Genomic DNA, 53,600 nt, shown 5'->3' with positions numbered 1-53,600 from the left:
TTTAATTCGATGCAACGCGAAAAACCTTACCTACCCTTGACATGCCAGGAATCCTGCAGAGATGTGGGAGTGCTCGAAAGAGAACCTGGACACAGGTGCTGCATGGCCGTCGTCAGCTCGTGTCGTGAGATGTTGGGTTAAGTCCCGCAACGAGCGCAACCCTTGTCATTAGTTGCTACGAAAGGGCACTCTAATGAGACTGCCGGTGACAAACCGGAGGAAGGTGGGGATGACGTCAGGTCATCATGGCCCTTATGGGTAGGGCTACACACGTCATACAATGGCCGGTACAGAGGGCTGCCAACCCGCGAGGGGGAGCTAATCCCAGAAAACCGGTCGTAGTCCGGATCGTAGTCTGCAACTCGACTGCGTGAAGTCGGAATCGCTAGTAATCGCGGATCAGCTTGCCGCGGTGAATACGTTCCCGGGTCTTGTACACACCGCCCGTCACACCATGGGAGCGGGTTCTGCCAGAAGTAGTTAGCCTAACCGCAAGGGGGCGATTACCACGGCAGGGTTCGTGACTGGGGTGAAGTCGTAACAAGGTAGCCGTATCGGAAGGTGCGGCTGGATCACCTCCTTTCTAGAAAATGGTCGAGCAGTTGTTTGCTGCGTGCAGCAGATGACCAGCGAGATCCACATGACTCATTTTTAAGCGCCCACACTTATCGGCTGTGAATACAACATCAGAGTAATAGCGTGAGCCTGCCGAGCTGGCCTCAACAGGCGAGCGTTACTGAGAGGCAGTGCACGCAAGAAACGCGTGGGTCTGTAGCTCAGTCGGTTAGAGCACCGTCTTGATAAGGCGGGGGTCGCTGGTTCGAATCCAGCCAGACCCACCACGGATTTGAAGAGATCCCGGGGGATTAGCTCAGCTGGGAGAGCACCTGCTTTGCAAGCAGGGGGTCGTCGGTTCGATCCCGTCATCCTCCACCAATTTACTCTGAAGGCATGGTTGACAAACCAAAGCATCCGTTGCGCGAAGGCGTGAGCGGTTGTTCTGGTTTGTCAGTCATAAGGCTCGAAAGAGTCGGCTGTTGTTCTTTAACAATTTGTAGAGTCGAATCAGCGCTGCTAGCGGAAAGCGCCATCTCGTAAAGGGGGTGAGCGTACCGTGCCGCTAGTAGCTTTTGATTGCGTCAAACACAAGACTTCAACTGAGCAAGAAATTGTTTAGATATGAAGAACGGCGTAACGCGTGAATACTCAATAAACGTATGGAGCTGAGAGGCTCTGTACGAGTCCTTGACGACAGTGCAGTCAGCGCTGTCAAAGTTATAGGGTCAAGTGACTAAGTGCATGTGGTGGATGCCTTGGCGATTACAGGCGACGAAGGACGTGATAGCCTGCGATAAGCTTCGGGGAGCTGGCAAATTAGCTTTGATCCGGAGATTTCCGAATGGGGAAACCCACCCCGCGAGGGGTAACTCTGACTGAATACATAGGTCATTGTGGCGAACCGGGTGAACTGAAACATCTCAGTAGCTCGAGGAAAAGACATCAACCGAGATTCCGAAAGTAGCGGCGAGCGAAATTGGAGTAGCCTTTACGTTTTAGCATCGTGTATATCAGAACGGAATGGAAAGTCCGGCCATAGCGGGTGATAGCCCCGTATGAGAATGCTGCGGTGTGGAACTAAGCGTAAGACAAGTAGGGCGGGACACGAGAAATCCTGTCTGAATATGGGGGGACCATCCTCCAAGGCTAAATACTCGTAATCGACCGATAGTGAACTAGTACCGTGAGGGAAAGGCGAAAAGAACCCCGGGAGGGGAGTGAAATAGATCCTGAAACCGCATGCATACAAAAAGTAGGAGCCCGCAAGGGTGACTGCGTACCTTTTGTATAATGGGTCAGCGACTTACATTCAGTGGCGAGGTTAACCGAATAGGGAAGCCGTAGAGAAATCGAGTCCGAATAGGGCGAATTAGTCGCTGGGTGTAGACCCGAAACCAAGTGATCTATCCATGGCCAGGATGAAGGTACCGTAACAGGTGCTGGAGGTCCGAACCGACTAATGTTGCAAAATTAGCGGATGAGCTGTGGATAGGGGTGAAAGGCTAAACAAACTTGGAAATAGCTGGTTCTCTCCGAAAACTATTTAGGTAGTGCCTCAAGTATTACCATCGGGGGTAGAGCACTGTTATGGCTAGGGGGTCATGGCGACTTACCAAACCATTGCAAACTCCGAATACCGATGAGTACAGCTTGGGAGACAGAGCACCGGGTGCTAACGTCCGGACTCAAGAGGGAAACAACCCAGACCGCCAGCTAAGGTCCCCAAAATTGGCTAAGTGGGAAACGAAGTGGGAAGGCTAAAACAGTCAGGATGTTGGCTTAGAAGCAGCCATCATTTAAAGAAAGCGTAATAGCTCACTGATCGAGTCGTCCTGCGCGGAAGATGTAACGGGGCTAAGCCAGTTACCGAAGCTGCGGATGTGCAATTTATTGCACGTGGTAGGAGAGCGTTCTGTAAGCCTGTGAAGGTGGGTTGTGAAGCCTGCTGGAGGTATCAGAAGTGCGAATGCTGACATGAGTAGCGTTAAAGGGGGTGAAAAGCCCCCTCGCCGAAAGCGCAAGGTTTCCTACGCAACGTTCATCGGCGTAGGGTGAGTCGGCCCCTAAGGCGAGGCAGAGATGCGTAGCTGATGGGAAACAGGTAAATATTCCTGTACCGATCAATAGTGCGATGTGGGGACGGAGAAGGTTAGCTCAGCCAACTGTTGGAATAGTTGGTTCAAGCGTGTAGTCGTGCTCTTTAGGCAAATCCGGAGAGCTTAGATGAGGCGTGATAACGAGTCTGCTTGCAGACGAAGTGAGTGATACCCTGCTTCCAGGAAAAGCCACTAAGCTTCAGCTATTGACGACCGTACCGCAAACCGACACTGGTGCGCGAGATGAGTATTCTAAGGCGCTTGAGAGAACTCTGGAGAAGGAACTCGGCAAATTGACACCGTAACTTCGGAAGAAGGTGTGCCTCTAGTATGTGTAGAGATTTACTCTCGAAGCAGAATGGGGCCGCAGAGAATCGGTGGCTGCAACTGTTTATTAAAAACACAGCACTCTGCAAAGACGAAAGTCGACGTATAGGGTGTGACTCCTGCCCGGTGCTGGAAGATTAAATGATGGGGTGCAAGCTCTTGACTGAAGTCCCAGTAAACGGCGGCCGTAACTATAACGGTCCTAAGGTAGCGAAATTCCTTGTCGGGTAAGTTCCGACCTGCACGAATGGAGTAATGATGGCCACACTGTCTCCTCCAGAGACTCAGCGAAGTTGAAATGTTTGTGATGATGCAATCTCCCCGCGGAAAGACGGAAAGACCCCATGAACCTTTACTGTAGCTTTACATTGGACTTTGAACAGATCTGTGTAGGATAGGTGGGAGGCTTTGAAGTGAGGACGCTAGTTCTCATGGAGCCAACGTTGAAATACCACCCTGGTGTGTTTGAGGTTCTAACCTTGGTCCCTTATCGGGATTGGGGACAGTGTATGGTGGGCAGTTTGACTGGGGCGGTCTCCTCCCAAAGTGTAACGGAGGAGTTCGAAGGTACGCTAAATACGGTCGGAAATCGTGTTGATAGTGCATTGGCATAAGCGTGCTTGACTGCGAGACTGACAAGTCGAGCAGGTACGAAAGTAGGACAAAGTGATCCGGTGGTTCTGTATGGAAGGGCCATCGCTCAACGGATAAAAGGTACTCTGGGGATAACAGGCTGATACCGCCCAAGAGTTCATATCGACGGCGGTGTTTGGCACCTCGATGTCGGCTCATCTCATCCTGGGGCTGTAGCCGGTCCCAAGGGTATGGCTGTTCGCCATTTAAAGAGGTACGTGAGCTGGGTTTAAAACGTCGTGAGACAGTTTGGTCCCTATCTTCCGTGGGCGCTGCAAGATTGAGAGAGCCTGCTCCTAGTACGAGAGGACCGGAGTGGACGCACCTCTGGTGTATCGGTTGTCACGCCAGTGGCATCGCCGAGTAGCTAAGTGCGGAAGAGATAACCGCTGAAAGCATCTAAGCGGGAAACTCGTCTCAAGATGAGTCTTGCCGGGGCCTTGAGCCCCCTGAAGGGTCGTTCGAGACCAGGACGTTGATAGGCTGGGTGTGGAAGCGCAGTAATGCGTTAAGCTAACCAGTACTAATTGCCCGTGAGGCTTGACCCTATAACTTTGACAGTTCAGGCGATGGAAACATCAGCCGGTCTGATCAAGGATTATTGAGGACACAAGTTATACCGTTCTTCAGAAGTCAGATCATTCAACGAAATGATCCAACGTGTGAACGCAATCAAAACCAGCTGATTCGAAGTGCAATACATGACAAACTCATGTATACTGCGCAGCTCTACAAATTGGGCCTGTTGAAAATCTCTGACGAGACTTCAGCAAGCCAACCAGTTAAGCCTGATGACCATAGCGAGGCGGTCCCACTCCTTCCCATCCCGAACAGGACAGTGAAATGCCTCAGCGCCGATGATAGTGCGGGTTCCCGTGTGAAAGTAGGTCATCGTCAGGCTAATATTTAAGCAACGCCCCCGGTTCGAAAGAATCGGGGGCGTTTTGCTTTGTGGAGCCGACGTTGCGTGGTTCAACTTTGCATCGTTTTGGATCTCAGACGCTGGCGAGCCGATGTTCGATGCCCAGCTCAGAAGGATCACGCCGAGAAGTACCGCCTGATTTGGGCAAGGTCGGAGTTCTCTTTCGCGCTCCGTCCCAGAACTGACGTCTCGAACAATGCGTCGCACAAGGCCCGTTCTCGACGATCCACGGTGCTCAGGAACTCATCTGCGCCTTTCATGGCTCTGAAGGTGTCGAAACCGACTTCAAGGAAACTCTGCAGTTCGGTCAGCCCCGCTGCGCCGGCCGGGCCTCGCATCATGCGCAATGCTTGGCGGAGCAAAGGCTTGCGCGTCAATCGCTCGAGTTCGGCGCCGATCTGGATGGTCAATTCAATCTGCATCTCTCGTTGTTCGCGCATGCCGGTCTTTTGCCAAGCCTGAAGGTAGGCCTCTGGGGATATCTGATCCCCGTCGGCAAATAGTTCTTCAGCCATGCGAGTGTCCAGGTCTTCCGACAGGGCGTGCAGTTCGGCAAGCTTCGCCACTGTGCTCACCACATCACTCGGGAAGAGTCGAACCACGGTTGGCACCACGCGTGCAAACTGTGCGTCTCTACGACTGAAGTCGCCCGGGCCATAGAGATGGTCAAGAAAGAACTGCGCCGCGCCTGTGTAGCGCGGATGCGCGAGCAGATCGGCATAGCTGCGGCGAAAGCGCATTTGTTGAAACTGCTTCAGTTGTTCTGTCATTTGCGGCAGACCTGGGATGCTCAGTCGATATTCGCGCTGCCGTTCAACCTCATGCAGATGGGAAAGAATCGTCTCGGAATGTGGGCGGGACATCGTCCTTGGACTCGTTGAAGCCGGAAGCTCGCCATTTTCTCCCGCCTACACTGAGGCCATGAACGCGAAACTGCAACGTTGGCAACTCTTCTTGCGTCTGTTGGTCACTGCGGCTGTGATGACCCTGATCTGGCGGGCCTATGGTTGGGGCCTAGAGTTTGGCCTTTCGGTCCTGGTCTTCTGGGCTCACGCGCCCTTCATGGCCGTGTCGTTCGCCGCATTACGATGGGTGAATCGCAAGGAGCCGCCAAGCTGGGGGGCTCTGATTCGCGCGTGGTGGACCGAGTTGTTGGCCCTGGATATGGTGTTTGCATGGCAGCAGCCGTTCGCTCATGCCCGGTGGCCCGATACCAGCCCACCGTACTCTGGGCGCTTTCGACCGCTGTTGCTTCTGCACGGCTACACCTGCAATCGGGGCCTTTGGAACTCTTGGTTGCGCGGCTTGTCGGCGTCGGGGGTGCCTGTCCGGGCGTTGACGATGGAGCCAGCCTTTGGGTCGATCGATGAGTATGCGCAGAGCATTGAGCACGCTGTTTCAGAGTTCGAACAGCGCTATCCCGGTGTGGAACCGCTGGTGGTCGCCCACAGCATGGGCGGGCTGGCAGTGCGCGCTTGGTACCGAAAGCAGGGGCGCGAAGGCCGGGTGGCGCGCATTCTGACGCTTGGCACGCCGCATGCGGGTACCTTGCTCGCCCGCTTGGGCCGAGGGCGCAACGGGCAAGAAATGCGCCGTCACAGCAAATGGCTGGCGGAGCTGGCAGCTCAAGAAAGTCCTGCTGTAGCAGCAGAAATGGATTGTTACTACTCGCGCTGTGACCAGATCGTCTGCCCGGTGGAGAGCGCTCGTTTGCCGGGAGCGCGCTCCATCGAGATCGAGTCCACGGGACACCTGGGCTTGGTTTTCCATCCGCAGATCCAACAGGATGTGTGGCGTCTGCTGCAGTTGGAGCCCGAGTCGGGTCCGGCTTTGGCCGCATGAACAGAAAAAAGCCCCAGGCAGCGCAATGCTGCTCGGGGCTCAAGTCCGCGGGTAAGGCTGTGTGACTTCACCCGGGGCAGACGGAATCGATCCGCAGGCTGAAGATCAGTCCTCAGCCTTGAGGACGCCGCGGCGGATCTGGTCGAGCTCGATGCTTTCGAACAAGGCCTTGAAATTGCCTTCGCCGAAACCTTCGTTGCCCTTGCGCTGGATGATCTCGAAGAAGATCGGGCCAATCACTTCCTTGGTGAAGATCTGCAGCAGCAACTCGTTTGGCGCGTCCAGGTGGGCCGCGCCGTCGATCAGGATGCGCAGGCGGCGCAGCTCTTCCACGTTTTCGCCATGGCCCGGCAGGCGCTTGTCGATCAGGTCGAAGTAGGTGTTGATGGTGTCCTGGAACACCACGCCCGTGCCCTTCATCTTCTCGACGGTCGAGTAGATGTGGTCGGTGCCCAGCGCCACGTGCTGGATGCCTTCGCCGTGGTAGAGATCCAGGTACTCGGCGATCTGGCTCTTGTCGTCGCTGCTTTCGTTGATCGGGATGCGGATCTTGCCGCAGGGGCTGGTCATGGCCTTGGACTTGAGGCCGGTCAGCTTGCCCTCGATGTCGAAGTAGCGCACTTCGCGGAAGTTGAACAGGCGCTCGTAGAAATCGGCCCACTCCTTCATCCGGCCACGGAAGACGTTGTGGGTCAGGTGGTCGATATAGGTCAGGCCATGGCCGACCGGTTTGGACTCGACCGGCTTGCCCCCGGCATCCAGCAGGGGCACGAAGTCGACGTCGTAGATGCTGATGTTGCCGATGGCGCCGTCCGGGGCGCCGTCCTTGCCTTGCCAGCGGTCGACGAAATAGATCAGCGAATCCCCAATGCCCTTGATGGCCGGGATGTTCAGCTCCATCGGGCCGGCCTTGTTGTCAAAGCCCCAGGCGCCCAGCTCCAGCGCGCGTTGGTAGGCGTAGGCCGCGTCATTGACGCGGAAGGCAATGGCGCAGATGGACGGGCCGTGCAGGCGCGCAAAGCGCTGGGCAAAAGAGTCGGTCTCGGCGTTGATGATGAAGTTCACATCGCCCTGGCGGTACAGGGTGACATTCTTCTGGCGATGGCGAGCCACGGCGGTGAAGCCCATGGTTTCGAACAGCTTGCCCAGGGCAGCGGGTTCCGGCGCTGCGAATTCAATGAACTCGAAGCCGTTGGTGCCCATCGGGTTGTCCCATGGTGTGAAGGCCATGATGTCTCTTTCTGAAAAGTCTTACGATGGGTCAAGACTGTAGGCTGGAGTGGGCGCAGGATTCATGCTAAAACTCGCGGCGCCGCCGCGATGTGCGCAGCAATACTGCGGAGAACCTGAAGATGGAAAACGAGATCCAGCTCGACACGATTGATCGACGCATTTTGAGGGCGTTGCAGGTTGACGGGCGCGTCACATACGATGCCCTGGCCGCGCAGGTCAATCTCTCCGCCTCGGCCGTGCTGCGCCGGGTGCGCCGCCTGGAGGAATCCGGCGCCATCTCAGCCTATGTGGCCCTGGTGCCGCCCGAGCGGGTCGGCTTGGGGCTGACGGCCTACATCAATGTGCGGCTCGAAAAGCACACCGAAACCCACAAGCGCAACCCCATGGACCTGTTCCGCGCCGCGGTTCAGACCTGGCCGGAAGTGGTGGAATGCGCGGCCTTGACCGGCGATATGGACTATCTGCTGCGTGTGGTGGTCCAGGACATGGCGCATTACGCCCGCTTCATCACCGAGACCCTGCTCAAGCATCCCAGCGTGCAGGACTGCAAAACCAGCTTCGTGCTGGACCGGGTCAAGAACACCACCGCCGTGCCGGTGTGAGCCGCGGGCTGCGGCCACGTGCTGAGTTTCAGCGCCGGCGCAGCACCACGCCCAGCTCGGCCCAGCCCTGGCCGTGTGGGGTGATCGGGTAGGGTGGCGCCGGCCAGTCCCAACGAGAAGCGGGGAACAAGGCGCGCATGGCGTTGATGTCGCCATGGTAGGGCGGCCCTTCGACCACGCCACTGCCGGCGCTGTCACGGCGCGCCTGCATGAACAAGGCGAGCAACAGCCCGCCGGGCTTGAGCCAGCTGTGCAGCTGTTCCGCGTAGCGCAGCCAGTGATCCGGATGCAGGGCGCACAAGCAGGTTTGTTCGTACACGCGGTCCAGCGCCTCAGCTGGCTGCCAAGCCAGCACATCGGCCAGCTCCACACGGCCCGGAAGGCCGCCCAGAAGAACTCGCGCCAATTCGACGGCGGCGGGTGTGTAGTCCAGGCCCACGGCAGCAATGCCGGCTTCGCCCAGCAGGCGCAGTTCATGCCCCCGGCCGCAGCCTGGGATGGCGATGGCGTGCCCGTCTTGCAGCAAGCCCTGCGCCAGCCAGGCCCGCAGCTGCGGGTGGGCCTCGCCTCGGTCCCAGGGTGTCTGGCCCTGCTCAAAGCGCTCCTGCCAGAAGGCTTTTGAAGGGCCGGCGGGTTTGGCGGTGGGCGGCGTGTCAGTCGAACTCATGCAGCAACTTCAGCGTGGCTTCCAGACTCAGGTTCAGCAGGGCGGCGATTTCGCTCAGATCGTCCGGGACCGCCTCATCGTCCCAGCCATCGGCCGTGTGGCGAGCCAGGCGCACGGCCAGCTTGACGCACAGCACCTGCGGGTCGTTGGCGCGCTTGTCATTGGTGATGTGGCGCAGCAGCTCCGGCAGATGCCAGGCCTGCATCAAGGCCTGCTCGAGATCGGCCAGCTCGATGTGCAGCACTTCCTTTTGGACCGCCACGCTGCGCAGATGTCGGTCGGCTTGCTGGCGCAGCCGGATGTGCTGGGCCAGTTCCGGCGCGTGGATCCACAGCAGCATCTCGGCGAAATCATGCAGCAAGGCCGCGCTGTGGATGACCGCGGCATCCGGGTCCAGGCGGTGCACGGCAAAGCCGAGTGCAAAGCGCGCGGCCCGGTCGGCGCGGCGCAACACGCGTTGCAAACCGTCCAGGGCATAGGGTGTGCTGGCCAGCTGATCCTCGACCGTGGGCTGGGGCCCGAAGTCACGGAAAAAGGGCGTGATGCCCATCAGCACCAGGGCCGCGGTCACCGTTTCCGCATCGGTCTGCAGGCGGCTGGAGCGGTGCGCGGCGGCATGGGCCAAGACCTTGAGCGTCATCAGCGGATCGGTGGCGATCATCTCGCCGAGGCTGTTTGCGTCCACCGCGTCTTCATTGGCGCGCAGCAGTTCCAGCGCATCGGCGGTCTCGGCCAGCACCGGGATTTCGGCGTCACGGAACAGCGCCACCCAACTGGGCAAATCGGGCGGCGCTTGGCGCAGCGGAGGCATCGGGACTGGCGCAGACATGGCGGGCTTGGGCAAAAGGTGTTGGATCGTATATCGGCGGCCGGAGCTTCATCTTGAAACCCGCGGCCGCCGCCCGCACACCCGCCGTCGCATCTGCCGTGCACTTGTGCGCGCCCGCGCCCATCGGTTTCGTCCGGCCGAGCATCAACGGATGCCGCGCAGCGGATCCCGCGGCTGCTTGCTTGGCTGCGCCGGTGCCGGCGCTGGGCTCACTTGGGGTAGGTGAGCGCCGCTAAAGCCGCCTCACTCCGGGCAAGGTGCCCACCCGCACCCCATCGGCGTAGAGCGCACCTTCCGGCGCGCCCGCCTCCGCATAGAACTCCAGTTCGGGCCGGCGCCGGCGCACGGCGCGCACCTGGTGCACCAGCAGGGCCAGGCGGGTCAGCCCGGCGCTGGCGCTCAGCAGCACGCGGGCGGCGCGCCAGCGCCAGGCTTCATGGGTGATCTCGTAGTCTTCGGCCGTCACGTCCGGGCCGCTCAGTTCTCGCAAACGCATCATGATGGTTCTCCACTTCGGCCTCGCAAGGCCTTGGATTCAGGGGCTGGCGTCGGGCCTGCCGACGCGCAAGATTTCTTGTCGCAGCTCGCGTTGCGCGGCTTGGCGCAGGCGAACCTCGTGTTGCTGGTGGCCGTGTTTGCCGGCCTGTCGCATCAGCGCCGGCGCCACCAGCGGATTGCGGGGCTTTTGCAGGCGCAGGTTCAGCGGGCGGGGTGAGGTGAACTGGGTCATGTGGCAATCTCCTGGGCGCCGTACAGCGCGCCCGGTGGGTGGCAAGGTCAAGAAAACGACCGAAACATCGGTTTTGGCCATGCGGCAGCTCGACTGGGTGCAGCCAACAAGAAACAAAACCATCTGGGGCATGGCGCTGCCCTCCAGGGCAGGCACCCGCCGGAACTCCATGCAGCGGCTCGGCCTGGTGGCGCTGAATCGCTTCAGTGCCGCGCAAGGCGCAGAGAACGCTTGAACTGACTCGCGAAAGACTCGGTGCGGACCGAGCGACGGTGGGCACTGGGCCGGCGCATCGCAGGGCGCTGGGTGGAGACGCCGGGGGGGCATCCCTTGGCGGGGATGTGCCTGGCTGGACTCCAGCGCTAGCGGGGGCGGGCAGCTCCCGGTTAAGACAGGGGGAGGGGGACCTTCACGAGCGGCGCCTTGCTTGGGGTGCGCCGCGATCCGCTCGCTTGAGCAAATGATAAACGACTGTTTATCTTGTGCATATACTTTTTATCAAAAGAGATAAAGAAATGTGCGCAAGCCGCCACGGCCCGAGTTCCGCCCGGCCAGGAGGCGGGGGCTGGATTCAGGCCCCTGTGTGGGGTGGATGGACGCGCCAAGCGGCGTTGAAGGCGGCTCGGCTGTGGGGCGGAGACGTGCACCTTGGTGCGATCGATCGCGACGCCGGCGCAGGCACTGGCACTGGCACTGGCACTGGCACTGGTGCCAGGCCCGCTGCGTTGCTCGAGCGCTGCGCTCAGCGCTTCTTCGGTTTCAGCGGCGCAATGCCTTGCTGCAGGCGGCGCCACTCATCGAGCTCGGCCGCGCCGCCAGTGGCTGGGGCCGAGCTGCGCGATGACGGGCTGGCGGGCAAGACCGGCAAGGGCGCCGTCTTACCCGGTCCGGTGGCCGCCAGCTTGCCGGCCGGCGGTGCCTCTTGCGGCGGCGTCAGCACCTCGCCGAGCAGGTCCAGCAGGCGCGTGCGGGCGCGCTGCGGGTGGCGGCGGTAGTAGGTCAGCACCAGGCCGACGATGAAGCGCTCGTCATCGTCCTGCGGCACGCTGGGCGAGGCCTCCCGCTCCAGGCTGGCCGTCTCGGGCTCGCCGGCGGCGTGGCTCTGATCCATCCAGCCCAGGGGCTTGTGGAAGAGCTGCTCGAACTGGCGCGCCAGTCGCTCGCCGATCTGGCGCGAGCGGCTCTTGATCTGGCTCCAGTAACTGGGCTGGATCTGCAAACGCTCGGCAAAGCGCCGCTCCAGTCCACGCAAGGTGGCGGGATCGGGGTGCTTGACGGAGACGGCGACGAATTCTTCGAACAGGAGCATCGCGTTGTCCAAGCGGATCTGGGCGACGTCCCGGGGGGCGGATGACATCCCTCTATGATAAAGCCTCGTTGATCCGGCTTGCCGGGGCGGGGCTCAGCGTCTGCCTGCACCGCGCGGTGTGTGTCGCCGTTATTTTGACTTCTTGATAAAGAGTCGATGCCTTCGGTTCGGCCAGGCTTCAGTCTTCTTCCTGTGCCTGGTAGGCCGCGATCAGCTGGCTTTGCGTGTGGGGCGGCACCGCTTCGTAATGAGAGAGCCGCACGCTGTAGCGTCCCTGGCCGCTGCTCAGGGCATTGAGGCGGCTCTGGTACTGGCTCAGCTCGGCCAGCGGCGCCAGGCCGCGCACGACGCTGCGGCCGGGCCAAGGGCTGTCTGTGCCGTTGACCTGGCCGCGCCGGGCGGCCAGATCGCCGGTGATGTCGCCGATCGCGGCTTCCGGCGCCTGGACTTCCAGATGCACCACGGGTTCCAGCACCAGGGGCCGAGCTTCCTGGACTGCGGCGATCAGGGCGCGCCGGCCGGCGGTGACAAAGGCCACCTCCTTGCTGTCCACCGAATGGTGCTTGCCGTCGAACACCGTCACCCGCAGGTCCACCAGCGGGTAGCCCGCCACCACACCGGTGTCCAGGGCCGAGCGCACGCCTTTCTCCACCGCCGGCATGAACTGCCCGGGGATGGTGCCGCCCTTGACCGCGTCGACGAACTCAAAGCCTGCGCCGCGCGCCAGCGGCTCCACGCGCAGATAGACCTCGCCGAACTGGCCGGCGCCGCCGCTCTGCTTCTTGTGGCGGTAGTGCCCTTCGGCGGCGGCCGAGATGGTCTCGCGGTAAGCCACGCGGGGCGGCTGGGTGTGCAGCTCGAATTTGTAGCTCTCACGCAGGCGCTCCAGCAGCAGGCGCAGGTGCAGCTCACCCAGGCCGTAGATCACGGTCTCTTGCGTTTGGCCGGCTTGGTCCAGGCGCAGGCAGGGGTCTTCCTCGACCAGGCGGCTCAGCTGCTCCCAGAGCTTTTGTTCGTCGCCATGGCGCACCGGGCGGATGGCCAGGCCATGCACGGGCACGGGGAAGTCCAGCGGGCGCAGATGGATGTGGGCATCCTCGGGCGCGTCGTGCAGCACGGCGTCGTAGTGCAGATCCTCGACCTTGGCGATGGCGCAGAGCTCTCCCGGCAGGGCCTGCTCCACCTCGACATGCCGGCCGCCCTGCAGCAGGAAGAGGTGGCCAACGCGGAAGGGCTTGCGCGCCGATCCGATGAAGAGCTGGCTGTGACGGCGCAGCGTGCCTTGGTGCACGCGCATCACGCCCATCTTGCCGAGGTAGGGGTCGGAGATGATCTTGAACACATGGGCCAGCACATGGGCGCTGGGCTCGGGCAAGGCTTGCAGGGGCAGGGCCTCGGGGCCCTCGCCGCGCAGGAACAAAGGCGGATTGCCTTCGGCCGGGTTGGGCAGCAGGCGCTCGATCACATCGAGCAGCTCGGCCACGCCGGCGCCGCTGCGCGCCGAGGTGAAGCAGACCGGGATCAGGTGCCCCTCGCGCAAGGCCTGCTCCAGCGGCACGTGAAGCTCGCGCGGGTCGACATCGCCTTCGCTGAGATAACGATCCACAAACGCGGCATCCACCTCCACCACCTGCTCGACCAATGCCTGGTGCGCCTGGCCCACCGAGGAGAAGTCGGCCTGGCCGATGATGTTGTAGAAGCAGTCCAGCACGCGCCGCCCGCCCTCGGCCGGCAGGTTCAGCGGCAGGCATTCACGCCCGAACACCGCGCGGATCTGCGCCAGCAGGCCTGGCAGGTCGAGCTCGGCCAGGTCGATCTTGTTGATCACGATCAGCCGGCACAGGCCGCGCTGAGCGGCGGTCTCCATCATCTTGCTGGCCATGGGCTCCAGCCCGCTTTGCGCGTTGAGCACCAGCACCGCCGTGTCCACCGCCTCCAGCGCTGGCAGAGACTGGCCGATGAAATCGGCCGCCCCGGGCGTGTCGATGGCGTGGATGCGCACGCCGCCATGCTCCAGATGCACCACGCTGCTGTGCAGGGATTGCTGGTAGCGGCGCTCCAGCGGGTCGAAATCGCTGACGGTGTTGCCGCGCTCCACCGTGCCGGCCTGGGTGATGGCGCCGGCCTGCAGCAGCAAGGCCTCCAGCAAGCTGGTCTTGCCCGCCGCCGCGGGGCCGACCAGGGCCAGGCTGCGCAGGGCCGCGACCGCTGGCGAAAGGTGCGACTGGGGCGCACCGGTGGCGGATGGGGCGCGGCTGGCGTCGCCGTTCGGGCTCGGGCTCATGGCAGTCTCCTTGGCTCTCCGGCGCCCCGGCTTTTGTGGGGCGCGGTGATGGATGCGTGCGCGGTGCCGGGCTTTGACGCAGGGGAGGGGTCCGCTCGGCTCTGGCCTCAGGGTAGAGGAAGCCCGGCCGGCTTACAAGGCCCGCGCCGGCGGGCTTGGGCCGGTTCGCTCAAGTGGCCGCTTGCGCCCGGCCGGCCCAGGCGCCGAGCTCAGGCCCGCAGAAGGCGTAATCCAGCTCGGGCCGGCGGCCGCAGATCAGGTCCGCCAGGGCCGCGGCCGAGCCGCAGCTGTGCGTCCAGCCCAGGGTGCCGTGCCCGGTGTTGAGGAAGAGGCGGCCAACGCGGCTGGCGCCGATGTAAGGCAGGTTGGAGGGCGTGGCCGGGCGCAGGCCGGTCCAGTACTGGGCGCCGCTGGGCTGGCCCTCGGGCGCCACCATCTGCGGGAACAGCTCGCGCGTGCGCCGCAGCAAGGCCTCGCAGCGGCGCAGATTGAGCGTGCTGTCATAGCCATTGAGCTCGGCCGTGCCGGCCACGCGCAGGCGATCACCCAGGCGCGAGAACACCAGCTTGTACTCGTCGTCGGTCAGCGAGACCTGGTAGCTGTGCGCGGGCGAGATCACCGGCAGCGTCATCGAGTAGCCCTTGGCCGGGTAGATGTTGAGCGACACGCCCAGCTCGCGCGCCAGGCCGCGGCTGAAGGAGCCCAGGCAAAGCACAAAGCGGTCGGCGGTCAGGCGCTCGATTTCACCGTTCGCATCGGCCACGATCACCCGCGCCAGATCCTGGCCCTCGCGCTCGCAGCCCAGCACCCGGGTCTGGTAGCGGAACTTCACCCCGGCCTGCTCGGCCAGGGCGGCCAGTGCCTGGGTGAAGCGATGGGCGTCGCCCGACTCGTCGCTGGGCGTCATGCTGCCGCCGACGATCTGCGCGCGGCATTGCGCCAGCGCCGGCTCGATGGCCACGCATTCCTCGGGCGTTTTCATGTCCAGCTCGCAGCCTTGCTCGCGCATGATGCGGGCCGGCTCCTGCGCAGCGGCGTACTCCTGCTCGCTGGTGTAGAAGTGCAGGATGCCTTGCTGGCGCTGGTCGTAGGCGATGCCGGTGGCGGCGCGCAGGCGCTGCAGCTGCTCGCGGCTGTAGAGGCCCAGATTGACGATGTTGCGGATGTTGTGGGCGGTGCGGCCCGGCGTGCATTCGCGCAGGAACTGCAGGCCCCAGCGCCACTGGGCCGGGTCGGCGCGCAGGCGGAAGAGCAGGGGCGCATCCTCCTTCATCAGCCATTTCAAGACCTTGAGCGGCGCGCCCGGGTTGGCCCAGGGCTCGGCATGCGAGACGGAAATCTGGCCGCCGTTGGCATAGCTGGTTTCCAGGCCGGCCGCGGGCTGGCGGTCGATCACGGTGACTTCAAAACCCGATTGGCGCAGATACCAGGCGGTGGTGACGCCGGTGACCCCGGCGCCCAGGACGATTGCGTGCATGTGTGCACTCCTGAAACAAGACAAACAGACCGTTGAGTGAGACGCGCAGGCGTACGCCCAGGCCCAGCGCGGGCTGTGTTTCGTTCCAGGCAGGTGAGGCACCCCAGGGTGGGGCGCGAGCCGGGCAGAGCACAGATCGGGCAATGGCAGCAAGAGCGTGCGCTTGACGCGCGCCGCTCCCGCTGTCCCTGTTACCTGAGAGATTCAGCCGCGCCCCGGGGGCATGGCCTTGCTCCTTCGGTGGCGGCTTGCGCATCGTCTGCGCGGGCCGCTCTCTCCAGCATTCGGCTTGTTGACGGATCCAGTACGGGGCCTGAGCGAGTATGGGAGCTTGCGCCTTCGGCGGCAGGGTCCAAAGCGGGCCTGCACTCTCCTGAATCCGGTGTGCAGTGTAGACGGGCTTGCCTGTATGCGAAGTCAGGGCAAATGCGGGGCAGCCCTGGGATCAGCGAGAGTCGGCCAGGAGTCCGGTCGGACGGACACAGTTTCGGCCCTCGCCCTTGGCTTGGTAGAGGCGCTCATCGGCCAGGGCGCACAAGGCTTCGGGCGTGTGGGCTTCGGCGTTGCCGGCCAGGCCCATGCTGACGGTGATGCCATGCAGATCGGGGTGCAGGCTGCGCCAGTCAAAGCGCTCGATCTGCTGGCGCAGCTTGTCGCAGAGCTGGCTGGCCAGGGGCAGGGGGGCCTCCACCAGGATCAGGGTGAACTCCTCGCCGCCATAACGCGCCACCACATCGGCGCGCCGGCAGTGGTCACGCAGCAGGCGAGCAAGCTGGCGCAGCACGGCGTCGCCGACCGCGTGGCCGAAGCGATCGTTGACGGCCTTGAAGTGATCGAGGTCCAGCATGGCCAGGCTGAGCGGGTGGCGAAAGCGCGCCGCGCGCTCGAACTCCTGCTCCAGCAGCAGGTCGAGCCAGCGGCGGTTGGCCAGGCCGGTCAGGGCGTCCTCATGGCTGAGCTGGCGCAGCAAGTCGGCTTGCGCCGAGAGTTGCGTCAGCAAGGCCTGCTTTTCCTGATCCGCCTGGCGGGCTGCCTGCAATTCCTGGCTCAGGGCCTGGGCCTGCTGGCGCACGAACAGGCCGCGCAGGCGCTGCTGCGAGTGCTCGCCCAGCAGGCGTTGTTCGCAGGCATGGTGGGCCTTGTAGTGCTGCAGGGCCAGGGCGTGATCGGCTCGCCGCTCGGCCAGCTCGGACAGGGCCCGATGAGCCTGGCTTGCCAGGGCGGTGAGCCGGCCTTTCGTGGCATGAGCCAGTGCGCGTTCCAGGGCGCCCTGGGCTTGCGGCAGATCGTTTCGGGCTTGCCACACGTCGGCCAGGCCCATCTCGATGCTGCACAGCGAAGGGCTGTCGCCCACGCTCAGGGCCAGCGGCCGGGCTTCTTCGAAGGCGGCCAGGGCCGCGTCCACTGCCCCTCGCGCCAGGCAGGACTGGCCCAGGCCCAGCAGTGCCTGGCCGAGATCGTTGACATTGCCGGTGCGCCGCGACAGGGTCAGCGCTTCGTCCAGAAGAAGGCAAGCCTCGGCATGCTGGCCGAGTTTGCTCAGCAGTGTGCCCAGGTCCAGCGCGCTGGTGGCCTGGCGCGCCAGGTCCTGGGTCTGGCGTGCGCAGTGCAGGCTGCGCTGAAGATGCTCCGCGGCCAAGTCCATCTCACCAATGCCTTGCAGCACCTGGCCCATCTGACCCAGGGCATAGGCCTGATCGACGATGGAGCCGTTGTGCTCGGCCAGTGCGAGGCTGAGCTGAAGCAACTCGAGGGCCTCCGGGAATTGGCCCTGCGTGAGGCGGGTCACCGCCATATTGTTCAGGGCGCGAGATTCGGCATGACTGGCCTGGTGGAGGCGGGCGAGTTCCAGGGCTCGCTGGTCCAAATGCAGGGCCTGTTCATAGTCACCTTGGCGGGCCTGTATCAGGGCCTGCAAGTTCAAGGCATCCAGATGACCATCGATCTCGCCCAGCGCCTCCAGCAGGCTGTGGGCCCGATCCAGCCGGGCTTGCAGCGGCGCCACCGGCTGGCCCAGGATGAACTCGCACAGGCTCCAGCGCAGCAAGGCATAGGCCAGGCCGCGCGGGTGGTCGATGGCCAGGGCCTGCTCATGGGCCTGCTGCGCCAGACGCAAGGCCCGCGCCGTGTCCGACATGCGCAGCGCGTAGGCTTCGGCATTCAGCGCGTCCACCTGCTCCGGCGTGAGCCGGGGGCGGCAGGGAGGCTGTGCTCGGGCTTTCATCGGCCGGCGTTCAAGGTCTCGGGCTTGCCGCCTGGCACTGCGCTCACTTGAGCGGAATCGGCGTGGCGCGATCCACCGGCACGGCGGTCACGCTGTTCTGCGGCGAGCCGTCGACCAGACGGTCCGAATAGGTCAGGTAGACCAGGGTGTTGCGCCGGCTGTCGACCATGCGCACGATGCGCAGTTTCTTGAATACCAGGGACATGCGCTCGTTGAACACCTCTTCCTGCCGTGCCAGGGGCTTGGCGAAACCGATCGGCCCGGTCTGACGGCAGGCGATGGAGGCCTCGGCCTTGTCTTCGGCCAAGCCCAGGCCGCCCTTGATGCCGCCGGTCTTGGCGCGCGAGACGTAGCAGGTCACGCCCGTGACCTTGGGGTCTTCGTAGGCCTCCACCACCACCTTGTGATCGGGGCCGATCAGCTTGAACGCAGTGTCGACCTCGCCCACGGCCTCGCCGCTCGCCCGGGCCGGCAGGCCCAAGAAAAGAGCTGCGATTCCCAGCCCCATCAGGCCGGCAGGGTGCCAGAACGAGGAGATCTTCGAGGCGAGCAGGGTGTGCGGCTTGGGCATGGTGGCGGCGTGTGCGGTGGCGTCGAGTGGTGGGGCGTCAGTGCTCGCGAGGGCTCGGGCGTTCGCGTGAGCCCAGGACTTGGCAAAAGCGCAGCAGATAGCCATCCGGGTCTTGTACCAGAAACTCCAGTTGCCCTTCTTCTTCCCGCTCGGACACCGGGTACCAGCTTTCTTCCAGCGCGCGGAAGAGGGGGCAGCCGAACTGGCGCAGCTGCGCCTGAAGCTGCTCGACATCCTCGACCTCGATCTGCAGATTCATGCCGCGGCCACGCGGCGTTTCGGTCGGCGCGGTCAGCCAGCTGTGCGCGTGGTCTCGCTCCAGCATCAGTTGCGCGCGGCCGAGTTCCAGATAGGCAAACGGGGGATCATCGCGGCGAAAGCGGACCTGAAATCCGCAGGCCCGGTAGAAGTGCAGCGATGCAGCCAGATCGCTGACGGCGAGCTCGGGCACCATGGGGTTCCAGAAGGGTTCGGTGGGCGCGCAGCGGTTCACGGTGGATGGGGGGCGTGGCGAAGCGCCGATTGTGTGCGGCATCCGTGGCTTGGCTGGGCGAGTTGCGCGCCGCCGGCGAGGGGCGCTTCCAGGGCCTGCCGGCTGTCCGCCGGTGCCTGCACGCGATCGTGCAAGCCGTAGTCGCGCAGCACGGCGGCCACGCGCAGGCGATAGTCGGCAAACACTGTCGCGCGACCCTGGGCCTGGCCCTCGCGGTGGGCGGCTTGCGAACGCCAGGCCTGGACGGCGGCTTCGTCACGGAAGCAGGACAGCGAGAGCAGCGTGTCGGGATCGCTCAGGCTTTGGAAACGCGCGATGCTGATGAAGCCGTCGATCTGCGCCAACTCCGCCCGCAAGGCCGCCGCCAACGCCAGGTAATGCTCGCGCTGGCCGGCTGCGAGCTTCACTTCAAACACCACGAGGATCATGGGCGCGACTCCTGGGCTGTGGTCGAGGGTGTTGGCGCTCGCTCGGTGGGCAGCTTGGCGTCAGCAAGCACGAGGCTCTCGGCTCGGTCGGCCCTGTCGGCAAGGCGCGGCACGCGGGCATGGGCCAGTGCATGGTGGCCCTGCCAGGACGGGGGCGCGATGCCCTGCGCCAAGGCCTGGCGGGCGACGCCCAGGGTGGCCTGCGCCATGAGCAAGGCCAGTTCCTGGCCCGGGCATTGATGGCGGCCGTGTCCGAAGCTCAGGCCGGCGCCCGGCTCCGCGGGCTCGCAAGCCAGGCGCAGAAGCAGGGCCGTGCCCCGCGGTAGGTAGCTGTCACCCAAGCGGCAGTCGTGCAAGGCCCAGCGCCGCGTATGCTGGATGACGCCCGGGCTCTGCGCCAGCCGCAGCAGCTCTGCCTCATGCCCCGCGCCGGCCAGCAGGGCCTGGCCCAGCAATCCGGCGCCAGCCTCATGGCTTTGCCACAGCAAACCGATTGCCTGGGCTGCTGCATCCCAGTTCGGCAGGCTCAAGCCTCGCCACAGCGGCGCAGGGCCCTGGCGGCCCAGGCCCTGCGTCAAGGCTTCGCAAGCCTGGTCGGCCGCGTCCAGCTCGCGCGGCCCGGCTTCCGGTCGTAGCGCCTGGGCCAGGGCCTGGAGCTGCTGCCGAAGCGAGGCTTGATCCGCTGCACTGGACATGGGTACGCCCAGCATGGCGGCCAGGCTGGCCGGCAGGCTGGACCATTGCCAGGCCTCCCAGCTCTGGCTCAAGGCCAGGCGGGCTTGATGCTGGGCCTCGGCCTGCAGCACGCGGCGGTCGAGCGCGGTCAGGGCCTGCTCCAGCGCCTGTCGTTCTGCGTTGCGTGCGGGGTCTTCGCGCATGCGCAGCCATTGGCCGTAAATGGCGCCGAAGCGGCGGCCTTGCAAGGCTGGCGGCAGGGGCTGATCGGGCGGCCGCACGCCGAGGTCCGGATGCCTCAGCGCCTGACGCAGCAGATCAGGCCCCGCGATCACATGGGCTTGCAAGATGGGGTCGAAATCAAACCGCTTGCAGTCCTGCGCGGCCATGGGGGTGTCGGCCGCTGGGCTGGATGGGGCCTCGGGTGGAAGTGGGGAGGTGAAGGGGCAGGGCATGGAGGCGGAGAGAGGGGCTTAGTGAGTTCAGACGCGTCAGTGTCTGGTGCTGGCTGCGCACATGCTTCGCTTACCATCGAAGCATGGATGACACACCCTTGCCGCCCCGCGGCGCCGGCTTTGCCGATCAAGCCCTGGCCGCATTGGCTCAGGCCATGGGCGAGCCCGCGCGTGCGCGCATCTTGTGCTGCCTGCTCGATGGCCATGCCCGCACTGCGACCGAGCTGGCGGCGGCGGCCGAGATCGCGGCCTCCACGGCCAGTGCCCATCTGAGCCGCCTGGTCGCGGCCGGCCTGCTGTGCTGCGAGGTCCAGGGGCGTCATCGCTACCACAGCCTGGCCGGGGGCGAAGTGGGCGCTGCGCTCGAGGCCCTGCTGGTGCTGGCGGGCCGCCAACACAGCGAGGCCTTGCCGCGCTTTGAGCCAAGCACGCCGCCCGAGCTGCGCGAGGCCCGGCGCTGCTATGACCACATGGCCGGCGAGTGGGCCGTGCGCTGGCACGAGCACCTGCTTCAGCAGGGCTGGTTGATTGTACAAGCCGAGGACGCTCGCAGTTATCAGCTGAGCCTGGCGGGCCAGGATGCGTTGGCGGCTTTGGGTCTGGACCTGGGCGCGGCGCTGCGCCAACGGCGCCGCTTCGCCTGCCCCTGCATGGACTGGAGCGTGCGCCGGCCGCATCTGGGCGGCGCCTTGGGCGCAGCCTGGCTGGCGCTGCTGGAACGCAAGGCCTGGGTGGAGGGCGCGCTGGACAGCCGCGCCCTGCGCATCACGCCGCGCGGTCGGGCGGGCTTGCGCCGCCTGCTCGGCGAGGCCTGAGCCTCGCCCGCGCCCGCGCCCGCGCCCGGCGCATCAATCCTCGTCCTGGAAGCGCTGGCGGATGTCCAGCACCTCGTCCCAGTGCTCGAAGAAGACGCGCACACAGTCCGGGTCGAAGTGGCTGCCCGCATGGGCCTTGATGTGGGCGGCTGCGGCCTCCAAGGTCCAGGCTTTTTTGTAGGGGCGCTCGGACGTCAGGGCATCGAAGACATCGGCCACGGCGACGATGCGGCTGAAGATGGGAATGGCCTCGCCCTGGAGGCCTTGCGGATAGCCGGTGCCATCGTATTTTTCGTGGTGGCCCAGAGCGATGGCGGCGCCGGCCTGCAGCACCAGGGAGGAGCTGTCCTTGAGGATCTCGTAGCCGTAGCTGGCGTGCAGCTTCATGATCTCGAACTCTTCCGGCGTCAGCCGGCCGGGCTTGAGCAGGATGCTGTCGGTGATGCCGACCTTGCCGATGTCGTGCATGGGTGCGGCTTCCAGCAGCAGCTCCTGGTCGGCCACGGGCAGGCCCAGGCCGCGCGCGATCAGCTCGGAGTAATGCGCCATGCGCAGGATGTGGGCGCCGGTCTCGGGGTCGCGGTACTCGGCCGCCTTGGACAGGCGGATCACGGTCTCGCGCTCGCGCTGAACGATCTGGTTGGTGGCCTTGCGCACCTCCTCGGCCAGCCATTCGGCGCGGTCGGCCAGCTTGGCGCGGGCTTCGTTCAGGGCCTCCAGCGCGGCGTTCGCTTGCTGGCGCGCGGTCTCGGCGGCGGCGTAGGCCCCGGCGTTGTCCAGGGCGATGGCGGCGTAAGCCGACAGGGTGCGGAAGATCGATTGCTCGCGTTCGCCGTAGGCATGGCTGTCCACCGACTGCACCGACATCACGCCCAGCAGCCGGTCGCCGATCAGCAGAGGCGAGAACATCATGCTCTGCGTTTCCAGTGGCCCCATCAGATGCCCGGGCGGATGGCTGCGGGGCGCGGACGGGAAGAACAGCTCGCAGCGTTCGCGGGCACAGCGTGCGGTCAGCGATTCGGGATCTTGCAGCGAAATCAGCGGCGAGGGGAAGCGGTGGCGCGCCTCGTTGATGAAGGCGGCCTTGAGCGCATGGCCGCCTGGCTCCAGCAGGTAGACGAAGAAGGAGGTCGTGTCCAGCAGCTGACCGAGGTGGCGATACAGCGCGGCGAAAACGGCGTCGGTGTTGAGGCTGCCGGTGATCTCGCGGCCGATGCGGCCCAGGGTCTCCAGCGTGGCACTGGCCTCCTGCAGCTGGGCGGCGCGTTCGCTCTCGGCCTGCGCCAGGCGGTGGTGGTACTCGGCCTCGGCACGGGCCAAGGCGCTCTCCTGCCGCACCTGCATGGCCATGGCGCGGTTGCGCGCATCGTCCAGGCGCTTGTTGTCACGCGCGGCTGCGGCGGCCTGGCCGTAATGGCGAGCCTGCGCGGCATCACCGGTGGCAGCGTAGGCATTGGCCAGCTCGTCGAGCAGGTCGCTGGGCAGGATGTAGCCCTTGATGCTGCTGGCCATTTGCAAGGCCTGCAGCAGGTAGTGCAGGGTGGGGCTGGCGGCCGTCATGCCCTCGGGGGCGGGCAGGGCGTATTGCTGGTAGAGCTCGGCGAAGACGCGCAGCACCTTGATCTGCTCATCGGCGCTGCCCAGCTCGCGGGCATTGAGCAAGGCGGCCGAGATCTTGCTCAATGCCTGCTCGGGCTCGCCGAGCCGGCCCAGGGCACTGGCCTGGCCGCGCCAGCAGCGCAGCAGATAGAAAGGCTCGCCCAGATTGACCGCAATGGTCTCGGCTTGCAGAAAACAATCCAGCGCCGCCGCCGGCTCGCCCATGTCCAGGGCCACATCGCCCTGGTACTGCAGGGCCAGGCTGTAGCGGCTGGCGTGCTGCAGGGCCTGCATGGATCCCAGCGCCTCGTTCAGGATGGCGTGGGCCTCGGGCAGGCGGCCCAGCAGGCGCAGCACATTGCCGGTCTGCATCTGCGCGCCGCCCAGGGTGCCGGGCCAGCCGCAGGCCTGGGCCTGAGCCAGGGCCAGCTCGTCCCATTCCAGGGCGGCATCCAGGTCGCCGAGCGACGCGAAATTGTCGGCGCCATTGCTGGCTGAAAACACGGCGTGGCGGATCTGGCCGCTTTCCATGGCCGCGTGGTGGGCCTGCAGAAAATGCTTGATCGCCATGCCCAGCTCGCCGGTGAAGGCGGCCACCAGGGCATTGGCGCTGCTGACCCAGGCTTGCAGGGCCGGGGGCAGGGGCTGGGGCAGGCCGGCGAATTCGCTGTGCAGCCGTGCCGCCGTGCCGGTGGTGTCGCGCCAGGCCGCATGGTTCAGGCGCATGGCGCGCACGATCTGCTGTCGCTCGGCGTCTCCGGCGGCGCGGTAGTCGTCTTGCGCCTGTTGCAGGCAGGCGTCGCGTGTGGCGCTGTCGCCATGCTCGGTGCACAGGGCGGCGCGCAGCAGTTGGCCGTCACCGCAGCCGACGCGGTCGCCCAGCTGGGCGAAGTTCTCGACCGCGGCCTCGGCGTACTGCTCGGCCGCGTCGAGCTGGGCGAACAACCAGGCCACCTCGCCCAGCACCAGCAAGAGTCGTGCATGGCAGGCCTGGCTGCGGGCTTCATCCCAGCTCACCTGGGCCAGCCATTCCTCGGCCTCGTTGACCAGCAGCAGGGCGCGCTTGCAGTCGCGCTGACGCAGATGCCAGGCCAGGGGCAGCAGCACGCTCAGGCGCGCTTCACCCTGCAGCTCGGTCAGGGCCGATTCCAGGGCAGTGACTTCGTGGTTGAGTGCAAACAGATCCATGGCTGACAAAGATTCCTCCCCGGTCCGTCGTCGCGGCCTTCAGGTCATCGGCCAGTATCAGCGTGAACCCAAGGACGGATTTCAAGCCCGCGGGGAATTCGTCAAGTATTTCAGGCCCGGCGGCGCTTTGCGCGCCGCGGTTCTTCAAGCCCTCACATGGCGGCCGGCTTGTGCCGGGCGCTGCCGAGATAGGTCTCGACCACACGACCGTCGCCGGCCAGGGCGGCGGCCGGGCCTTGCAAGGCGATGGCGCCGGTCTCCAGCACATAGCCGTAGTCGGCCACCTCCAGCGCCGCGCGGGCGTTCTGCTCCACCAGCAGCACGCTGACGCCGCGCTCGCGCAAGGTGGTGACGATGCGGAAGATCTCTTTCACCACCAGCGGGGCCAGACCCAGGCTGGGCTCGTCCAGCATCAGCACCTTGGGCCGGGCCATCAGGGCGCGTCCCACGGCCAGCATCTGGCGCTCGCCGCCGGACAAGGTGCCGGCCAGCTGCTCGCGCCGCTCCAGCAGGCGTGGGAACAGCTCGAAGACCTGGGTCAGCTGCTCGCGCCAGTCGCGCTGGCCCAGGCGCAGCGGCCGGTAGCCGCCGAGCAGCAGGTTGTCTTCCACGCTCATGGTGGTGAAGAGCTCGCGCTTTTCCGGCACCAGGGCCAGGCCGCGCATCACACGTTCTTCCAGGCTCAGACCGGCAATGTCCTCGCCGTCCAGCAGGATGCGGCCGCGTGCCGGCAGCACGCCCATCAAGGCGTTCAAGGTGGTGCTCTTGCCGGCGCCGTTGGGGCCGATGACCGTGACCACCTGTCCGGCCGGCAGGTCCAGATCGAGGCCGCTGAGCACCTCGGCGCGGCCATAGCCGGCGTGCAGGCCGCGCACGCTCAGCAAGGGTGTGGGGGAGCTCATGGGTTCAGCGTCCTGGCAGAGACATTCAATGTTCGGTGCCGAGGTAGGCGGCGCGCACCTCGGGGCTGGCCTGCACCTCGGCCGGCGTGCCTTCGATCAGCTTGGTGCCGAACTCCATCACCACCAGGCGGTCGGTCAGACCCATCACGAACTCCATATCGTGCTCAACCAGCAGCACGCTCAGGCCTTCGCGCTGCAGCTGGCGCAGCACCTCGGCCAGGGCCTGCTTTTCCTTGTGACGCAGGCCGGCGGCGGGCTCGTCCAGCAACAGCAGGGCGGGGTCGCTGCACAAGGCGCGGGCGATCTCCATCAGGCGCTGCGGGCCGAGGGCCAGATTGCCCGCCAGTTCATGCGCTTGCTCGGCCATGCCGATGCGGCGCAGCTGCAGCTCGGCCTCGCGGAACAGACGCTGTTCCTCGGCGCGGTCCAGGCGCAAGAGGGCGCGCAGCGTGCCGCTGTGGCCGCGCAGGTAGGCGCCCAGGGCCACGTTCTCCAGCACGGTCATCTCGGCCATCATCTTGGCGTGCTGGAAAGTGCGCGAAACGCCGCGCCGGGCGATCTCGCGCGAGGGCAGTCCAGACACGTCCTCGCCGCGAAAGTGCACGGAGCCGCCGCTGGCCGGCAGCACGCCGGTGATGAGGTTGAAGGTGGTGGACTTGCCGGCGCCGTTGGGGCCGATCAGGCCGATGATCTCGCCGGCCCGGATGCCGAAGCTGACATCGTTCACGGCCACCAGACCGCCGAACTGCTTGCGCAGGCGCTCGACCTGCAAGAGCGGCTCGCCCGCCTGCGGCTTGGCGCGCTGGGGCAGAGGCGCTGCCTGGCTCCAGTCCTGCGTTCGCCGCGGGCTGGGCCACCAGCGCTGCAGCAGCTGCTGGGCATAGGGCCAGAGCCCGCGCGGTGCATGCTGCAGCACCAGCACCAGCACGATGCCCAGCACGATGATCTCGAAATTGCCATTGCTGCCGAGCAGGGCGGGCAGCAGCTCTTTCAGCTGGTCTTCCACCAGCTTGAACACCCCGGCGCCGACAAAGGCGCCCCAGACGCTGGACACGCCGCCGACCACGGCCATGAACAGGTACTCGATGCCCATCTTCAGGCCGAAGGGGCTGGGGTTGACCGTGCGCTGCACATGGGCGAACAGCCAGCCGGAGGTGGACGCCAGCAGAGCAGCCAGCACGAAGATGATGACCTTGTAGCGGAAGGTGGACACACCCATGGCCTCGGCCATGGTGACGCCGCCGTTCAGCGCACGGATGGCGCGGCCCGGTCGCGAGTCCAGCAGATTGCGCACCGCCAGCGCCGCCAGCAGGGCGATGCCCCAGATCAGGCCGTAGATGGCGCGGCCGTCCTGCAGGCTGAGGCCGAAGAGCTGCAGCGCCGGCAGGCCGAGGATGCCGTCGTACTTGCCCAGCACCTCCAGATTGGCCATGCTGAAGTTGAGGCTCAGCGCCCAGGCGATGGTCGCCAGCGGCAGGTAATGGCCCGACATGCGCAGGGTCAGCAGGGCCAGCAACCAGGCCACGCCACCGGTCAGCAGCCAGCCCGCCAGCAGGCCCAGCCAGGGCGAGAGTCCGAACTGGGTGCTCAGCAGCGCCGTGCTGTAGGCGCCCAAGCCCACGAAGGCGGCTTGGCCGAAAGAGGTCAGGCCGCCCACACCGGTCAGCAGCACCAGGCCCAGGCTGACCAGGGCGAACATGCCGATGTAGTTGAGCTGCGTGATCCAGAACTCGGGCACCGGCAGCAGGGGCAGGGCAAAGAGCAGGGCCAGGCCCAGGATGGGCAGCAGGAGGCTGCGGTTCAGTCGCATGGTCACGGCTCAATGCTCGTCAGAGTGCGGGTTGCGCAGCGAGCGCCACAGCAGCACGGGCAGGATGGAGGTGAAGACGATCACCTCCTTGAAGGCGCTGGCCCAGAAGGAGCTGAAGGATTCCAGCAGCCCCACCAGCACCGCGCCCAGCGCTGCGCCGGGATAGCTGGCCAGGCCAGCGAACACCGCGGCGACGAAACCTTTCAAACCGATCAGAAAACCGCTGTCGTAAAAAATCGTCGTGGTCGGGCTGATCAGCACGCCCGAGAGCGCGCCGATGAAGGCCGCCATGGCCAGGGACAGGCGGCCCGCAGCCGTGCTGGAAATGCCCATCAGCCGCGCACCCAGCCGGTTCACCGCTGTGGCCCGCAAGGCCTTGCCGTAGAGGCTGCGCTCGAAGAACAGCCAGAGCAGCACGATCAGGGCCAGCGAGGCGAGCAGGATGATCACCGTCTGCCCGGCCATGAACAGCGGGCCCAGGGTGAAGCTGCTGTCCCAGAAACTGGGGTTGCGCGAGCCCTCGGCGCCAAAGAACACCAGGCCCAGGCCGGTCAGGCTGAAATGCACGCCGACCGAGACGATCAGCAGCACCAACACCGAGGCGTCGGCCAGCGGCTGGTAGGCCAGGCGGTACAGCAAGGGGCCCATGGGCGTGACAATGGCCAGGGTCAGCAGCACCTGCAGCAGCAAGGGCAGCTGCAGCGGCGCCGCCCACCAGGCCAGGGCGCTCAGACCCAGGGGCAGGGCGGCGGCCTGGACCACCCGCCGCAGCAGGGGCGTGGCCGCCTCACCCGCCCGCCACCCGGCCCAGAGGTCGAGCAGGGCGACCAGGCCGGTCAGACTCAGCAAAAACACCACAGTGCCCGGCCTTTGGCCTTGCTGCAGGGCGGCCAGGGTGAGCGCGCCGAAAGCCACGAACTCACCCTGCGGGATGAAGATCACCCGGGTCACGGTGAACACCAGCACGGTGGCCAGGGCCAGCAGGGCGTAGATGGCGCCGTTGCTCAGGCCGTCGAGCAGCAGGATGCTGGCGATTGATAAATCCATGGAGAGGCAGTGGCAGCGAGAGCGTGGCGGATGCGTCCGACTCTAAACAAGTGAGGGCCGGGCGCCGCTCGGGACAGGGCCGCATTGACAAACCGGCCTGCCGCTAGACTGCCTGCTTCGCCCTTGTTTGCATTCTTGCCCGCCATGCCTGGCCACGCCCCTTTGCTCGAAGTTGATGGCCATCTGGCCCGCATCACCCTGCGCCGGCCTCGCCTGGCCAACCGCCTGGAGCCCAGCGACTTGCTGGACTTGCAGGCGCAGCTGCAAGAGGTGAATGCGCGCGAGGAGCTGCGCGTGCTGCTGCTGCGCGGCGAGGGCCGGCATTTCTGCAGTGGATTCAATATCGACGCGGTGCCGGGCCTCGACGCCGGCGCCCTGTTTGCCGAGCTCAGTGATGCCTGGGAGAACGCCCGCCCGGTGACCGTGGCCCAGATCCAGGGCGGCGTCTACGGCGGCGCGACCGACCTGGCCCTGGCCTGCGATTTCCGCCTTGGGCAGCCGGCCTGCGAGATGTTTGTGCCGGCGGCCAAGCTGGGCCTGCATTTCTACCGCGGCGGCATGGAGCGCTATGTCAGCCGCCTTGGCCTGCCCTGGGCCAAGAAGGTCTTGCTGGCGGGTGCCACGCTGGACGCGCAGGAGATGCTGCGCAGCGGCTTTCTCGACCAGTTGCTGCCCGATGCGGCGGCGCTGGAGACCGCCACGCAGGAACTTGTGACCCAGCTGCTGGCCATGGCGCCGCTGGCGCTGCTGGGCATGAAGAAGCACTTGAATGCGATCGCGCGCGGTCAGCTGGACCCGGCGGCGCTGCAGGCCGACATCGCCCGGGCCAATGCGTCCAGCGATTTGGCCGAGGGCGTGGCGGCCTGGCAGGCGCGTCGCACGCCGCGTTTTGAGGGGCGTTGAAGCGCCCAGCGGCCGCATGTTTGCTGGGGTCGGACAGGGTCTGCAAGGCCCGTGTTTGGGGCGCTCTAGGGGAATCCCCTCCCTCTGTGTCTGGGGCCGGCGGGCGGCGCCGGCGCCGGATCGGCCTCCAGATGGTGGAAAATAGCGGGGTTCGCCCATTCGGGCGGCGGCTTCGGCAACGGAGTCACCGGCCCGGCATGGCTAGCTCCCACTAACTCACTATCAGGACCGACGTGGCCAAGGACAGTACTAAAACGACCATCGAAGCCGATGGTCTGCGTTACCGCTCTAAAGCACCGGGTTCGCCGTTCGCGGCGACCTCTTCCTTTGGTGCCGCAACCATGTCGTGCTTTTTGTGCGGCAAGCACCGCCCGCGCGCGATGCTGAAATCCAAGAAGCTCTTGGGCAAGTCGCAGCCTGTCTGCGCACCGTCGTGCAAGGAGCTCGACGAACAGCTCAGCAAGGGCTGAGCGGACACGTCAGCGCGCCCCGAGCGGCGCGCTGCGTTCCCGACTTCAACGCCGGCCGGCCTGGCTCTCTCAGGCCTGCTGCCGGAAGCAGCGCCCGCACACCGCCCGGTAGCGGGCGTTGCCACCAATTTCCACTTGATTGCCTTCGGTGACCTTGCGGTTGTTGGCGTCGACACGCATATTCATCGTGGCCTTGCGGCCGCAGTCGCAGATGGTCTTCATCTCGTCCATCTCGTCCGCCAGAGCCAGCAAGGTGGCGGACCCGGGGAACAACTCACCCTGGAAATCGGTGCGCAAGCCGTAGCAGATCACCGGCACATTGCGCACATGCGCCAGCTCATGCAGCGCCCAGACCTGGTGTTTGAGTAGAAACTGCGCCTCATCAATCAAGACGCAGGACACCTCCGGCAGTTGCAGCGGCAGGGCCAGGAAATCCGTCTCGGGCCCAAACACCTCCGCCTCGCGCTGCGGCCCCAAGCGTGAGGTGATGGTGCCGCGCCCGTAGCGATCGTCGATCTGCGCGGTGAACAGCCGCACGCGGTGGCCGCGCTCCTCGTAGTTGTGCGCCACCTGCAGCAGGGCGGTGGATTTGCCGGCATTCATGGCCGCGTAGCGAAAAAACAGTTTGGCCATGTCGAGGGGCTTGGGCTGCAAAAAGGTTGGAAAGCCAGCCCGGTAGGGCGAATTGGCGCGCCCAGCGCCCGCATCTGAGGGGGAGGGGCCGGCCGGCGTGCGCGATTGTGACAAAACCTGGGGCAAGCGAGGTAGTCAAAGCCACGCCCGGCCGCCTACTATGGTTCAGAGGGCAGAGGAAAGCAGTCCAGCACATTCAGGCCTAGGCGCCCCTCGCGCTGATGGTCGGCACCGTGAACCCGCGACACCAATGAGCAAAGACACCTACACCAGCGTCAGTGACAACGGTCTGCGTTATGAGTCCAAACTGGGCGGTTCGCCCTTTCTGGGCAGCGGTCATACCCGCTCTTGCTTCAAATGCGGCAAACACCGCACCCCCAACAACCTGATGTCCAAGCGCGTGCTGGGCCGCACCGAGGTGGTGTGCAAGCCGGCTTGCGTGAAGCCGGAAAAGCAGGCCTGAACGAAACTGCTCTGGCGGCTTGCTCGCCGAGCGCTCAGGCAGCGAGGCCGGCCGGGGGCGGGGGCGTCCATTTATCTGGATTCAAGATCAGCAAGCCTTGAGCCCGCGCACGTTTGGCCAGGGCCAGCACGGCGCGGTCGCGCGACAGCAGCCAGTGCGCCCGCTGAGCCAGGGCCAGGTCGATGAACTTCTGATCGTCTGGGTCGCGGCAGACCAGGCGCACGGCCGGAGGGCTGGCGCTGGCGATCATCTGGCAATGCTGCTCAAACTGGCTTTCGATCCAGGCGAGATCGGGTTCGAACTGGGCGGCGACCCCGCGGCCCAGCACATGGCGAAGCTCATCGAGCATGGCCGGCTCGCCGATCCATTGCACCTGCCGGCCGACCACGGCCTGTGCCAGAGCCTGTACTCGCGGGTCGCGAAACACCAGCCAGTCCATGATCACCTGGGTGTCGATGACGATGCGCGGGGCGGTGTGGGCGGAATCGTTCACTGGGGAATCGGGCATGAGCAGCCGCGGCCAGGCCGCGTGGAATCGAATCGTGTGGCGGGTTGCGGTCGTGTGCGGCAGGGCCTTCGGCCTCGGGTCCGCAAGCGGGCTGAGCGGCCCGAAACTTCGGCAAAGCGAGGCAGCATAGCGCCTTCCGAAGCCTCGGCTTGTGTGTTCTCGTTGATCTGATCTACAATCGCGGGCTCTTCAGCAGGCCTTGCTGAGAATTTTCCATGGATTCACGGAATGCCGCCGGCGGTGAACAAACCCGCTGGCGATTTGTCGCTGGATCTTTGTGAAGATTTCAGGCGTGTGTCGCATCCCGCGTTGGTGCCGGGTGTGCCGCGTCAGCCAGTCAAGGTTTGCGCTCATCCTGAGTGATGCTGCTGAAGTGTGTGACTTCAAACGGGAACAAGTTACTTATGCCAACCATCAATCAGCTCGTGCGCCACGGCCGTCAGGCCGAGGTCACGAAATCCAAGTCGCCGGCAATGCAGAATTGCCCGCAACGCCGCGGCGTTTGCACCCGCGTCTACACCACGACTCCGAAGAAGCCGAACTCGGCTCTGCGTAAGGTTGCCAAGGTGCGCCTGACCAACGGTTTCGAGGTCATCTCCTACATCGGCGGTGAAGGCCACAACCTGCAAGAGCACAGCGTGGTGCTGGTGCGCGGCGGTCGTGTCAAGGACTTGCCGGGTGTGCGTTACCACATCGTGCGCGGTTCGCTGGACTTGCAAGGCGTGAAAGACCGCAAGCAGTCGCGTTCCAAGTACGGCGCGAAGCGTCCGAAGAAGTAATCAAAGAGTCATGTCGGCCCGGCATTCTGCTGGCGCCAGGCGTTTTTGCGGTTTCAGCCATTCCCAAGATTGGCCGCTACCGAGTAAGTGGATGCCCCAGAAGTCGGTGGTCATCCAAAGGTGCAGGGCAGTTGCCCGTACCCACTGAAGCAAGAGGAAGAATCCCATGCCACGTCGTCGCGAAGTACCCAAACGCGAGATCCTGCCTGATCCCAAGTTCGGCAATGTTGATCTGTCCAAGTTCATGAACGTCATCATGGAGTCGGGCAAGAAGGCGGTTGCAGAGCGCATCATTTACGGTGCTCTGGAACAAGTCGAAAAGAAGGTTGGCAAGGACCCGCTGGAAGTGTTCCTGGTTGCCTTGAACAACGTCAAGCCGATGGTCGAAGTGAAGTCCCGCCGCGTTGGCGGTGCGAACTACCAAGTTCCCGTGGAAGTTCGTCCCGTCCGCCGGATGGCTCTGGCCATGCGTTGGTTGAAGGAATCGGCCCGCAAGCGTGGTGAAAAATCCATGTCGCAGCGTCTGGCCAACGAGCTGCTGGAAGCAGCTGAAGGCCGCGGCGGCGCCATGAAGAAGCGTGACGAAGTTCACCGCATGGCCGAAGCCAACAAGGCCTTCTCGCACTTCCGCTTCTAATTTACTTCGATTCAGCCGCCTCGGGTTTCTACTGACCCGCTGGCGGCTCCTGCCTTTCTGGAGTGACATCATGGCACGCAAGACCCCCATCGAGCGCTACCGCAATATCGGTATCTCGGCGCACATCGACGCTGGCAAGACCACGACGACCGAGCGTATCCTTTTCTACACCGGTGTGAACCACAAGATCGGTGAAGTGCATGATGGCGCGGCCACCATGGACTGGATGGAGCAAGAGCAAGAGCGTGGTATCACCATCACCTCGGCTGCGACCACCTGCTTCTGGAAGGGTATGGACATGTCCTACCCCGAGCACCGCTTCAACATCATCGACACCCCCGGACACGTGGACTTCACCATTGAAGTTGAGCGTTCGATGCGTGTGCTCGACGGTGCTTGCATGGTTTACTGCGCTGTGGGTGGCGTGCAGCCCCAGTCGGAAACCGTTTGGCGCCAAGCCAACAAGTACAAGGTGCCTCGTCTGGCCTTTGTGAACAAGATGGACCGTACCGGCGCCAACTTCTTCAAGGTCTACGATCAGATGCGTCTGCGTCTGAAGGCCAACCCTGTGCCCGTGGTCATCCCCATCGGCGCTGAAGAAAACTTCAAGGGCGTGGTCGACCTGATCAAGATGAAGGCCATCTTCTGGGACGAAGCCTCCCAGGGCATGAAGTTCGACTACCGCGACATCCCTGCCGAGCTGCAGGCCGATGCGCAAAAGTGGCGCGACAACCTGGTTGAAGCCGCTGCCGAGTCGAACGAAGACATGATGAACAAGTACCTGGAGTCCGGCGAGCTGAGCGAAGCCGAAATCCTGGAAGGCATCCGTGCCCGTACGCTGGCTGCTGAAATCCAGCCGATGTTCTGCGGTACCGCGTTCAAGAACAAGGGCGTGCAGCGCATGCTGGACGGCGTGATCGACTTCCTGCCCTCGCCGGTGGACGTTCCTCCCGTGCCGGGCACGGACGAGAATGACCAGCCGTCGTCGCGCGATGCGTCCGACGATGCCAAGTTCTCGGCTCTGGCCTTCAAGCTGATGACTGACCCCTACGTCGGTCAGCTGACCTTCGTGCGCGTCTATTCGGGCGTGCTGAAGTCGGGCGATTCGGTGTTCAACCCGATCCGCGGCAAGAAGGAACGTATCGGTCGTATTCTGCAGATGCACGCCAACCAGCGTGAAGAAATCTCGGAAATTCTGGCCGGCGACATCGCAGCTTGCGTGGGCCTGAAGGACGTCACCACCGGTGAAACCCTGTGCGATCCGGAAGCAGTGATCACCCTGGAAAAGATGGTCTTCCCTGAGCCCGTGATCTCGCAGGCCGTGGAACCCAAGACCAAGGCCGACCAGGAAAAGATGGGTATCGCCCTGGGCCGTCTGGCCAAGGAAGATCCGTCCTTCCGCCTGCGTACCGATGAAGAATCGGGCCAGACCATCATTTCCGGCATGGGCGAGCTCCACCTGGAAATCATTGTCGACCGCATGAAGCGCGAGTTCGGCGTGGAAGCCAACGTCGGCAAGCCGCAAGTGGCCTACCGCGAAACCATCCGCAAGTCGGCCACCGACGTGGAAGGCAAGTTCGTGCGTCAGTCGGGCGGTAAGGGCCAGTACGGTCACGTCGTGCTGACCGTTGAGCCGCAAGAGCCGGGCAAGGGCTTCGAGTTCGTGGACGCCATCAAGGGCGGTGTGGTTCCTCGCGAATTCATCCCTGCCGTGGAAAAGGGCATCATCGACAGCCTGCCGAATGGCGTGCTGGCCGGCTACCCCGTGGTGGACGTGAAGGTCACGCTGACCTTCGGTTCCTACCACGAAGTGGATTCGAACGAAAACGCCTTCAAGATGGCCGCTTCGATGGGCTTCAAGGACGGCTGCCGCAAGGCTTCGCCGGTGATCCTGGAGCCGATGATGGCCGTGGAAGTCGAAACGCCGGAAGACTACGCCGGTACGGTGATGGGCGATCTGTCCAGCCGTCGCGGCATGGTCCAAGGTATGGACGACATGGTCGGCGGTGGCAAGATCATCAAGGCCGAAGTTCCGCTGTCGGAAATGTTCGGTTACTCGACGACCCTGCGTTCCGCCACCCAAGGCCGCGCCACCTACACGATGGAGTTCAAGCACTACGCTGAAGCTCCGAAGAACGTGGCTGACGCCATCATCACCGCCCGCGGCAAGTGATGACTCCGAAGCGCTGAATCCTCCAACCGAGGCTTCCGCGCTTCTTCTCATTCGAGATCGTCTTTCTCAGGTTCTGCCCGGTTGCCAGTCGCCGGGAGTCGCAGGCCTGAGGGAAACGCTAAACCCTGAGACTGGCGACCTGTTCTTTTTGGAGCAATTGCAATGGCAAAGAGTAAATTTGAGCGCACCAAGCCGCACGTCAACGTCGGTACCATCGGTCACGTGGACCATGGCAAGACGACCCTGACGGCTGCGATCGCGACCGTGCTGTCGAAGAAGTTCGGCGGCGAGGCCAAGGCCTACGACCAGATCGACGCTGCGCCTGAAGAAAAGGCTCGCGGCATCACCATCAACACCGCTCACGTCGAGTACGAAACCGCTGGCCGTCACTACGCCCACGTGGACTGCCCCGGCCACGCTGACTATGTGAAGAACATGATCACCGGCGCCGCACAGATGGACGGCGCGATTCTGGTGTGCTCGGCCGCTGACGGCCCGATGCCCCAGACCCGCGAGCACATCCTGCTGGCTCGCCAAGTGGGTGTGAAGTACATCATCGTGTTCCTGAACAAGTGCGACATGGTGGATGACGCCGAGCTGCTGGAACTGGTGGAAATGGAAGTGCGCGAGCTGCTGAGCAAGTACGACTTCCCCGGCGACGACACCCCCATCATCAAGGGTTCGGCCAAGCTGGCTCTGGAAGGCGACACCGGCGATCTGGGCGAGCAAGCCATCATGCGCCTGGCTGACGCTCTGGACAGCTACATCCCCACGCCTGAGCGCGCTGTGGACGGTGCTTTCCTGCTGCCGGTCGAAGACGTGTTCTCGATCTCGGGTCGTGGCACCGTGGTGACCGGTCGCGTTGAGCGCGGCATCATCAAGGTCGGCGAAGAAATCGAAATCGTCGGTATCCGCGACGTGCAGAAGACCACCGTCACGGGCGTGGAAATGTTCCGCAAGCTGCTGGACCAAGGTCAAGCCGGCGACAACGTCGGTATCCTGCTGCGCGGCACCAAGCGCGAAGACGTGGAGCGCGGCCAAGTGCTGGCCAAGCCCGGCACCATCAAGCCGCACACCCACTTCACCGCTGAGGTGTATGTGCTGAGCAAGGAAGAAGGCGGCCGTCACACCCCGTTCTTCAACAACTACCGTCCCCAGTTCTACTTCCGTACGACGGACGTGACCGGTGCTGTGGAGCTGCCGGCCGACAAGGAAATGGTCATGCCCGGCGACAACGTCGGCATCACCGTGAAGCTGATCGCTCCGATCGCCATGGAAACCGGTCTGCGCTTCGCAATCCGCGAAGGTGGCCGTACCGTGGGTTCGGGTGTGGTTGCCACCATCCTGGCCTAACACTTTTGCGTGACCAGTCCGCGCTGCTGCCGATGTGGCGGCGCGGGCTTCACCTACTTCGCGGCACTCAAGGCATTTGAGCCCGCACGTTCTTTGAAGGAATCGTCATGCAAAAGCAAAAGATCCGCATCCGCCTGAAGGCGTTTGACTACAAGCTGATCGACCAATCGGCTGCCGAGATCGTGGAAACCGCCAAGCGCACTGGCGCGATCGTCAAGGGTCCCGTGCCCCTGCCGACCCGCTTCGAGCGTTTTGACATCCTGCGTTCGCCGCACGTGAACAAGTCTTCGCGCGACCAGTTCGAAATCCGTACCCACCAACGTCTGATGGACATCGTGGACCCGACGGACAAGACCGTTGACGCGCTGATGAAGCTCGACCTGCCGGCTGGCGTCGACGTCGAAATCAAGCTGCAGTGATGCTTGACATGCTGGCGCCGACGCAAGACGGTGCTGAGCATGTGAACTGACCTCGGTCAGATTCAGAGAAGGGCGACTCGAAAGAGTCGCCCTTTTTCTTGGTAGGGTGTCGTGACCCTTGCGTATTCATCAGGGTTCACGCTATACTCGCCAGCTTTTCCGCGGTGGAATTTTCCGGCGCGGAATTTGGCGCATCGTGTCCGGCAGGGCTTCCCCAGGGAGGGCTTGTGCGTACGGTGCACTGGTCAGCCCGGCCAATCGATGTCGGGTGTATGTAAATGGCTTCCAGGGTCAACCTGTGGGGCTGGAGAAAAACCATGAGTCTAAGCAATCGTCTCGGATTGCTGGGCCGCAAGGTGGGCATGATGCGCATCTTCACGGACGACGGCGATGCCGTGCCTGTGACGGTGCTGGATGTGTCCAACAACCGCGTGTCCCAGATCAAGACCGTAGAGACCGACGGCTACACCGCCATTCAAGTGGTGTACGGTGAGCGCAAAGCATCGCGCGTTACCAAGCCGGAAGCCGGCCACCTTGCCAAGGCAGGTGTGGAAGCCGGTCGTGTCATGAGCGAATTCCGTGTTGCCGCTGAAGTGGCCGCCGAGTACAAGCCGGGCGCGCAAGTGCCGGTCTCGCTGTTCGCAGTGGGTCAGCTGGTGGACGTGCAAGGCACCTCCATCGGTAAGGGCTTCGAAGGCACCATCAAGCGTCACAACTTCAGCTCGCAGCGTGCTTCGCACGGTAACAGCCGCTCGCACAATGTTCCTGGCTCCATCTCGATGGCACAGGATCCGGGCCGCGTGTTCCCGGGCAAGAAGATGTCGGGTCACCTGGGTGACGTGACGGTGAGCGTGCAGAACCTGGACATCGTGCGCGTTGACGAAGCTCGTCAACTGCTGCTGGTCCGCGGTGCTGTGCCGGGTTCGAAGAACGGCCACGTTGTCGTTCGTCCCGCCGTCAAGGTCAAGCTCAAGAAGGGAGCCATCTGATGCAGCTCGAGCTCCTGAATGAGCAAGGTCAGGCCACCGCCAAGGTGGACGCTCCTGATACGCTGTTTGCTCGCGATTACAACGAAGCCCTGGTGCACCAGGTGGTCGTGGCCTTCCAGGCCAACGCTCGCCAAGGCACTCGCGCCCAGAAGGACCGCGAACAAGTCAAGCACTCGACCAAGAAGCCGTTCCGTCAAAAGGGAACGGGTCGTGCACGTGCTGGTATGACGTCCTCGCCGCTGTGGCGTGGGGGCGGTCGGATTTTCCCGAACATGCCTGACGAAAACTTCACCCACAAGCTGAATAAGAAGATGTACCGCGCCGGTATGGCCGCCATCCTCTCGCAGCTGGCACGTGAAGGCCGTCTGGCCGTGATCGATTCGATCACGCTGGAAGCTCCCAAGACCAAGCTGTTGGCCGCCAAGTTCAAGGCCATGGGCCTGGAATCGGTGATGCTGATCGCTGATCAGATGGACGACAACCTGCTGCTCGCTTCGCGCAACCTGGCCAATGTGCTGGTGTGCGAGCCGCGCTACGCGGATCCCCTGTCGCTGGTCTTCTACAAGAAGGTGCTGGTGACCAAGGCCGCTATGGAGCAACTCCAGGAGATGCTGGCATGAGCGCCCAAAAGTATTCTGAAGGCCGTCTGGCCTCGGTGCTGCTGGCTCCCATCGTGTCCGAAAAGGCCACGGCGGTTGCTGAAAAGCACAACCAAGTGTTGTTCAAGGTGCTGCGCGACGCCACCAAGCCCGAAATCAAGGCCGCTGTTGAACTGATGTTCAAGGTCGAGGTTGAGGCTGTGAACGTTGTCAACGTCAAGGGCAAGGTCAAGCGCTTCGGCCGTTCCATCGGTCGCCGCGACCACGTCAAGAAGGCGTACGTGTCGCTGAAGGCGGGCCAAGAGCTCAACTTCTCCGGGGAGGCTGCGTAATGGCCGTCGTTAAAGTCAAGCCGACTTCACCTGGCCGCCGTGCCGTCGTGAAGGTGGTGCACTCGCACCTGCACAAGGGCGCTCCGGAAGCTTCGCTGCTGGAACCGCAAAAGCAAAATGCTGGCCGTAACAACAACGGTCACATCACGATTCGCCACAAGGGCGGTGGTCACAAGCACCACTACCGTGTGGTCGACTTCAAGCGCAACAAGGACGGCATCCCCGCCAAGGTTGAGCGCATTGAATACGACCCGAACCGTACGGCTCACATCGCTCTGGTGTGCTATGCCGACGGCGAGCGTCGTTACATCATCGCTCCCCGTGGCTTGGAAGTGGGTTCGACCATCGTGAGCGGCGCGGAAGCTCCGATCAAGGCTGGTAACACCCTGCCCATCCGCAACATCCCCGTGGGCTCCACCATCCACTGCGTCGAAATGCTGCCTGGCAAGGGCGCGCAAATCGCTCGCTCGGCTGGCGTGTCCGTGGTGCTGATGGCTCGCGAAGGCGTCTACGCCCAGCTGCGTCTGCGCTCGGGTGAAGTCCGTCGCATCCACATCGACTGCCGCGCCACGATTGGCGAAGTGTCGAACGAAGAGCACCAGCTGCGCCAGTACGGCAAGGCCGGCGCAATCCGTTGGAAGGGCATCCGTCCGACCGTTCGTGGTACCGCCATGAACCCGGTGGATCACCCGCACGGTGGTGGTGAAGGTCGTACCGGTGAAGGCCAGGCGCCTGTGTCGCCGTGGAACACCCTCACGAAGGGCTTCCGCACTCGTAACAACAAGCGCACGCAGACGTTCATCGTTTCGCGTCGCAAGAAGTAAAGGGTAGGCCATGACTCGTTCACTGAAGAAGGGCCCGTTCATTGACCACCACCTCTTGGCCAAGGTCGAGAAGGCGGTTGCTGCCAAGGACAAGAAGCCTATCAAGACCTGGTCGCGTCGTTCGACGATCCTGCCCGAGTTCATCGGTCTGACGATCGCCGTCCACAACGGCAAGCAACACGTGCCGGTTTATGTGTCGGACCAGATGGTCGGCCACAAGCTGGGTGAATTCGCACTGACCCGTACCTTCAAGGGCCACCCGGCCGACAAGAAGGCCGGGAAGAAGTAAGGATGCCAACGATGGAAACCAAAGCAATCGTTCGCGGCGTTCGCCTCTCGTGTGACAAGGGCCGCCTGGTGGCGGACCTGATCCGCGGCAAGAAGGTGGACCAAGCGCTCAACATCCTGGAATTCACCCAGAAGAAGGCGGCCCTGATCATCAAGAAGGCGCTGGAAAGCGCCATCGCCAACGCCGAGCACAACGACGGCGCTGACATTGATGAGCTCAAGGTCACCACGATCTATGTGGAGCAAGGTGCAACTCTGAAGCGTTTCTCTGCCCGCGCCAAGGGCCGTGGCAACCGCATCAGCAAGCCCACCTGCCACATCTTCGTGTCGGTCGGCAACTGAAGGCTGAAGGAAGACTATGGGACAGAAAATTCATCCGACCGGTTTTCGCCTGCCTGTCACGCGTAACTGGGCTTCGCGTTGGTACGCGAACAACCAGAACTTCGCGTCCATGCTGGCCGAAGATCTGCAGGTCCGCGACTTCCTGAAGGCACGCCTGAAGAACGCCGCTGTGTCGCGCGTTCTGATTGAGCGCCCCGCGAAGAACGCCCGCATCACCATTTTCTCGGCTCGTCCGGGCGTGGTGATCGGCAAGAAGGGCGAGGACATCGAAAGTCTGAAGGCCGAGCTGACCAAGCGTCTGGGCGTGCCGGTGGCTGTGAACATCGAAGAAGTGCGCAAGCCTGAAATCGATGCTCAGCTGATCGCCGACTCGATCACCCAGCAGCTGGAAAAGCGCATCATGTTCCGCCGCGCCATGAAGCGTGCGATGCAGAACGCGATGCGTCTGGGTGCTCAAGGCATCAAGATCATGTCGTCGGGCCGTCTGAACGGCATCGAAATCGCTCGTTGCGAGTGGTACCGTGAAGGCCGTGTGCCTCTTCACACCCTGAAGGCTGACATCGACTATGGCTTCTCCGAAGCCAGCACGACGTACGGCATCATCGGCGTGAAGGTGTGGGTCTATCGCGGCGACCGCCTGGCCAACGGCGAAGCGCCGGTGATCAAGAGCGAAGCTGGTGAAGACGATCGTCGTCCGCGTCGCAACGCCCGTCCGGGCGCCCCGGCTGGCCGTGGCCGCCCGGGTGGTGACCGTGGTCCGCGTGGTGAAGGCGGCGACAAGCCGGCTTCCACCGGTGACGCAGCCCAGCCCGCTGCCAAGCGTGTCGTCCGCAAGGCCGCACCCGCTGGCGGTGAGGCCAAAGGAGAATAAACATGCTGCAACCAGCTCGTCGCAAATACCGCAAGGAGCAAAAGGGTCGTAACACTGGTGTTGCTACCCGCGGTGCTGCCGTTTCTTTCGGTGACTTCGGTCTGAAGGCTACCGAACGCGGCCGCCTGACGGCTCGTCAAATCGAAGCTGCACGTCGTGCAATCTCGCGCCACATCAAGCGCGGTGGTCGTATCTTCATCCGCATCTTCCCCGACAAGCCGATCTCCCAGAAGCCCGCCGAAGTCCGTATGGGTAACGGTAAGGGCAACCCGGAGTACTACGTCGCTGAAATTCAGCCTGGCAAGGTGCTCTACGAGATCAACGGTGTGCCGGAAGCCCTGGCTCGCGAAGCGTTCACTCTGGCTGCTGCAAAGCTGCCGCTGAGCTGCACCTTCGTGACCCGCCAGGTCGGCACCTGAAGCGGAGAACACCATGAAAGCATCTGAACTGCGTGGCAAGGATGTCGCTGCCTTGGAAAAGGAAGTGACCGACCTGCTGAAGGCCCATTTCGGCCTTCGCATGCAAAAGGCGACTCAACAGTTGACCAACCACACCGTGTTGGGCAACACGCGCCGCGACATCGCTCGTGTCAAGACCATCTTGAACGAGAAGAAGAAGGGAGCCGCGAAATGACGCAAGCTCAAGAAAAGAACACGCGCACCCTGGTCGGTCGCGTGGTCAGCGACAAGCGCGCCAAGACCATCACGGTCCTGGTTGAGCGTCGCGCCAAGCACGAGCTCTACGGCAAGATCGTGGCCCGTTCCCGCAAGTACCACGCCCACGATGAAAAGGGCGAGTACAAGATGGGTGATGTGGTTGAGATCGCTGAAAGCCGTCCGCTGTCCAAGACCAAGAGCTGGGTCGTGACCCGCCTGGTCGAGAAGGCACAAGTGGTTTAATCACCGCAAAACATGTCTTTCGCGGGGTCTTCGGGCTCCGCATGACAGGAATGACCGGAACGCTGGAATACTGGCGCCCGGTCATTTTTCATTTCCGGCCTTGGATCCTTTATTCGTCGCACGCTGCTGTGGCGAAGCAGGGTCGGTTCCCCTTTCACATCTATCTACAAAGGACACCTCATGCTGAAGATCGGCGATCGCCTGCCCGCGGCCACCCTGCAAGAATTCATCGAAGTTGAAGGCGAGGGCTGCTCCCTCGGCCCGAACAAGTTCGCCGTCGACGCCCTGGTGGCTGGCAAAAAGATTGCCATCTTTGCGCTGCCTGGTGCGTTCACGCCGACCTGCTCAGCTCAGCATGTGCCGGGCTATGTGCAGCAGGCCGAGGCTCTGCGCGCCGCCGGTGTCGATGAAATCTGGTGCCTGTCGGTCAATGACGCCTTTGTGATGGGTGCCTGGGGACGTGAGCAGAAGACGGCCGGCAAGGTTCGCATGATGGCGGACGGCAGTGCCGAGTTCACCAAGGCCACGGGCTTGACGCTGGATCTGACGGCGGGCGGCTTGGGCCTGCGTTCGCAGCGCTATTCCATGCTGGTGGTCGACGGCGTGGTCAAGACGCTCAATATCGAAGCACCTGGCAAGTTCGAAGTGAGCGACGCAGCGACCATGCTCGCTCAAGCTCAGCAAGTCTGAGTTCAAGCGGCGCATCGAGCGCCGCTTCTCGTCGAGCGCGAGGTTTGCCAAGCCCGCAGCCACCGGCCCGGTGGGCTGTCTGGGCTTTGGAATGTTTTTCAATTCGCACTTGACGGCATCAAGACTTCTGGTGCACAATCTAAAGCTTCGCCGAACGCACGGCGCATCTTGTGATGCGTTATGGCCTCGGATCCGCCCTCAACTGCTGGGCGCGAAACTCACACAGGAGTGCTGAGAATCGCGTTTGGTCAACGGGCCCAAGACTGACCGATGAATTTGCCGCGCGATGCAGCAGAGGATTTGGGAAAAGTTGGGGATAGACATGATTCAAATGCAATCGCGACTCGATGTCGCGGACAACACTGGCGCCAAGTCCGTCATGTGCATCAAGGTGCTTGGTGGTTCCAAGCGTCGTTATGCCGGGATTGGTGACATCATCAAGGTCAGCATCAAAGAAGCTGCGCCTCGCGCCCGCGTCAAAAAGGGTGAGGTTTACAGCGCTGTGGTGGTTCGCACCGCCAAGGGCGTGCGTCGTCAAGACGGCTCTTTGGTCAAGTTCGACGGCAATGCCGCCGTGCTGCTGAACGCCAAGCTCGAGCCGATCGGCACTCGTATCTTCGGCCCGGTGACGCGTGAACTGCGTACCGAGCGTTTCATGAAGATCGTGTCGCTGGCGCCTGAGGTTCTCTGAGCTCAGCCACAGACAAAGGTATTGCCATGAACAAGATTCGCACAGGCGACGAGGTCATCGTTCTGACCGGCCGTGACAAAGGTAAGCGTGGTGCGGTGACGCAGCGCGTGGATGCTGATCACATCGTCGTCGACGGCATCAATGTCGTCAAAAAGCACGTCAAGCCCAACCCGATGAAGGGTACCACCGGTGGTGTGGTGGACAAGACGATGCCTATCCATCAATCCAACGTGGCGATTTTCAACGCTGCATCCGGCAAGGCCGATCGCGTGGGCATCAAGCTGCTCGCCGATGGCAAGAAGGTGCGCGTTTACAAGTCGACCGGCGAAGAGATCAAGGCTTAAGGGGTTCGACATGGCTCGTTTGCAAGCGTTTTATCGCGAAAAAGTTGTGCCCGACCTCTCGGCGAAGTTTGGTTACAAGTCGGTCATGGAAGTGCCGCGCATCACGAAGATCACCTTGAACATGGGTGTCAGTGAAGCGGTCGCCGACAAGAAGGTCATGGACCACGCGGTGGGTGACCTGACCAAGATCGCCGGCCAGAAGCCTGTGGTCACCAAGTCGAAGAAGGCCATTGCAGGTTTCAAGATCCGTGACAACGTGCCGATCGGCTGCATGGTCACCCTGCGCGGCGTTCAGATGTATGAATTCCTGGATCGTTTCGTGACGATCGCGCTGCCGCGCGTTCGTGACTTCCGTGGTATCTCGGGTCGCTCGTTCGACGGCCGCGGCAACTACAACATCGGCGTCAAAGAACAGATCATCTTCCCTGAGATCGACTATGACAAGGTGGATGCGCTGCGTGGTCTGAACATCAGCATCACCACTACCGCCAAAACGGACGACGAAGCCAAGGCACTCCTGGCTGCGTTCAAGTTTCCGTTCAAGAACTGAGGTGACTCGTGGCTAAAACTTCACTTATTCAACGTGAACTGAAGCGCGATGCGTTGGTGGCCAAGTACGCGAAGAAATACGCGGAACTGAAGGCAATCATCAACGACGCGAAGAAGTCGGACGAAGAGCGCTACATCGCTCGCCTCGAGCTGCAGAAGCTGCCTCGCAACGCCTACCCGACCCGTCAGCGTAACCGCTGCGCGTTGACCGGCCGTCCCCGCGGTACCTTCCGCAAGTTCGGCTTGGCCCGTAACAAGATTCGTGAGCTGGCCTTCAAGGGCGACATCCCCGGTGTCGTCAAGGCCAGCTGGTAATCGGCACGATTAGGAGATTTCGCAAATGAGCATGAGTGATCCTATCGCCGATATGCTGACCCGCATTCGCAACGCCCAGAGCGTTGAGAAGCCCAGCGTCGTGATGCCTTCCTCCAAGTTGAAGATCGCGATCGCCAAGGTCCTGAAGGACGAGGGTTATATCGACAGTTTCGCAGTGCGCGGTGAAGCCGCTCGCCCCGAGCTGGAGATTGCGCTGAAGTATTACGCCGGTCGCCCGGTGATCGAGCGCATCGAACGCGTGAGCCGTCCCGGCCTGCGCATTTACAAGGGCCGCCACGACATCCCTCAGGTCATGAACGGCCTGGGTGTGGCGATTGTCACTACGCCCCAGGGCGTGATGACCGACCGCAAAGCACGTCAAGCCGGCATCGGTGGCGAAGTGCTCTGCTACGTCGCCTAAGCGCAAGGAGAGACACACAATGTCCCGCGTTGGAAAAATGCCGGTCGCCATTCCCCAGGGAGTGGATGTGACCATCACTGCTGACCAAGTCAGCGTCAAGGGCGCTCTGGGCACGCTGGTGCGTCCCCTGAACGGCCTCGTGACCATCAAGAATGAAGGCGGCCAGCTGTCTTTCGTTCCCCGTGACGACTCCTCCGCCGCTGGCGCGATGAGCGGCACCGTTCGCGCACTGGTGGCCAATATGGTCAACGGCGTGAGCAAGGGTTTCGAAAAGAAGCTGAACCTGGTTGGCGTGGGTTTCCGTGCCCAGGCTCAAGGTCAAAAGCTGAACCTGCAGATCGGTTTCTCTCACCCCGTGGTGAAGGACATGCCGGCTGGTATCAAGGTTGAGTGCCCGACCCAGACCGAAATTCTGATCAAGGGCGCGGATCGCCAGGTCGTCGGACAGCTGGCCGCAGAAGTGCGCGCCTTCCGTCCGCCGGAACCCTACAAGGGCAAGGGCATCCGCTATTCCGACGAGAAGGTCTCTCTCAAAGAGACCAAGAAGAAGTAAGGAGCAGCGCTATGTTGACCAAAAAAGAACAGCGCATCCGTCGCTCGCGTCAGACTCGCGCCCGCATTGCGGTGCAGCGCGTCGTTCGCCTGACGGTGTTCCGCTCCAATCTGCACATCTACGCAAGCGTCATCTCCGACGATGGCACCCGTGTGTTGGCCAGCGCTTCGACCGCCGAGAAGGCAGTCCGCGAGCAACTGGGCGGCGCAGGCAAGGGTGGCAATGTGGCCGCAGCCACATTGATCGGCAAGCGCATCGCCGAAAAGGCGAAGGCTGCTGGTATCGAGAAGGTTGCTTTCGACCGCGCAGGTTTCGCCTATCACGGTCGTGTCAAGGCTCTGGCCGAAGCAGCCCGCGAAGCCGGCCTGCAGTTCTGACGCAAAAAGGATTTCGAAATGGCAAAGTTTCAACCCCGCGTGCAGACCGAAGGCAATGACGACGGCCTGAAGGAAAAGATGATCGCGATCAACCGCGTCACCAAGGTGGTGAAGGGTGGTCGTACTCTGAGCTTCGCCGCGTTGACGGTGGTCGGTGATGGCAATGGCCGCATCGGTATGGGTAAGGGCAAGGCGAAGGAAGTTCCCGTCGCCGTGCAAAAGGCGATGGAATCTGCCCGTCGCAACATGATCAAGGTTGACCTGCGCAACGGCACCATTCACCACAATGTGGTGGGCGGCCATGGAGCAGCCAGCGTGATGATGATCCCCGCACAAGCTGGTACCGGCGTGATCGCCGGCGGCCCGATGCGCGCGGTCTTCGAAGTGATGGGTGTGACCGACATCGTGACCAAGAGCCACGGTTCGACCAACCCGTACAACATGGTTCGCGCCACTCTGGACGCGCTGAAGCGCTCCACGACGGCTGCGGAAGTCGCCGCCAAGCGCGGCAAGTCGGTCGAAGAAATTCTCGGCTGATTCGCCAGCATTGGAGTAGACACATGTCTGACAAGAAAACCGTAACCGTCAAGTTGGTTCGCAGCCCCATCGGCACCCGTGCTTCGCACCGTGCCACCGTGGTGGGTCTGGGCCTGCGCAAGCTGAACAGCACCAGCGTGTTGGAAGACACGCCGGCCGTGCGCGGCATGATCAACAAGATCGCCTATCTCGTGCAGGTGCTCTAAGCACCGTCACGAACCGAGGACAACACATGCAACTCAATACCATTCAGCCCGCAGCTGGCGCCAAGCACGCCAAGCGTCGCGTGGGCCGTGGCATCGGCTCCGGTCTGGGCAAGACCGCTGGCCGTGGTCACAAGGGTCAGAAGTCGCGCGCAGGCGGCTACCACAAGGTGGGTTTCGAAGGCGGTCAAATGCCTCTGCAACGTCGCCTGCCCAAGCGTGGTTTCAAGTCGGCTTCGTTGAAGTTCAACGCCGAAGTGAACTTGGACGATCTGCAGGCCCTGGTGGCCGACGAGATCGATCTGATGACGCTGAAGGCTGTGGGCCTGGTGCCTGAGCTGACCAAGAACGCCAAGGTCATCCTGTCGGGTTCGATCAGCCGCAAGATCACGCTGAAGGGCGTGGGCGCGACGGCTGGCGCCAAGGCTGCCATCGAGGCTGCCGGCGGCTCGGTCGCTTAAAGCTTTAGGAACAAGGCACAGTGGCTACCAACGCAAACCAACTGGCCAAGAGCGGCAAGTTCGGCGACCTGCGTCGTCGACTTGTGTTTCTGTTGCTGGCCCTGGTCGTGTATCGCATCGGGGGTCATATCCCCGTGCCTGGTATCGATCCGGCTCAGCTGCAGCAGTTCTTCAAGGGTCAGGAGGGTGGCATCCTGAGCCTGTTCAATATGTTCTCGGGCGGTGCGCTGTCGCGCTTCACCGTCTTTGCGCTGGGCATCACGCCCTACATCTCGGCCTCGATCGTGATCCAGTTGATGGGTTATGTCGTGCCGTCGTTGGAAGCGCTGAAGAAGGAAGGCGAGGCTGGCCGCCGCAAGATCACGCAGTACACGCGCTACGGCACCTTGGGCCTGGCCTTGTTCCAGTCGCTGAGCATCGCTCTGGCGCTGGAAAGCTCGGCTGGCTTGGTGGTCAATCCTGGTTTCGGCTTCCGCTTGACGGCGGTCTCCAGCCTGGTGGCCGGCACGATGTTCCTGATGTGGTTGGGTGAGCAGATCACGGAGCGTGGTCTGGGCAACGGGATTTCGATCCTGATCTTCGGCGGTATCGCTGCAGGTTTGCCTGGTGCCATTGGTGGTTTGTTGGAGCTGGTTCGCACAGGTGCCATGGGCCCGGTGTCCTTCCTGTTCCTGGCTGCGGTCGTCGTGGCTGTGACCTATCTGGTGGTGTTCGTCGAGCGCGGTCAGCGCAAGATCTTGGTGAACTACGCCAAGCGCCAGGTCGGTAACAAGGTCTACGGCGGCCAGTCTTCTCATCTGCCGCTGAAGCTGAACATGTCGGGCGTGATCCCGCCGATCTTTGCGTCGTCCATCATCCTGCTGCCGACCACGATCGTGAGTTGGTTTGCGACCGGTGACGGCCTGCGCTGGTTGAAAGATCTCGCTGGCATGGTGGCGCCAGGACAGCCGATTTATGTGCTGCTCTACGCCGCTGCCATCGTGTTCTTCTGCTTCTTCTACACGGCTCTGGTGTTCAACAGCCGCGAGACTGCAGACAACCTGAAGAAGAGTGGTGCGTTCATTCCGGGTATCCGCCCGGGTGATCAGACTGCCAAGCATATTGACAAGATCTTGTCGCGTTTGACCCTGGCTGGCGCCATCTACATCACCGGTGTGTGCTTGCTGCCAGAGTTCTTGACCTTGAAGTACAACGTGCCTTTCTATTTTGGCGGCACATCCTTGTTGATCATCGTTGTGGTCACCATGGACTTCTGGGCTCAGGTGCAGTCTTACGTGATGAGCCAGCAGTATGAATCGCTGCTGAAGAAGGCAAATTTCAAGGCCAGCTGAAAAGCTGAGTCCACGTTTAATCAATTTCCATCAGAACAGAAACGAAGGCATGGCGAAAGACGACGTCATTCAGATGCAAGGCGAGATTCTTGAGAATCTTCCTAATGCCACGTTTCGTGTGAAGCTGGAGAACGGGCATGTCGTTCTCGGCCACATCTCCGGCAAGATGCGGATGCATTACATCCGCATCCTGCCCGGCGACAAAGTCACCGTAGAACTGACCCCGTACGATTTGAGTCGTGCTCGCATCGTATTCCGGGCGAAGTGAGCTTTTCTTTTCCCCGGTTACGCGCTGTGAGCGCATTTGAGTAGGTCAAGGAGCAGACCATGAAAGTTTCGGCATCCGTCAAGCAGATGTGCCGCAATTGCAAGATCATCCGTCGCAAGGGCGTGGTGCGTGTGATCTGTACCGATCCGCGCCACAAACAGCGTCAAGGCTGATTGCTGCACGACACGAGCGAATTAGAGGACGCACATGGCACGTATTGCTGGTATCAACATTCCGCCGCATAAGCACACTGAGATTGGTCTGACTTCGATCTACGGCGTTGGCCGTACGACGGCTCAGAAGATCTGCACGTCTTGCGGTATTCCTTTCGACAAGAAGGTCAAGGACCTCACCGACGCTGATCTGGAAAAGATCCGTGATGAAGTGGGCCGCATGACCATCGAAGGCGACCTGCGTCGCGAGATGTCGATCAACATCAAGCGCCTGATGGACCTCGGTTGCTACCGTGGTTTCCGTCACCGCCGTGGTCTGCCGATGCGCGGTCAGCGTACTCGCACGAACGCTCGCACTCGTAAAGGCCCGCGCAAGTCGGCCGCTACGGGCAAGAAGTGATCTGCGCAAAGCATTGAAAGAAGGTCAAGATGGCAAAAGCACCCAATAACTCGGCTGCGCAACGCGTTCGCAAGAAGGTTCGCAAGAACGTTGCCGATGGCATTGCACACGTTCACGCGTCGTTCAATAACACGATCATCACGATCACCGACCGTCAAGGCGGCGCTCTGTCCTGGGCTTCCAGCGGCGGCCAAGGCTTCAAGGGTTCGCGCAAGTCGACCCCCTTCGCAGCCCAGGTGGCAGCTGAAGTGGCCGGCCGTGCTGCTCAAGACCAAGGCATCAAGAACCTGGACGTCAAGATCAAGGGCCCCGGCCCGGGTCGTGAGTCGTCGGTTCGTGCCCTGGGTGCTCTGGGCATCCGGATCAACTCGATCTCCGATGTGACCCCGGTGCCGCACAACGGCTGCCGTCCGCAGAAGCGTCGTCGCATCTAAGTTTCCACGGATGCTCGCTTTTCTGCGATAATCTGCGGTTACTCATCGCCGGCGGGCACGCAAGTGCCGCGCCGGCGGTTCTGTTGAAGCCTTCGGGCTTGTTTGTGGCTTGTTGACAGCGCATCGTCGCTGCCCAGGCTGAATGTTGAAGACCACCGTCTGAGCCGATAAAAACACTGGCCGGACTCGCGCAGGGTGCCACCGTTCGAGGGTGGGCTGGCGTCAGATTGATCAAGGACACGCAAAGTGGCACGTTACCTCGGCCCCAAGGCCAAACTTTCCCGCCGTGAAGGCACCGACCTGTTCCTGAAGAGCGCCCGCCGCCCGATCAGTGACAAGGCCAAGTTCGACTCCAAGCCGGGTCAACACGGTCGCACTTCCGGCCAACGCACCTCTGACTTCGGTCTGCAGCTGCGCGAGAAGCAAAAGGTCAAGCGCATGTACGGCGTGCTGGAGCGTCAGTTCCGCCGCTACTTCGCCGAAGCCGAGCGCCGCAAGGGCTCGACCGGCGTCAACCTGCTGACCCTGCTGGAATCGCGCCTGGACAACGTCGTCTACCGCATGGGCTTCGGCTCCACCCGCGCAGAAGCCCGTCAGCTGGTTTCGCACAAGGGCATCACCGTGAACGGTGAAGTCGTGAACATCGCTTCCTACCTGGTCAAGGCCGGTGACGTGGTCGCCGTGCGTGAAAAGGCCAAGAAGCAGCTGCGCATCATCGACGCGCTGAAGCTGGCCGAGTCCATCGGTCTGCCGGCCTGGGTGACTGTGGATGCCACCAAGCTGGAAGGCGTCTTCAAGAAGGCCCCCGATCGCGACGAGTTCGGTGCTGAGATCAATGAATCGCTGATCGTTGAGTTGTACTCGCGTTAATCGATCTTCTTTTGCCGACGATGCCCGCAAGGGCATGGTCGGCGTTTCCTCGTCTGGGCTACGCGCAGACGCGCAAGGCCCGGCTGGTCCCTCAGCCTTATCGGTGTAACGAACCGAGGGTATTGAAAGAAAGACCTCATGCAAACAAACCTGCTCAAACCCAAATCCATCAATGTGGAGCCCCTGGGCGGTCATCGCGCCAAGGTGACTCTGGAGCCGTTCGAACGCGGCTATGGCCACACCCTGGGCAATGCCCTGCGCCGTGTGCTGTTGTCTTCGATGGTGGGGTATGCGCCGACTGAAGTCACGATCGCTGGGGTGCTCCACGAGTACTCGGCCATCGACGGTGTGCAGGAAGACGTCGTTCATATCATGCTCAACCTGAAGGGCGTGGTGTTCCGTCTGCACAACCGCGAGGAAGTGACGCTGGTTCTGCGCAAGGAAGGTGAAGGCCCGGTCACGGCCGCCGACATCCAGACTCCGCACGACGTGGAAATCGTCAACCCCGAGCATGTCATCGCCCACCTGTCGCAAGGCGGCAAGCTGGACATGCAGATCAAGGTCGAGAAGGGCCGTGGCTATGTGCCGGGTTCCATGCGTCGCTACGGCGATGAGCCGACCAAGACCATCGGTCGCATCGTGCTGGATGCGTCGTTCGCACCCGTCCGTCGCGTCAGCTACGCCGTTGAGAGCGCCCGTGTGGAGCAGCGCACCGACCTGGACAAGCTGGTCATGGAGATCGAAACCAACGGCGCCATTTCGCCCGAGGAAGCGATCCGCGCATCGGCCAAGATCCTGGTGGAACAACTGGCCGTCTTCGCTCAGCTGCAAGGCAGCGAAGTGCCTGATTTCGACCAGCCTGCACAGCGCAGCTCGTCGTTCGACCCAATCCTGCTCCGCCCTGTGGACGAGCTGGAATTGACGGTGCGTTCGGCCAACTGCCTGAAGGCCGAAAACATCTACTACATCGGCGACCTGATCCAGCGTACCGAGACCGAGCTGCTGAAGACCCCGAATCTGGGTCGCAAGTCGCTCAACGAAATCAAGGAAGTGCTGGCTTCGCGCGGTCTGACTCTGGGCGCCCGCCTGGAAAACTGGCCGCCGCAAGGTCTGGACAAGCGCTGATCGGCGTATCCCGCAGCGTTGGCTTTGGCCGAATCGGCGGCAGCCTCAGGCTCTGAAGTTTTTTTGAAAGTGGGTGGCCGTGTCGGCCACCCGGTGCACCCGGGCAGTACCTGATACGGCTGCTGGGATTAATCGAGAAAGGAATAGCACCATGCGTCACCGTAACGGCCTCCGTAAGCTGAACCGTACCTCCGAACACCGCAAGGCGATGCTGCGCAATATGTGCAACTCGCTGCTGCAACACGAAGCCATCAAGACCACGGTCCCCAAGGCCAAGGAACTGCGCCGCGTTGTCGAGCCCCTGATCACCCTGGCCAAGGTCCCGACCGTGGCCAACCGCCGTCTGGCTTTCGACCGTCTGCGTGACCGCGACATGGTCGTCAAGCTGTTCGACGTGCTGGGCCCGCGTTTCGCGGCTCGTCCGGGCGGCTACACCCGCATCCTGAAGATGGGTTTCCGCGTCGGCGACAACGCGCCCATGGCGTATGTGGAACTGGTGGATCGCGCTGAAGGCGAAACCGCTGGCGAAGCGGCTGAGTAATTCAAGCCCTTGCGCACAGCCAGGGCAGGCGGACTGAAGTTTCGGTTTGCTCTGTTCGGTAATGAAGGCCAGCCATCGTGCTGGCCTTTTTTTTGCGCGCAGCGCGAACAAGCCCGGTGGCAGCGACTGCTTGTGAACCACCGGGCGAGCGCCACCTTGAGCTTTCGGCGTACAGTTCGGCGCCTTGCATGGCACTTCGGGCGGCGCAGTTCGGCCCCGTGCTTTTGAAACCCTTTTTGACCTTTGGAGCACCCATGGCCACGGCGCCGGGTGTCGCTTGCTCATGATGCGTCTGTCTTCCTTCACGTCCTTGTGGCGTCCCCTCGCTGGGCTGCTGCTGATGCTGGGCCTTTGGGTGTTGCCGGGCCTGGTGCGCGCGGACGATTTCCTGGATCCCGAGCAGGCCTTCAAGCTGTCGGTGAAGCCGCTGGATGAACGCAGCGTCGAAGTGCGCTTCGACATCGCGCCGGGGTACTACATGTACCGCGAGCAGTTCAAGGCCGAGTCCGCAGAAGCGAAGCTGGCAGCGCTGGACATCCCGAAAGGCAAGGTCAAGTTCGACGAGACCTTTCAAAAGGAAGTCGAGATCTACCGTGAGGCCTTGGTCGTCAAGGTGCCGGTGGAACAGGCGACAGGTGCTTTCAAGTTGCTGGTGGGCGGGCAAGGTTGCGCCGACAAGGGGCTGTGCTATCCGCCCATGAGCTCGGAGTTCCAGGTGCGCCTGGCCGCTTTTGGCGGTGGCAGCAATGAAGTCAAGCCTGCCGCAGGTGAGGGCGCACTGGCGACGGGCGCGCAAAGCAGCCCGGTGGCAGACGTGGTTCCGGCCGCGCCGGCCAGCGCTGTCAATGCGGCACCGGTGTCCGAGTCCAACCGGCTGGATGCAGCCCTGCAGTCGGGCAAGTTCTGGACGGTGGTGGGGGTGTTCTTTGTGGCCGGCTTGCTGCTGTCGCTCACGCCTTGCGTGCTGCCCATGCTGCCGATTCTGTCCTCCATCATTGTCGGTGAAGCGCAGGGCGGCAAAGCCACGCGCGGCCGCGGCCTCTTGCTGGCGGCCAGCTATTCCCTGGGCATGGCCTTGATTTACACGGCGCTCGGCGTTGCGGCCGGTCTGGCCGGCGAGGGGCTGGCTGCCACCTTGCAAAAGCCCTGGGTTCTGGCTGCCTTCGCCGGCGCGCTGGTGCTGTTCTCGCTGTCCATGTTCGGCGCCTACGAGATCAGCCTGCCCAGCAGCCTCAGCGGCGGTCTTTCGCAGGCCTCGCAGCGCCTGCCTGCCGGCCACATCTTTGGCGTTTTCGTGATGGGCGGCGTCTCGGCCCTGATCGTCAGCCCCTGCGTGGCTGCACCTCTGGCCGGCGCTTTGCTTTACCTGAGCCAGACGCGCGATGTGGTGCTGGGCGGCAGCGCCCTGTTCGCCCTGGCCAGCGGCATGAGCGTGCCCTTGCTGCTGCTCGGCGCTTCGGCCGGCAGTTTGCTGCCGCGCGCCGGCGCCTGGATGGACGGCGTCAAGCATTTCTTCGGCATGCTCTTGCTGGCCGTGGCCTTGTGGACCGTGCAGCCGGTGCTGCCGGCGGCGCTGGCACAGGCGCTGTGGGGCGCGTTGCTGATTGGCAGCGCCTCGATGCTGGGCTTGTTCGAACCGGCGCACGCCGTGCACCGCCCGCGCACCTGGCTGCGCAAAACGGCTGCCGTGCTGGCGTTTGCCTACGGCCTGCTGCAGGTGGTGGGCGCGGCCAATGGCGGCACCGACCCGCTCAAGCCCTTGGCGGGCGTGGGTCTGGCTGAGGCCAAGGCCGGCGGTGCCACACCGGCGGTCGGCGGCTTGAACTTCCAGAAGGTTCACAGCGTGGCCGAGCTCGATGCCGCCTTGGCCACGGCCGGCCGTCCGGTCATGCTGGACTTCTATGCCGACTGGTGCGTGTCCTGCAAGGAGATGGAGCGCTTCACCTTCTCCGACCCGGCCGTGCGCCAGCGTCTGGCGGGTGCCTTGCTGCTGAAGGCCGATGTCACGGCCAACACAGCGGCCGATCGCGAACTGCTCAAGCGCTTCAAGCTCTTCGGCCCGCCGGGTTCGATCTTCTTCGACGCGCAAGGCCAGGAGCTGACCGGGGTGCGCGTGATC

General features: G+C 63.2%; 62 protein-coding genes, 2 tRNA genes, 3 rRNA genes and 2 riboswitches (2 of these 69 cut by a window edge). Of the genes, 47 read left to right on the top strand and 20 right to left on the bottom strand.

Annotated elements, in window-relative coordinates; all coding sequences use genetic code 11:
• The 5 genes from OOB33_RS24435 to rrf all read left to right on the top strand — a co-directional run.
• Positions 1–583 (top strand): 16S ribosomal RNA (locus OOB33_RS24435) (it extends 940 nt beyond the left edge of the window).
• A gap of 182 nt (positions 584–765) precedes the next feature.
• A tRNA-Ile gene (locus OOB33_RS24430) sits at positions 766–842 on the top strand.
• Between the two features lie 18 nt (positions 843–860).
• Positions 861–936: transfer RNA gene (locus tag OOB33_RS24425), tRNA-Ala, on the top strand.
• Between the two features lie 345 nt (positions 937–1,281).
• Positions 1,282–4,162: ribosomal RNA gene (locus OOB33_RS24420) — 23S ribosomal RNA — on the top strand.
• Between the two features lie 239 nt (positions 4,163–4,401).
• Positions 4,402–4,514, top strand: a 5S ribosomal RNA gene (rrf, locus tag OOB33_RS24415).
• Together the 16S, 23S and 5S rRNA genes with 2 tRNA genes alongside form the textbook arrangement of a ribosomal RNA operon.
• 138 nt (positions 4,515–4,652) lie before the next feature.
• On the opposite strand, the gene OOB33_RS24410 is transcribed toward rrf, so the two are convergent.
• Positions 4,653–5,399: an FFLEELY motif protein gene (locus tag OOB33_RS24410; RefSeq protein ID WP_271010509.1), complete on the bottom strand. Its 747-nt coding sequence runs from the start codon at positions 5,397–5,399 to the stop codon at positions 4,653–4,655.
• A 58-nt stretch (positions 5,400–5,457) separates the two neighbouring features.
• On the opposite strand from OOB33_RS24410, the gene OOB33_RS24405 reads away from it, so the two are divergent.
• Complete coding sequence (locus OOB33_RS24405; protein ID WP_271010508.1) at positions 5,458–6,378, top strand: esterase/lipase family protein; 921 nt, start codon at positions 5,458–5,460, stop codon at positions 6,376–6,378.
• 105 nt (positions 6,379–6,483) lie between these two features.
• Here OOB33_RS24405 and hppD read toward each other — a convergent pair whose 3' ends face one another.
• Positions 6,484–7,608 carry a 4-hydroxyphenylpyruvate dioxygenase gene (gene hppD / locus OOB33_RS24400; protein ID WP_271010507.1) on the bottom strand — a complete coding sequence of 375 codons (1,125 nt, stop codon included), beginning with the start codon at positions 7,606–7,608 and terminating at the stop codon, positions 6,484–6,486.
• Between the two features lie 122 nt (positions 7,609–7,730).
• Between hppD and OOB33_RS24395 the strand changes: the two genes are divergently transcribed.
• A complete protein-coding gene (locus tag OOB33_RS24395; RefSeq protein WP_271010506.1) occupies positions 7,731–8,213 on the top strand; it encodes an Lrp/AsnC family transcriptional regulator in 483 nt (160 codons plus the stop codon).
• A gap of 28 nt (positions 8,214–8,241) precedes the next feature.
• Here OOB33_RS24395 and OOB33_RS24390 read toward each other — a convergent pair whose 3' ends face one another.
• The 4 genes from OOB33_RS24390 to OOB33_RS24375 form a co-directional block, all read right to left on the bottom strand.
• Entirely contained in the window at positions 8,242–8,880 is a 639-nt protein-coding gene (locus OOB33_RS24390; protein WP_271010505.1) for a methyltransferase domain-containing protein, read from the bottom strand.
• Positions 8,867–9,709, bottom strand: a complete 843-nt coding sequence (locus tag OOB33_RS24385) for an HDOD domain-containing protein (RefSeq protein WP_171829284.1) — start codon at positions 9,707–9,709, stop codon at positions 8,867–8,869. Before OOB33_RS24385 ends, OOB33_RS24390 begins: the two co-directional genes overlap by 14 nt.
• A gap of 232 nt (positions 9,710–9,941) precedes the next feature.
• Positions 9,942–10,208 carry a hypothetical protein gene (locus OOB33_RS24380; protein WP_271010504.1) on the bottom strand — a complete coding sequence of 89 codons (267 nt, stop codon included), beginning with the start codon at positions 10,206–10,208 and terminating at the stop codon, positions 9,942–9,944.
• Positions 10,209–10,244: 36 nt separating this feature from the next.
• Positions 10,245–10,439, bottom strand: coding sequence for a hypothetical protein (locus OOB33_RS24375; RefSeq protein WP_171829283.1), 195 nt, complete (start codon positions 10,437–10,439; stop codon positions 10,245–10,247).
• 34 nt (positions 10,440–10,473) lie between these two features.
• On the opposite strand from OOB33_RS24375, the gene OOB33_RS24370 reads away from it, so the two are divergent.
• Positions 10,474–10,674, top strand: coding sequence for a hypothetical protein (locus OOB33_RS24370; protein WP_271010503.1), 201 nt, complete (start codon positions 10,474–10,476; stop codon positions 10,672–10,674).
• 507 nt (positions 10,675–11,181) lie between these two features.
• On the opposite strand, the gene OOB33_RS24365 is transcribed toward OOB33_RS24370, so the two are convergent.
• The 8 genes from OOB33_RS24365 to OOB33_RS24330 form a co-directional block, all read right to left on the bottom strand.
• On the bottom strand, positions 11,182–11,796 hold the full coding sequence (locus tag OOB33_RS24365) for a hypothetical protein (protein ID WP_271010502.1): 615 nt from the start codon (positions 11,794–11,796) through the stop codon (positions 11,182–11,184).
• Between the two features lie 130 nt (positions 11,797–11,926).
• Positions 11,927–14,032: an elongation factor G gene (gene fusA, locus OOB33_RS24360; protein WP_271010501.1), complete on the bottom strand. Its 2,106-nt coding sequence runs from the start codon at positions 14,030–14,032 to the stop codon at positions 11,927–11,929.
• A gap of 169 nt (positions 14,033–14,201) precedes the next feature.
• On the bottom strand, positions 14,202–15,509 hold the full coding sequence (locus tag OOB33_RS24355) for a D-amino acid dehydrogenase (RefSeq protein ID WP_271010500.1): 1,308 nt from the start codon (positions 15,507–15,509) through the stop codon (positions 14,202–14,204).
• 172 nt (positions 15,510–15,681) lie between these two features.
• Positions 15,682–15,800, bottom strand: a riboswitch (glycine riboswitch).
• A 1-nt stretch (position 15,801) separates the two neighbouring features.
• A riboswitch (glycine riboswitch) is annotated at positions 15,802–15,895 on the bottom strand.
• A gap of 59 nt (positions 15,896–15,954) precedes the next feature.
• On the bottom strand, positions 15,955–17,733 hold the full coding sequence (locus OOB33_RS24350; protein ID WP_271010499.1) for a diguanylate cyclase: 1,779 nt from the start codon (positions 17,731–17,733) through the stop codon (positions 15,955–15,957).
• A 43-nt stretch (positions 17,734–17,776) separates the two neighbouring features.
• A complete protein-coding gene (locus OOB33_RS24345; protein WP_207795888.1) occupies positions 17,777–18,241 on the bottom strand; it encodes a CreA family protein in 465 nt (154 codons plus the stop codon).
• A 100-nt stretch (positions 18,242–18,341) separates the two neighbouring features.
• Positions 18,342–18,797: a bleomycin resistance protein gene (locus OOB33_RS24340; RefSeq protein WP_271010498.1), complete on the bottom strand. Its 456-nt coding sequence runs from the start codon at positions 18,795–18,797 to the stop codon at positions 18,342–18,344.
• Positions 18,794–19,225, bottom strand: a complete 432-nt coding sequence (locus OOB33_RS24335; RefSeq protein ID WP_271010497.1) for an antibiotic biosynthesis monooxygenase family protein — start codon at positions 19,223–19,225, stop codon at positions 18,794–18,796. Before OOB33_RS24335 ends, OOB33_RS24340 begins: the two co-directional genes overlap by 4 nt.
• Positions 19,222–20,289, bottom strand: a complete 1,068-nt coding sequence (locus OOB33_RS24330; protein ID WP_102766002.1) for a hypothetical protein — start codon at positions 20,287–20,289, stop codon at positions 19,222–19,224. The genes OOB33_RS24335 and OOB33_RS24330 overlap by 4 nt, the downstream gene beginning before the upstream one ends.
• A 149-nt stretch (positions 20,290–20,438) precedes the next feature.
• Here OOB33_RS24330 and OOB33_RS24325 point away from each other — a divergent pair, with 149 nt between their 5' ends.
• Entirely contained in the window at positions 20,439–21,170 is a 732-nt protein-coding gene (locus OOB33_RS24325) for a helix-turn-helix domain-containing protein (protein ID WP_102766003.1), read from the top strand.
• A gap of 33 nt (positions 21,171–21,203) precedes the next feature.
• On the opposite strand, the gene OOB33_RS24320 is transcribed toward OOB33_RS24325, so the two are convergent.
• From OOB33_RS24320 to OOB33_RS24305, 4 genes are all read right to left on the bottom strand, one after another.
• Positions 21,204–23,957, bottom strand: coding sequence for an HD domain-containing phosphohydrolase (locus OOB33_RS24320; protein ID WP_271010496.1), 2,754 nt, complete (start codon positions 23,955–23,957; stop codon positions 21,204–21,206).
• A 152-nt stretch (positions 23,958–24,109) separates the two neighbouring features.
• Positions 24,110–24,859: an ABC transporter ATP-binding protein gene (locus tag OOB33_RS24315; protein WP_271010495.1), complete on the bottom strand. Its 750-nt coding sequence runs from the start codon at positions 24,857–24,859 to the stop codon at positions 24,110–24,112.
• Between the two features lie 25 nt (positions 24,860–24,884).
• On the bottom strand, positions 24,885–26,669 hold the full coding sequence (locus OOB33_RS24310) for a branched-chain amino acid ABC transporter ATP-binding protein/permease (protein WP_271010494.1): 1,785 nt from the start codon (positions 26,667–26,669) through the stop codon (positions 24,885–24,887).
• 9 nt (positions 26,670–26,678) lie between these two features.
• The gene (locus OOB33_RS24305; protein ID WP_271010493.1) at positions 26,679–27,716 is read right to left on the bottom strand and encodes a branched-chain amino acid ABC transporter permease; all 1,038 of its coding nucleotides are present in this window, start codon (positions 27,714–27,716) and stop codon (positions 26,679–26,681) included.
• Between the two features lie 144 nt (positions 27,717–27,860).
• Between OOB33_RS24305 and OOB33_RS24300 the strand changes: the two genes are divergently transcribed.
• Together OOB33_RS24300 and OOB33_RS24295 are read left to right on the top strand one after the other, a co-directional pair.
• Positions 27,861–28,619: an enoyl-CoA hydratase/isomerase family protein gene (locus OOB33_RS24300; RefSeq protein ID WP_102766007.1), complete on the top strand. Its 759-nt coding sequence runs from the start codon at positions 27,861–27,863 to the stop codon at positions 28,617–28,619.
• 233 nt (positions 28,620–28,852) lie between these two features.
• Positions 28,853–29,089 carry a hypothetical protein gene (locus tag OOB33_RS24295; RefSeq protein WP_102766008.1) on the top strand — a complete coding sequence of 79 codons (237 nt, stop codon included), beginning with the start codon at positions 28,853–28,855 and terminating at the stop codon, positions 29,087–29,089.
• Positions 29,090–29,158: 69 nt separating this feature from the next.
• On the opposite strand, the gene OOB33_RS24290 is transcribed toward OOB33_RS24295, so the two are convergent.
• A complete protein-coding gene (locus tag OOB33_RS24290; protein ID WP_171829271.1) occupies positions 29,159–29,722 on the bottom strand; it encodes a thymidine kinase in 564 nt (187 codons plus the stop codon).
• 250 nt (positions 29,723–29,972) lie between these two features.
• Here OOB33_RS24290 and OOB33_RS24285 point away from each other — a divergent pair, with 250 nt between their 5' ends.
• A complete protein-coding gene (locus tag OOB33_RS24285) occupies positions 29,973–30,185 on the top strand; it encodes a hypothetical protein (protein WP_102766009.1) in 213 nt (70 codons plus the stop codon).
• Between the two features lie 34 nt (positions 30,186–30,219).
• On the opposite strand, the gene OOB33_RS24280 is transcribed toward OOB33_RS24285, so the two are convergent.
• Positions 30,220–30,693: a putative toxin-antitoxin system toxin component, PIN family gene (locus tag OOB33_RS24280; protein ID WP_271010492.1), complete on the bottom strand. Its 474-nt coding sequence runs from the start codon at positions 30,691–30,693 to the stop codon at positions 30,220–30,222.
• 404 nt (positions 30,694–31,097) lie between these two features.
• Here OOB33_RS24280 and rpsL point away from each other — a divergent pair, with 404 nt between their 5' ends.
• The 35 genes from rpsL to dsbD all read left to right on the top strand — a co-directional run.
• A complete protein-coding gene (gene rpsL, locus OOB33_RS24275; protein WP_102766011.1) occupies positions 31,098–31,472 on the top strand; it encodes a 30S ribosomal protein S12 in 375 nt (124 codons plus the stop codon).
• A gap of 166 nt (positions 31,473–31,638) precedes the next feature.
• Positions 31,639–32,109 carry a 30S ribosomal protein S7 gene (rpsG, locus tag OOB33_RS24270; protein ID WP_102766012.1) on the top strand — a complete coding sequence of 157 codons (471 nt, stop codon included), beginning with the start codon at positions 31,639–31,641 and terminating at the stop codon, positions 32,107–32,109.
• 70 nt (positions 32,110–32,179) lie between these two features.
• Positions 32,180–34,282, top strand: a complete 2,103-nt coding sequence (gene fusA, locus OOB33_RS24265) for an elongation factor G (protein ID WP_102766013.1) — start codon at positions 32,180–32,182, stop codon at positions 34,280–34,282.
• A gap of 162 nt (positions 34,283–34,444) precedes the next feature.
• On the top strand, positions 34,445–35,635 hold the full coding sequence (tuf, locus tag OOB33_RS24260) for an elongation factor Tu (protein ID WP_102766014.1): 1,191 nt from the start codon (positions 34,445–34,447) through the stop codon (positions 35,633–35,635).
• Between the two features lie 107 nt (positions 35,636–35,742).
• Positions 35,743–36,054: a 30S ribosomal protein S10 gene (rpsJ, locus tag OOB33_RS24255; RefSeq protein WP_102766015.1), complete on the top strand. Its 312-nt coding sequence runs from the start codon at positions 35,743–35,745 to the stop codon at positions 36,052–36,054.
• 317 nt (positions 36,055–36,371) lie between these two features.
• Positions 36,372–37,043 carry a 50S ribosomal protein L3 gene (gene rplC / locus OOB33_RS24250; protein WP_171827809.1) on the top strand — a complete coding sequence of 224 codons (672 nt, stop codon included), beginning with the start codon at positions 36,372–36,374 and terminating at the stop codon, positions 37,041–37,043.
• Positions 37,043–37,663, top strand: coding sequence for a 50S ribosomal protein L4 (rplD, locus tag OOB33_RS24245; protein WP_102766017.1), 621 nt, complete (start codon positions 37,043–37,045; stop codon positions 37,661–37,663). Before rplC ends, rplD begins: the two co-directional genes overlap by 1 nt.
• On the top strand, positions 37,660–37,974 hold the full coding sequence (rplW, locus tag OOB33_RS24240; protein WP_102766018.1) for a 50S ribosomal protein L23: 315 nt from the start codon (positions 37,660–37,662) through the stop codon (positions 37,972–37,974). Before rplD ends, rplW begins: the two co-directional genes overlap by 4 nt.
• Positions 37,974–38,798, top strand: coding sequence for a 50S ribosomal protein L2 (gene rplB / locus OOB33_RS24235; protein ID WP_102766019.1), 825 nt, complete (start codon positions 37,974–37,976; stop codon positions 38,796–38,798). Before rplW ends, rplB begins: the two co-directional genes overlap by 1 nt.
• Positions 38,799–38,808: 10 nt before the next feature.
• Positions 38,809–39,087 (top strand): 30S ribosomal protein S19, encoded by a 279-nt coding sequence (gene rpsS / locus OOB33_RS24230; protein WP_102766020.1) that lies wholly within the window; start codon positions 38,809–38,811, stop codon positions 39,085–39,087.
• 11 nt (positions 39,088–39,098) lie between these two features.
• Positions 39,099–39,428: a 50S ribosomal protein L22 gene (rplV, locus tag OOB33_RS24225; RefSeq protein WP_102766021.1), complete on the top strand. Its 330-nt coding sequence runs from the start codon at positions 39,099–39,101 to the stop codon at positions 39,426–39,428.
• Between the two features lie 16 nt (positions 39,429–39,444).
• Entirely contained in the window at positions 39,445–40,299 is an 855-nt protein-coding gene (gene rpsC, locus OOB33_RS24220) for a 30S ribosomal protein S3 (RefSeq protein ID WP_102766022.1), read from the top strand.
• 2 nt (positions 40,300–40,301) lie between these two features.
• Complete coding sequence (rplP, locus tag OOB33_RS24215) at positions 40,302–40,718, top strand: 50S ribosomal protein L16 (protein ID WP_058721910.1); 417 nt, start codon at positions 40,302–40,304, stop codon at positions 40,716–40,718.
• Positions 40,719–40,731: 13 nt separating this feature from the next.
• On the top strand, positions 40,732–40,932 hold the full coding sequence (rpmC, locus tag OOB33_RS24210; RefSeq protein WP_102766023.1) for a 50S ribosomal protein L29: 201 nt from the start codon (positions 40,732–40,734) through the stop codon (positions 40,930–40,932).
• Positions 40,929–41,198, top strand: a complete 270-nt coding sequence (rpsQ, locus tag OOB33_RS24205; RefSeq protein WP_102766024.1) for a 30S ribosomal protein S17 — start codon at positions 40,929–40,931, stop codon at positions 41,196–41,198. The genes rpmC and rpsQ overlap by 4 nt, the downstream gene beginning before the upstream one ends.
• Before the next feature lie 180 nt (positions 41,199–41,378).
• Positions 41,379–41,888, top strand: coding sequence for a peroxiredoxin (locus tag OOB33_RS24200; RefSeq protein ID WP_271010491.1), 510 nt, complete (start codon positions 41,379–41,381; stop codon positions 41,886–41,888).
• 322 nt (positions 41,889–42,210) lie between these two features.
• Positions 42,211–42,579 (top strand): 50S ribosomal protein L14, encoded by a 369-nt coding sequence (gene rplN, locus OOB33_RS24195; RefSeq protein WP_058721914.1) that lies wholly within the window; start codon positions 42,211–42,213, stop codon positions 42,577–42,579.
• A 26-nt stretch (positions 42,580–42,605) separates the two neighbouring features.
• A complete protein-coding gene (rplX, locus tag OOB33_RS24190) occupies positions 42,606–42,923 on the top strand; it encodes a 50S ribosomal protein L24 (RefSeq protein ID WP_102766026.1) in 318 nt (105 codons plus the stop codon).
• 10 nt (positions 42,924–42,933) lie between these two features.
• On the top strand, positions 42,934–43,473 hold the full coding sequence (gene rplE, locus OOB33_RS24185) for a 50S ribosomal protein L5 (RefSeq protein WP_102766027.1): 540 nt from the start codon (positions 42,934–42,936) through the stop codon (positions 43,471–43,473).
• An 8-nt stretch (positions 43,474–43,481) separates the two neighbouring features.
• Positions 43,482–43,787: a 30S ribosomal protein S14 gene (rpsN, locus tag OOB33_RS24180; RefSeq protein ID WP_102766028.1), complete on the top strand. Its 306-nt coding sequence runs from the start codon at positions 43,482–43,484 to the stop codon at positions 43,785–43,787.
• A 25-nt stretch (positions 43,788–43,812) separates the two neighbouring features.
• Complete coding sequence (gene rpsH / locus OOB33_RS24175; RefSeq protein ID WP_102766029.1) at positions 43,813–44,208, top strand: 30S ribosomal protein S8; 396 nt, start codon at positions 43,813–43,815, stop codon at positions 44,206–44,208.
• Between the two features lie 19 nt (positions 44,209–44,227).
• A complete protein-coding gene (rplF, locus tag OOB33_RS24170; protein WP_102766030.1) occupies positions 44,228–44,761 on the top strand; it encodes a 50S ribosomal protein L6 in 534 nt (177 codons plus the stop codon).
• 11 nt (positions 44,762–44,772) lie between these two features.
• Positions 44,773–45,138 carry a 50S ribosomal protein L18 gene (gene rplR / locus OOB33_RS24165; protein WP_102766031.1) on the top strand — a complete coding sequence of 122 codons (366 nt, stop codon included), beginning with the start codon at positions 44,773–44,775 and terminating at the stop codon, positions 45,136–45,138.
• Between the two features lie 18 nt (positions 45,139–45,156).
• Entirely contained in the window at positions 45,157–45,675 is a 519-nt protein-coding gene (rpsE, locus tag OOB33_RS24160; protein ID WP_102766032.1) for a 30S ribosomal protein S5, read from the top strand.
• Positions 45,676–45,698: 23 nt separating this feature from the next.
• Positions 45,699–45,881, top strand: coding sequence for a 50S ribosomal protein L30 (gene rpmD / locus OOB33_RS24155; protein ID WP_102766033.1), 183 nt, complete (start codon positions 45,699–45,701; stop codon positions 45,879–45,881).
• A 26-nt stretch (positions 45,882–45,907) separates the two neighbouring features.
• Complete coding sequence (gene rplO / locus OOB33_RS24150; protein WP_102766034.1) at positions 45,908–46,339, top strand: 50S ribosomal protein L15; 432 nt, start codon at positions 45,908–45,910, stop codon at positions 46,337–46,339.
• A gap of 20 nt (positions 46,340–46,359) precedes the next feature.
• Complete coding sequence (gene secY / locus OOB33_RS24145; RefSeq protein ID WP_102766035.1) at positions 46,360–47,670, top strand: preprotein translocase subunit SecY; 1,311 nt, start codon at positions 46,360–46,362, stop codon at positions 47,668–47,670.
• A 49-nt stretch (positions 47,671–47,719) separates the two neighbouring features.
• Positions 47,720–47,938 (top strand): translation initiation factor IF-1, encoded by a 219-nt coding sequence (infA, locus tag OOB33_RS24140; protein WP_009855680.1) that lies wholly within the window; start codon positions 47,720–47,722, stop codon positions 47,936–47,938.
• A 59-nt stretch (positions 47,939–47,997) separates the two neighbouring features.
• Complete coding sequence (gene rpmJ / locus OOB33_RS24135; RefSeq protein WP_056194202.1) at positions 47,998–48,111, top strand: 50S ribosomal protein L36; 114 nt, start codon at positions 47,998–48,000, stop codon at positions 48,109–48,111.
• A 34-nt stretch (positions 48,112–48,145) separates the two neighbouring features.
• Positions 48,146–48,511 (top strand): 30S ribosomal protein S13, encoded by a 366-nt coding sequence (rpsM, locus tag OOB33_RS24130; RefSeq protein WP_102766036.1) that lies wholly within the window; start codon positions 48,146–48,148, stop codon positions 48,509–48,511.
• A gap of 29 nt (positions 48,512–48,540) precedes the next feature.
• Positions 48,541–48,945, top strand: coding sequence for a 30S ribosomal protein S11 (gene rpsK / locus OOB33_RS24125; protein WP_058721926.1), 405 nt, complete (start codon positions 48,541–48,543; stop codon positions 48,943–48,945).
• A 246-nt stretch (positions 48,946–49,191) separates the two neighbouring features.
• Positions 49,192–49,815 (top strand): 30S ribosomal protein S4, encoded by a 624-nt coding sequence (gene rpsD, locus OOB33_RS24120; protein ID WP_102766037.1) that lies wholly within the window; start codon positions 49,192–49,194, stop codon positions 49,813–49,815.
• A gap of 138 nt (positions 49,816–49,953) precedes the next feature.
• The gene (locus OOB33_RS24115; RefSeq protein WP_102766038.1) at positions 49,954–50,940 is read left to right on the top strand and encodes a DNA-directed RNA polymerase subunit alpha; all 987 of its coding nucleotides are present in this window, start codon (positions 49,954–49,956) and stop codon (positions 50,938–50,940) included.
• A 151-nt stretch (positions 50,941–51,091) separates the two neighbouring features.
• Complete coding sequence (gene rplQ, locus OOB33_RS24110; RefSeq protein ID WP_102766039.1) at positions 51,092–51,481, top strand: 50S ribosomal protein L17; 390 nt, start codon at positions 51,092–51,094, stop codon at positions 51,479–51,481.
• Between the two features lie 310 nt (positions 51,482–51,791).
• On the top strand, positions 51,792–53,600 hold the 5' portion of the coding sequence (dsbD, locus tag OOB33_RS24105; protein ID WP_333780352.1) for a protein-disulfide reductase DsbD. It continues 54 nt past the right edge of the window; 1,809 of the gene's 1,863 nt are visible here — the first part of the coding sequence; the start codon lies at positions 51,792–51,794; its stop codon lies beyond the right edge, outside the window.

This window comes from Paucibacter sp. B51 (genome assembly GCF_027863535.1).
Lineage (GTDB): Bacteria > Pseudomonadota > Gammaproteobacteria > Burkholderiales > Burkholderiaceae_C > Paucibacter_A > Paucibacter_A aquatilis.
This window is presented reverse-complemented; position numbering and strand designations above follow the sequence as displayed.

Excerpts from the sequence above, each read along its gene's own strand:
- OOB33_RS24410 (WP_271010509.1), bottom strand. The coding sequence starts at position 5,399 with ATGTCCCGCCCACATTCCGAGACGATTCTTTCCCATCTGCATGAGGTT.
- OOB33_RS24405 (WP_271010508.1), top strand. The coding sequence starts at position 5,458 with ATGAACGCGAAACTGCAACGTTGGCAACTCTTCTTGCGTCTGTTGGTC.
- hppD (WP_271010507.1), bottom strand. The coding sequence starts at position 7,608 with ATGGCCTTCACACCATGGGACAACCCGATGGGCACCAACGGCTTCGAG.
- OOB33_RS24395 (WP_271010506.1), top strand. The coding sequence starts at position 7,731 with ATGGAAAACGAGATCCAGCTCGACACGATTGATCGACGCATTTTGAGG.
- OOB33_RS24390 (WP_271010505.1), bottom strand. The coding sequence starts at position 8,880 with ATGAGTTCGACTGACACGCCGCCCACCGCCAAACCCGCCGGCCCTTCA.
- OOB33_RS24385 (WP_171829284.1), bottom strand. The coding sequence starts at position 9,709 with ATGTCTGCGCCAGTCCCGATGCCTCCGCTGCGCCAAGCGCCGCCCGAT.
- OOB33_RS24380 (WP_271010504.1), bottom strand. The coding sequence starts at position 10,208 with ATGATGCGTTTGCGAGAACTGAGCGGCCCGGACGTGACGGCCGAAGAC.
- OOB33_RS24375 (WP_171829283.1), bottom strand. The coding sequence starts at position 10,439 with ATGACCCAGTTCACCTCACCCCGCCCGCTGAACCTGCGCCTGCAAAAG.
- OOB33_RS24365 (WP_271010502.1), bottom strand. The coding sequence starts at position 11,796 with ATGTCATCCGCCCCCCGGGACGTCGCCCAGATCCGCTTGGACAACGCG.
- fusA (WP_271010501.1), bottom strand. The coding sequence starts at position 14,032 with ATGAGCCCGAGCCCGAACGGCGACGCCAGCCGCGCCCCATCCGCCACC.
- OOB33_RS24355 (WP_271010500.1), bottom strand. The coding sequence starts at position 15,509 with ATGCACGCAATCGTCCTGGGCGCCGGGGTCACCGGCGTCACCACCGCC.
- OOB33_RS24350 (WP_271010499.1), bottom strand. The coding sequence starts at position 17,733 with ATGAAAGCCCGAGCACAGCCTCCCTGCCGCCCCCGGCTCACGCCGGAG.
- OOB33_RS24345 (WP_207795888.1), bottom strand. The coding sequence starts at position 18,241 with ATGGGGCTGGGAATCGCAGCTCTTTTCTTGGGCCTGCCGGCCCGGGCG.
- OOB33_RS24335 (WP_271010497.1), bottom strand. The coding sequence starts at position 19,225 with ATGATCCTCGTGGTGTTTGAAGTGAAGCTCGCAGCCGGCCAGCGCGAG.
- OOB33_RS24330 (WP_102766002.1), bottom strand. The coding sequence starts at position 20,289 with ATGGCCGCGCAGGACTGCAAGCGGTTTGATTTCGACCCCATCTTGCAA.
- OOB33_RS24325 (WP_102766003.1), top strand. The coding sequence starts at position 20,439 with ATGGATGACACACCCTTGCCGCCCCGCGGCGCCGGCTTTGCCGATCAA.
- OOB33_RS24320 (WP_271010496.1), bottom strand. The coding sequence starts at position 23,957 with ATGGATCTGTTTGCACTCAACCACGAAGTCACTGCCCTGGAATCGGCC.
- OOB33_RS24315 (WP_271010495.1), bottom strand. The coding sequence starts at position 24,859 with ATGAGCTCCCCCACACCCTTGCTGAGCGTGCGCGGCCTGCACGCCGGC.
- OOB33_RS24310 (WP_271010494.1), bottom strand. The coding sequence starts at position 26,669 with ATGCGACTGAACCGCAGCCTCCTGCTGCCCATCCTGGGCCTGGCCCTG.
- OOB33_RS24305 (WP_271010493.1), bottom strand. The coding sequence starts at position 27,716 with ATGGATTTATCAATCGCCAGCATCCTGCTGCTCGACGGCCTGAGCAAC.
- OOB33_RS24300 (WP_102766007.1), top strand. The coding sequence starts at position 27,861 with ATGCCTGGCCACGCCCCTTTGCTCGAAGTTGATGGCCATCTGGCCCGC.
- OOB33_RS24290 (WP_171829271.1), bottom strand. The coding sequence starts at position 29,722 with ATGGCCAAACTGTTTTTTCGCTACGCGGCCATGAATGCCGGCAAATCC.
- OOB33_RS24285 (WP_102766009.1), top strand. The coding sequence starts at position 29,973 with ATGAGCAAAGACACCTACACCAGCGTCAGTGACAACGGTCTGCGTTAT.
- OOB33_RS24280 (WP_271010492.1), bottom strand. The coding sequence starts at position 30,693 with ATGCCCGATTCCCCAGTGAACGATTCCGCCCACACCGCCCCGCGCATC.
- rpsL (WP_102766011.1), top strand. The coding sequence starts at position 31,098 with ATGCCAACCATCAATCAGCTCGTGCGCCACGGCCGTCAGGCCGAGGTC.
- rpsG (WP_102766012.1), top strand. The coding sequence starts at position 31,639 with ATGCCACGTCGTCGCGAAGTACCCAAACGCGAGATCCTGCCTGATCCC.
- fusA (WP_102766013.1), top strand. The coding sequence starts at position 32,180 with ATGGCACGCAAGACCCCCATCGAGCGCTACCGCAATATCGGTATCTCG.
- tuf (WP_102766014.1), top strand. The coding sequence starts at position 34,445 with ATGGCAAAGAGTAAATTTGAGCGCACCAAGCCGCACGTCAACGTCGGT.
- rpsJ (WP_102766015.1), top strand. The coding sequence starts at position 35,743 with ATGCAAAAGCAAAAGATCCGCATCCGCCTGAAGGCGTTTGACTACAAG.
- rplC (WP_171827809.1), top strand. The coding sequence starts at position 36,372 with ATGAGTCTAAGCAATCGTCTCGGATTGCTGGGCCGCAAGGTGGGCATG.
- rplD (WP_102766017.1), top strand. The coding sequence starts at position 37,043 with ATGCAGCTCGAGCTCCTGAATGAGCAAGGTCAGGCCACCGCCAAGGTG.
- rplW (WP_102766018.1), top strand. The coding sequence starts at position 37,660 with ATGAGCGCCCAAAAGTATTCTGAAGGCCGTCTGGCCTCGGTGCTGCTG.
- rplB (WP_102766019.1), top strand. The coding sequence starts at position 37,974 with ATGGCCGTCGTTAAAGTCAAGCCGACTTCACCTGGCCGCCGTGCCGTC.
- rpsS (WP_102766020.1), top strand. The coding sequence starts at position 38,809 with ATGACTCGTTCACTGAAGAAGGGCCCGTTCATTGACCACCACCTCTTG.
- rplV (WP_102766021.1), top strand. The coding sequence starts at position 39,099 with ATGGAAACCAAAGCAATCGTTCGCGGCGTTCGCCTCTCGTGTGACAAG.
- rpsC (WP_102766022.1), top strand. The coding sequence starts at position 39,445 with ATGGGACAGAAAATTCATCCGACCGGTTTTCGCCTGCCTGTCACGCGT.
- rplP (WP_058721910.1), top strand. The coding sequence starts at position 40,302 with ATGCTGCAACCAGCTCGTCGCAAATACCGCAAGGAGCAAAAGGGTCGT.
- rpmC (WP_102766023.1), top strand. The coding sequence starts at position 40,732 with ATGAAAGCATCTGAACTGCGTGGCAAGGATGTCGCTGCCTTGGAAAAG.
- rpsQ (WP_102766024.1), top strand. The coding sequence starts at position 40,929 with ATGACGCAAGCTCAAGAAAAGAACACGCGCACCCTGGTCGGTCGCGTG.
- OOB33_RS24200 (WP_271010491.1), top strand. The coding sequence starts at position 41,379 with ATGCTGAAGATCGGCGATCGCCTGCCCGCGGCCACCCTGCAAGAATTC.
- rplN (WP_058721914.1), top strand. The coding sequence starts at position 42,211 with ATGATTCAAATGCAATCGCGACTCGATGTCGCGGACAACACTGGCGCC.
- rplX (WP_102766026.1), top strand. The coding sequence starts at position 42,606 with ATGAACAAGATTCGCACAGGCGACGAGGTCATCGTTCTGACCGGCCGT.
- rplE (WP_102766027.1), top strand. The coding sequence starts at position 42,934 with ATGGCTCGTTTGCAAGCGTTTTATCGCGAAAAAGTTGTGCCCGACCTC.
- rpsH (WP_102766029.1), top strand. The coding sequence starts at position 43,813 with ATGAGCATGAGTGATCCTATCGCCGATATGCTGACCCGCATTCGCAAC.
- rplF (WP_102766030.1), top strand. The coding sequence starts at position 44,228 with ATGTCCCGCGTTGGAAAAATGCCGGTCGCCATTCCCCAGGGAGTGGAT.
- rplR (WP_102766031.1), top strand. The coding sequence starts at position 44,773 with ATGTTGACCAAAAAAGAACAGCGCATCCGTCGCTCGCGTCAGACTCGC.
- rpsE (WP_102766032.1), top strand. The coding sequence starts at position 45,157 with ATGGCAAAGTTTCAACCCCGCGTGCAGACCGAAGGCAATGACGACGGC.
- rpmD (WP_102766033.1), top strand. The coding sequence starts at position 45,699 with ATGTCTGACAAGAAAACCGTAACCGTCAAGTTGGTTCGCAGCCCCATC.
- rplO (WP_102766034.1), top strand. The coding sequence starts at position 45,908 with ATGCAACTCAATACCATTCAGCCCGCAGCTGGCGCCAAGCACGCCAAG.
- infA (WP_009855680.1), top strand. The coding sequence starts at position 47,720 with ATGGCGAAAGACGACGTCATTCAGATGCAAGGCGAGATTCTTGAGAAT.
- rpmJ (WP_056194202.1), top strand. The coding sequence starts at position 47,998 with ATGAAAGTTTCGGCATCCGTCAAGCAGATGTGCCGCAATTGCAAGATC.
- rpsM (WP_102766036.1), top strand. The coding sequence starts at position 48,146 with ATGGCACGTATTGCTGGTATCAACATTCCGCCGCATAAGCACACTGAG.
- rpsK (WP_058721926.1), top strand. The coding sequence starts at position 48,541 with ATGGCAAAAGCACCCAATAACTCGGCTGCGCAACGCGTTCGCAAGAAG.
- OOB33_RS24115 (WP_102766038.1), top strand. The coding sequence starts at position 49,954 with ATGCAAACAAACCTGCTCAAACCCAAATCCATCAATGTGGAGCCCCTG.
- rplQ (WP_102766039.1), top strand. The coding sequence starts at position 51,092 with ATGCGTCACCGTAACGGCCTCCGTAAGCTGAACCGTACCTCCGAACAC.